The organism is Stenotrophomonas sp. C3(2023) (genome assembly GCF_032911385.1).
Classification (GTDB): domain Bacteria; phylum Pseudomonadota; class Gammaproteobacteria; order Xanthomonadales; family Xanthomonadaceae; genus Stenotrophomonas.
Window position 1 is genome coordinate 2,646,738 of the sequence record NZ_JAWJLO010000001.1, and the last position, 57,671, is coordinate 2,704,408.

The window sequence follows — 57,671 nt, forward strand, 5'->3', positions numbered from 1 at the left end:
CACCGCGCGCAGCGCGGCAAGGACCACCGCGATCTGTCCGTAGAGCAGCCGACCGTGGGGTCGGCTCTACATCTCACCGCGCCTGGGGTAGAGCCGACCCGATGGTCGGCTCACCGCGCGCAGCGCGGCAAGGACCACCGCGATCTGTCCGTAGAGCAGCCGACCGTGGGGTCGGCTCTACATCTCACCGCGCCTGACGTAGAGCCGACCCGATGGTCGGCTCACCGCGCGCAGCGCGGCAAGGACCCCGCGATCTGTCCGTAGAGCAGCCGATCGTGAATCGGCTTCACCACGGCAGCGCAGGCTGGCCGGTGTTTACCTCAGTTCGGAGATCTCCACGCCGTCCAGCCCCTGCGACAGCGTGCGGGCGTCGCCGCCCTGGCTGAGCTTGATGCGCAGGCGCACTTCGTTCTGCGAGTCGGCGTGGCGCAACGCATCGTCGTAACTGATGTCACCGGCCTGGTACAGCTCGAACAGGCTCTGGTCGAAGGTCTTCATGCCCAGTTGCACGGAGTCCTTCATCACTTCCTTGAGCCTGTGGATCTCGCCGTCACGGATGTAGTCCTGCACCAGCGGCGTGCCCAGCAGAATCTCCATGGCCACCTTGCGCGAGCGACCGTCCGGTGACGGCACCAGCTGCTGGGCGACCACGCCCTTGAGGTTGAGCGACAGGTCCATCAGCAGCTGGTTGCGACGGTCTTCCGGGAAGAAGTTGATGATGCGGTCCATCGCCTGGTTGGCATTGTTGGCATGCAGCGTGCACAGCACCAGGTGGCCGGTCTCGGCAAAGGCGATGGCGTGATCCATGCCTTCGCGGGTGCGCACTTCGCCGATCATGATCACGTCCGGCGCTTGGCGCAGCGTGTTCTTCAGCGCTGCTTCCCAGCTGTCGGTGTCGATGCCGACCTCGCGCTGGGTGATGATGCAGCCCTCATGCTTGTGCACGAACTCGATCGGATCCTCGATGGTGATGATGTGGCCGGTCGAGTTCTGGTTGCGGTAGCCGATCATCGCCGCCAGCGAGGTGGACTTGCCGGTGCCGGTCGCACCGACGAACAGGATGATGCCGCGCTTGGTCATCGCCAGCGTCTTGACGATCGGCGGCAGGCTCAGCTCGTCGACGGTGGGGATGCGGGTCTCGATCCGGCGCAGCACCATGCCGACCTGGTTGCGCTGGTAGAAGCAGCTCACACGGAAGCGCCCCACGCCGGACAGACCGATGGCGAAGTTGCACTCGTGGGTTTTCTCGAACTCCTCGCGCTGGGCCGGCGTCATCACGTTCAGCACCAGGTCGCGGCTCTGCTGCGGCGTGAGCGGCGTCTGGGTGATCGGTGAGATCCTGCCGTTGACCTTGATCGCCGGTGGCATGCCGGCGGTGATGAACAGGTCCGAGGCGCGCTGGTGCGCCATCAGCTTGAGGAACGAAGTGAAATCGATGGTCGTGGCGGTGGTGTTCACGGCAGGCTCCAGAAGGCGGACAGGCAGGGCGGCGCAGCCGCGCTTACTCGAACAGACGCTTGTCCTTGGCGTACTCGCGCGCCTGGTTGCGGGTGATCAGACTGCGCTTGACCAGGTCCTGCAGATGCTGGTCCAGGGTCATCATGCCCATCTGCTGCCCGGTCTGGATGGCCGAATACATCTGCGCCACCTTGTCCTCGCGGATGAGATTGCGGATGGCCGGGGTGCCCACCATGATCTCCCACGCAGCGGTACGTCCACCGCCAACCTTCTTCAGCAGCGCCTGCGAAATCACCGCGCGCAGCGACTCGGACAGCATCGAGCGCACCATCGGCTTTTCGCCAGCCGGGAACACGTCGATGATGCGGTCGATGGTCTTGGCCGCCGAGCTGGTATGCAGCGTGCCGAACACCAGGTGGCCGGTCTCGGCCGCCGTCAGCGCCAGGCGGATGGTTTCCAGGTCGCGCAGTTCGCCCACCAGGATGATGTCCGGGTCTTCGCGCAGCGCCGAGCGCAGCGCCTCGTTGAAACCGTGCGTGTCGCGGTGCACTTCGCGCTGGTTGATCAGGCATTTCTGCGAGGTATGCACGAACTCGATCGGATCCTCGACGGTGAGGATGTGGCCGTATTCGTTCTTGTTGATGAAGTCGATCATCGCCGCCAGCGTGGTCGACTTGCCCGAACCGGTCGGCCCGGTCACCAGGATCAGCCCCTGCGGCTGCTGGATCATCTCGCGGAAAATCGGCGGGCAGGCCAGGTCTTCCAGGCTCAGCACCTCCGACGGAATGGTGCGGAACACCGCGCCGGCGCCGCGGTTCTGGTTGAACGCGTTGACACGGAAGCGCGCCAGCGAGGGAATCTCGAAGGAGAAATCGACCTCCAGGAACTCTTCGTAATCACGACGCTGCTTGTCCGACATGATGTCGTACACCAGCGCATGGACCTGCTTGTGGTCCAGCGCCGGGATGTTGATGCGGCGTACATCACCGTCGACGCGGATCATCGGCGGCAGCCCTGCGGACAGATGCAGGTCCGAGGCTTTGTTCTTGACGGAAAACGCCAGCAGTTCGGCGATATCCATGAGCGCTACTCCCCAATAACGGCGTGGACTGGAAGGATCTTTCCCCTGTCGGGCAGTATAGAGGCTGTCATGCACTTCGGAACGCTGTCACCGTGCCCAGCCCCCTTCCCGAGATTCTGCGCACCCTGCACCACGCAGCATTGGCTGCCGGGCGGCCCGACCCTTCCCTCTTGGCCGTATCCAAAACCCAACCGGCCGCTGCGGTGGCCGCGCTGGCCGCGCAGGGGCAGCGCGCGTTCGGGGAGAACTACGTGCAGGAGGCACTGACCAAGATCGAGCAGCTGCAGACGCTGGACCTGGAATGGCACCTGATCGGCCACCTGCAGTCGAACAAGGCCGAGCAGGTGGCGCGGCACTTCCAGTGGGTGCAGAGCGTGGACCGGCCCAGGCTGGTCACGGCGCTGGCCCGGGCCCGCCCCGCGCACCTGCCGCCCCTGCAGGTGCTGATCCAGGTCAACATCGACGATGAGTCGAGCAAACATGGCTGCGCGCCGAGCGAGGTCGATGCCCTGGCAACCGCCGTCGCCGCCGAGCCGCGGCTGCAGCTGCGTGGACTGATGGCGATCCCCGCGCCCTGGCCGGACCCGGCCCGCCGCCGCCAGGCATTCGTGCGCATGCGCGACCTGCTGCAGCCACTGAGCGCCGCCCATCCGCACGCGGACACGCTGTCGATGGGCATGAGCGGCGACTACGCCGAGGCGATTGCCGAGGGTGCCACCATGGTGCGCATCGGCACTGCCCTGTTTGGCGCGCGGGCGCGCCCCGCCTGATTCTGCGGAGAACACGATGGCACCTGACTCAATCACTTTCATCGGCGGCGGCAACATGGCCCGCAGCCTGATCGCCGGCCTGGTCCGGCAAGGCGTGGCGCCGACCCGCATCCACGTCGCCGAGCCGGTGGACGCACTGCGCACACAGCTGGCAGCCGATTTCGGGGTCAGCGTCCACGCACGCGCCGAAGAGGCTGCCGCACAGGGCGAGACCTGGCTGCTGGCGGTGAAGCCGCAGGTGCTGCGCGATGTCTGCCAGACGCTGCAGCCGCTGGCGCACGCGCAGTCGCCGCTGGTGGTGTCCATCGCCGCCGGCATCACCAGCACGCAGCTGCAGCGTTGGCTCGGCGGCGCACTGCCGGTGGTCCGCGCCATGCCCAACACCCCTGCCCTGCTCGGTGCCGGGGTTACCGGACTGTACGCCACCGCAGAGGTGGACGCTGGCCAGCGCGCGCGCACCGATCAGGTGCTGGGCAGCGCCGGCCGCACCGTGTGGGTGGACGAGGAGGCGCTGATGGATTCAGTGACGGCAGTGTCCGGCAGCGGCCCGGCCTATGTGTTTCTGCTGGCCGAAGCGATGGAGGCTGCAGGGATCGGCCAAGGCCTGCCGGCCGAAGCGGCCCGCACCCTGGTGGTGCAGACCCTGCTGGGCGCTGCACGCATGCTCGACGAAGCCGACGAAGCACCGGCCGCGCTGCGGCGCCGGGTCACTTCGCCCAACGGCACCACGCAGGCGGCAATCGAAGCATTCCAGGCCGGTGGCTTCGAAAGACTGGTGGAGACCGCGCTGCGCGCGGCGCAGCAGCGCGGCAAGGCCTTGTCGGCCACTAATGACTGACCGCCGCTTCTGCTGACCGACCCTGCAGGCTGCGCAGCGGTGCGCGTCATGGGGCCAGCTGCACCTGGCCATCGCGGATCTGCAGCGCCACCGCACGCAGATGGTCGCCCTTGCACGGCCCGGCCACGCACTCGCCACTGTCCAGTGCAAAGGATGCACCGTGCGCGGCGCAGACCAGATGCCCTTCCCGGCTCTTGAGGAACTGCCCCGGCGCCCAGTCCAGCCGCCGGCCGGCGTGCGGACAGATGTTCAGATACCCACGCACCTGTTCACCGACGCGGTGCAGCACCAAGGACTCGGCGTCACCGTCGATCACGACCTCCACCTCGGTGAAGCCACCGTCGGGCACGGCATCCAGGGCGATAAGCGACACAGGCTGATTCATTGCACTCTCCATAAGGGCAGGCCGCCAGTGTCGCATGCCTGTCCACATGACCGGCTGCGACATGAATACAAGTCATTGATCTGTAAGAGTGAGCTGACACGTTTAACGACTTTTTCACTCGCCGGACGAGCAAGGCCCCGATACTCGAACGCGCTGATCCCAGCCAAGACGAGCCCTTATGTTCAATCGCTCCTTCCATTTCAACCAGTTCCGCAACCTGTTCGCGCCGCGCAAGCCGCGCCACCCGTTGGTGCGTCTGGCGGTCGGACTGTTGGGCCTGGCAATTCTCGCGGCCATGGTCTTCATCGGCGTTTTCGTGGGTGCCGCGATGATTCTGGGCGGTCTGGCCTGGAAGCTGCTGGCGGCGCGCAAGGGCGGCCAGAACGGGCGCCACGGCGACCCGCGTGTGGTTGATGCCGAGTACCAGGTCGTCCGCCGCCCGCAGCTGCCCCTGTCGCGCTGACGAACCGCGCTGTTCCGAACTAGACTGCGGGGGACCTTGTGACAGGACCCCCGCATGACCGGAACAGCCGATGTAATCCCCGCCCTCCCCACCCCGCGCATCCCGGTCGTCGGTGGCGGCAGTTTCCCTGTACACCGCATCTATTGCGTCGGACGCAACTTTGCCGACCATGCGCGGGAAATGGGCGCGGCGGTGCCCGACGTCGCTGACCGTGGTCGCCCGATGTTCTTCACCAAGCCCGCCGACGCGATCGTGGTCGGCCACGATGACCAGATTCCCTATCCCCAGGCGACCCACGACCTGCACCATGAAGTCGAGCTGGTGGTCGCCCTGGGCGTGGATGCACCCGCAGGGGTGCTGCCGGTTGAACGAGCTCAGGCACTGGTCTACGGCTACGCGGTGGGGCTGGACCTGACCCGGCGCGACCTGCAGGCGGCGGCCAAACAGAAAGGGCACCCGTGGGACACCGCCAAGGGCTTTGATGCCTCTGCTCCGATCAGTGAAATCGTGCACGCCGGTGAAGTCGGTGACCTTGCCGCCTTGAACCTGTCGCTGGAAGTCAATGGCGAGGTGCGCCAGCAGGCGCTGCTGGACCAGATGATCTGGAACGTGCCGGAGATCCTGCACGAGCTGTCGCGTCTGTGGCAGCTGCGCGCCGGCGATCTGGTGTTCATGGGCACGCCATCGGGCGTGGCCGCGCTCAAGCCCGGCGACCGCTTCAGCGCGCGGCTGGAAAACGTCGGTGAGCGCCACGGCGTCATCGCCGGATGACATCGGCTGCGTTAGGCTGCGTCGTCCCTTACCCGCTTGCAGGAGACCTCGATGGGGTTCATTACTGAGTTCAAGGAGTTCGCCACGCGCGGCAACGTGATCGACCTGGCCGTGGGTGTGGTCATTGGTGCCGCGTTCGGCAAGATCGTCACCGCGCTGGTGGAAAAGATCATCATGCCGCCGCTGGGCTGGCTGATCGGCCAGGTGGACTTCTCCGACCTGGCCTGGACGCTGGCGCCTGCACGGGTGGCCGCCGACGGCACGGAAATCCCGGCGGTCGTGATCGGCTACGGCGATTTCATCAACACCATCATCCAGTTCGTGATCGTGGCCTTTGCGATCTTCCTTGTGATCAAGGCCATCAATCGCCTGTCGCGCAAGAAGGAAGCGGCGCCGAAGGGGCCGAGCGAAGAAGTGCTGCTGCTGCGCGAGATCCGCGACAACCTGCAGAAGTAAGCGCAAGGGCCGGTGGCGTCGGGTGCATGGCTGGCCGGCGCCACCACGGAGGCGGAGCGGGGCCATGCCTCGCCAGGGCGCAGCCGCGGATCGGCTTTGCGCGATGTGGCCGGATGCGGTTTTCGGTCCGCGCATGACCTCGGGCCCATGCGCGGCGTGACAGCGCTGCTACAGTCTGTCGCCTACGCCACTGCTGGAGTCGTCAATGCGTCGCCGCATCCTTGCCCTCGCCTCTTCCCTCGCCCTGCTGGCGTCCCCTGCGTTCGCCGCACCGCGCGCCACCACGCTGCCGCCGGCCTCGCTGGCTACGGCAGCCCAGCTGCGCGATCAGGCACTGGCGGACGATACCGGCTGGAAGGTGGTCGAATCGCTGACCACCGAGATCGGTCCTCGCATTGCCGGCAGCGAGGCCGACGCACGCGCGGTGGCCTGGGCCGAGGCGAAGTTCAAGACGCTGGGGTTTGACCGGGTCTGGAAGGAACCGGTCACCTTCCCGAAATGGGAGCGTCGCAGTGAGCAGGCCAAGGTCACCGGCGCCCACGCTCAGCCACTGCACATCACCGCGCTGGGCGGCAGCCCCGGCGGCAGTGTGGAGGCCCAGGTGGTCCGTTTTGCCGACCTGGCCGCGCTGCAGGCCGCCCCGGAGGGTTCACTGCAGGGCAAGATCGCCTTCGTTGATTACCAGATGCTGCCGTTCCGCGATGGCCGCGATTACGGCCGGGGCGGCGCGATCCGCAGCAAGGGTCCGTCCGAGGCCATCCGCAAGGGCGCAGTCGGCTTCCTGATGCGATCAGCCGGGACCGACTCCCACCGCGTACCGCACACCGGCATCACCCGCTACGACGACGGCCTCACCCCGGTGCCGTCGGCCGCGTTGTCGGTGCCCGATGCCGAGCAGCTGGCGCGGCTGGTCGCCCGCGGCGCCACCACGGTCAAACTGACGTTGGACTGTGGCTGGGACGGCACGGCCAGCTCCTATAACGTCATTGGTGAAATTACCGGGCGCAGCCTGCCGCGCGAGGTGGTGGTCATCGGCGGCCACCTCGATTCCTGGGATCTGGGCACCGGCGCGGTCGACGATGCCGCAGGCGTGGGTATCACGATGGCAGCCGGTCACCTGATCGGCCAGTTGCGCCAGGCACCCAAGCGCACGATCCGTGTGGTGGCCTTCGCCAACGAGGAGCAGGGGCTCTTTGGCGGCAAGGCCTACGCCGAGGCGCATGGAAAAGACGTCGTGCTGCATCAACTGGCGGCCGAGAGCGATTTCGGCGCCGGTCGCATCTATGCCTTCAACACCGGTTCGCCCGACCCGGCCGGCTCCCGCCAGGCCACCGCGCAGATCGCCGAAGCGCTCAAGCCGCTGGGTATTGAGTACGCGCCGGACAAGGGTGGCCCTGGCCCGGATATCGGGCCGCTTGCCGCCAAGGGCGGTGCATGGGCGTGGCTGGCGCAGGACGGCACCGACTACTTCGACCTGCACCACACCGCCGACGACACACTGGACAAGATCGACCCGGCCGCACTGGCGCAGAACGTAGCCGCCTATACGGTGTTCGCCTACCTGGCAGCGGAGGCCGACGGCGGCTTCGGCAGCCAGGCCAAGGCCACCGTGCCCCCGGCCGAGTAACGTCGGCAATCTACCGGGCGCCGCCTTCGCCAGAGCGCAAGGCGCCCGACGGGTAGTTGACCGAGGTCAAATCTCAAGTATCCCTACAGCCAGCTCGGGTGTCCGCGCTGGCTTTTTTGTCACCCGCCGTGCCACTTCGCGACGCCCGTCGCAGGCCGCTGACGCCGACATTGCGCAATGGGGGATTAACCGTTCCGCCGCGCGCTGCCTGCGACAGCCCTGTTGGACCACATTCGCTCTGCCCGGAACAGCTTGGCTGCCTGTTCCCGAGATGCCCGCAAGGGCACCTTCAGCAGCCGCGAAGTCCACAGGAGTACTTGAATGAACGCACGTAGCCTGCCCAAGACCTCGACCGTCCTGGCCGACGTCGACCTGCTCGAATGCGAAGTGTCCTGCAGCACCGCGATCACCGCTGCCACCCAGCTGCTGTCGATGCTGGGGCTGGAGACCCACACGCAGAATCTGCATCTGGACGCGCAATGCGTCTGCTGCACGACGGTTGAGTCCAATCCCGCCCTTGGGCGCGCCTTCACCGCCGTGGGAATCGCCGCCGACGATGCGCAGGCCCAGCGCTGCGCGCTGCACACCGCCATCGCGCAGTGGGCATCGGCCGCGTTTGCCCGCACCCTGCCGGTCTCATCGATGCGGGCCGAAGAGCTGGCCCGGAGCCCCGGCTTTGCCCAGACCTTCCCGGACCTGATGCCTCTGCTCAGCGCACAGGCGGACCGCTGCCTGGCCACCGTCGAATTCTGCCAGCCCCATGGCACCGGTACCCTCCGCGTACCGCTCGCATTGATCAACACCTGCTATCTGGAGGCAATCGAACAGGGCAAGCCGATGCCTGGCGTCGAGGACAACTTCGACTATGGTCAGATGCGCCGGTTCCACGTCCCCACCGGCCCGATGACCGGGGCCAGCCGCGACGAGGCGCTGGTGCAGGGCCTGCTGTACGCACACGAACAGATGTGTGCCAGCGAGTTCCAGACCCAGGGCGTCCAGCAGCGCACACCCGGCTTCATCCGCCGCGTCATGGAAGACCAGCTGCCGTCGCAGACCTGTACGCTGCTGCGCACTGCGGCCGAACAGCACGGCTGCCGCGTGTACCTGCTGGACATCGACTGCGGGCATGAGATGCCGACCCTGCTGGCCTATGTCGATCACGTCGAAGCCAACAGGCGCTGTCTGGCGATCGGTACCGGCTTCACCATCGAACATGCGGCCAGCCGCGCGCTGCGCAGCGTGATCCAGCAGGCCCAGCTGCCGGGCAAGCGTGGTAGCACCCCGGCTCAGCCGCTGCACGTACCGTCGGCCTGTGAAATCCCGTTGAGCGTTGAAAGCCGTGAGTACCTGCATACACTCATCGGCACCGGCCAGTGCCCGACCGTGGCGAGCGATGTACGCAGCGTCTGCGTCGCTGCAACCCTGGAAGGACGCGTGGCCACGCTGCTGGAGTGCTTCAAGCGCAGCGGTGTGACGCCGTGGTGCCTGCCCTACTCGCTCGGCACGACCGGCCCGATGGCCTGCGTGCAGATCATGCTGGCCCCGTTCCAGACCAGCTACCTCCTGCAGCACGGGATGCCGGTGATGACGTCCGTAGGCGGCCGTGACAAGGCCGCCAACCAGTCGCCCTCGGCTCGTCCCGGCTGATTAAAGAGCCCGGCCGGAACGCGGCCGGGCTGCCGGAAAGGGTCATCCCACGCGGTGCACCCCATGCAGTTGCATGACGGCCAAAAAACCAACGCTGCGGAGTGCATCTGCGGCGATGGCTGGGACTACTGTGGCGCTGCGCACCGGCGCAGCGCCATCAGAAGACCTGCAATCTGCAGGTTTTCAATGCCGGTGCAGTCGCGCCCACTGGGCCAGCAACACGGCGGTGGCGGACGCCACATTGAGGCTTTCCACGGCGCCCGTGCCTGCAATGGATACCTGCAGATCGCATTGCGCGGCCAGGCCGCGGTCCATGCCTTCGCTTTCGGCGCCCATCACATACACCAGCCGCTGCGGCAACGCCGCGTTGAAGACGTCATCTCCTCCACTGACCAGGGTCGCGGCCAGGCCGAACCCGGCACTGCGCAGCTGCTGCAACGCCTGCGAAGAGGGCGGCAGACGCACCAGCGGCACCGCTTCGGCGCCCCCTTCAGCCACACGGGCAGCAGCACCGGAAATGGCCAGGCTGCTGGCGTCGGGCAGCAGCAGTGCGCCAACGCCGAAATGCGCCGCCGAGCGCAGGATGGCGCCGAGGTTGTGCGGGTTGCCAACGCCATCGAGCCACAGCGCCAGGACCGGCCCCTGCGGCAACTGCTGCAGCCACGCGTCCAGTGCCAGCACCGGCGCACGCTGCACGTCGGCCACCACGCCCTCGTGATGGGTGGTGCCGGCCAGTTTGTTGAGGTCACCGTCTTCCACGACCCGGTAGCCCACCCGGTTGGCCACGCACCACTTCAGCACCGGCTGCAGGCGCGGGATACGCGCCTCCAGCAGATAGAGCTTGCGCAGCGCGTCGGGGCGTGCGGCGAAGGCAGCCAGTACCGCATTGAGGCCGAACAGCCGCAGCTCATCGCCGCCGCGCCCGCCGCCACCCGGGGCCGCTGCCGGTGCCGCCGGACGCGTCACCGGCGTGGCACGCGGGGGACGGGCCGACGGTCGACGGTTGTTCCAGGGGTTGTTCACTTACTGCATCTCCTGCTTGCGCTGCCGCCAGAAATCGGCGTTCTTGATCCCCAGGGCATCCGGGTCGAACACCGGGTCCAGCCCCATCTGCTTCTGCCGCTCGTAATCGCGCAGGGCCAGCATCGCCGGCTTCTGGATGATCAGGATGGCGATGATGTTCAACCAGGCCATCAGACCTACACCGATGTCGCCCAGGGCCCACGCCAGGGTGGCGTTGTTGAAGGCACCGAACACGACCATGCCGATGATGCCCAGACGCAGCACCAGCACGGTCAGCGGGCGATGCTTGTTCTGGTTGACGTAGGTCAGGTTGGTCTCGGCCATGTAGTAATAGGCCATGATCGTGGTGAAGGCGAAGAAGAAGATCGCGATGGCCACGAACGATGCGCCCCAACCCGGCAACACGGCTTCCACGCCGGCCTGCGCATAGCCGGCACCTTCAGGAATGCCGGCCAGTCCCTGGAACACCGGGGCGGCACCGGCCACCGGCGAGTACACGTTGTAGGTGCCGCTGGCCAGGATCAGGAAGGCGGTGGCGGTACACACCATCATGGTGTCGAAATAGATGGCAAACGCCTGCACGTAGCCCTGCTTGGCCGGGTGCGACACCTCCGAAGCGGCGGCAGCATGCGGCCCCGAACCCTGCCCGGCTTCGTTGGCATAGATGCCGCGCTTGATGCCCCATTCCACGGCCAGACCCATCATCGCGCCGAAGGCGGCGTGGGTGCCGAAGGCACTGTCGAAGATCAGACGGAACATGTCCGGCACGCGGTCATAGTTGACCACCATGATCACGATGGCCATCAGGATGAAGGCGGCCGCCATGAACGGCACCACGATCTCGGCGAAGGTGGCGATGCGCTTGACGCCGCCGAAGATCACCACGCCCAGCAGCAGGGCCACCACGATGCCGATGCCCAGCTTCAGGCCCTGTACCGCGTCCATGCCGAACATCTGGCCGTCCATCGGGCCGCACAGCGCGCTGCCGCGGCAAGCGTTGATGATGCTGTCAGCGATGGCATTGGCCTGCACGCCCGGCATCAGGAATCCGGCCGCCACGATGGTGGCCAGGGCAAACGCCATGGCATACCACTTCAGGCCCATGGCCTTTTCAATGTAATAGGCCGGGCCACCGCGATAGCGGCCTTCGGCGTCCTTGGTCTTGTAGATCTGCGCCAGGGTGCATTCCACGTAGGAGGTGGAGGCGCCGAAGAAGCCCATCACCCACATCCAGAAGATGGCTCCGGGGCCGCCGAAGGCGATGGCGGTGGCCACACCGGCGATGTTGCCGATACCCATGCGGCCGGCCATCGACATGGCCAGCGCCTGGAACGAGGAGACACCGGCGTCGGACTTTTCGCCCTTGACGGTGAGGCGGCACATCTCGAGGAAACCGCGGATCTGCATGAACCGGGTACGCAGGCTGAAGAACAGGCCTGCACCGAGACACACGGCGATCAACGCCTTGCTCCAGATGATGCTGTTGATGAAATGTACGGTTGCTTCCACGCGCGCTCTCTCCAGTCGGCGGGTTGGTCGGACGTCCCGTCGGCTGAGGGGAACCGCTCGATTCTCCACCAACTCGGCCGCGCGCGATACCCGTAAATGCCCGCTCCGCAAGCATCTGCAATGATTTTCAATGTCGGCGGGGTATGGTGCGGACGCACCGTCCCGCCCCCGACCTTGCTCGGCGACGGACCGGACAAAGCAGCGGGGCAGAGCCCCGCTCTACCGCGCGGTGGTCAGGCGTGGCCGCCGACCGAGGGCGTATCGCGCTCCTGCTGCTCCAACTGGCGCTTGACCGTCTCCGGCGAACGCGTATAGGGCGCCAGACGCGCATAGAACGCCGGCACCACGAACAGCGACAGGAAAGTCGACAGAGTGACGCCGAAGATCACCACCACACCGATGGTGCCACGGCTGGCCGAGCCCGGCCCGCCGGCCACCACCAGCGGCACCGCACCAACCACGGTGGCGATGGAGGTCATCAGGATCGGCCGCAGGCGCACCTGTGCCGACTCGATGATCGCCTCGCGCACACTGCGCCCGTCATCGCGCAGCTGGTTGGCGAACTCGACGATCAGGATGCCGTTCTTGGCCGCCAGGCCGACCAGCATCACGATGCCGATCTGGCTGAACAGGTTGACCGTGCCGCCGCTCACCCACAGCCCCACCAGTGCGCCGAGCACGCCCAGCGGTACGGTGAGCATGATCGTCAGCGGATGGATGAAGCTCTCGAACTGGGCGGCGAGCACGAGATAGACCACCAGCAGGGCCATCGCGAAGGTCAGCAGCACGGCGCTGCCCGAGCTCTGGTACTCGCGCGACTCGCCTTTCCAGTTGATCTGCGCATGCTGCGGCAGCTCTTCGGCCACCACCTGCTGGGCCCAGGCAATGGCTTCACCCAGCGGATAGCCCGGTGCCAGCCCGGCGCTGATGGTGATCGAGCGCAGCCGGTTGAAGCGGTTGAGGGTACCGGCCTCGGCCACCTCGCTGAGCGTGACCAGGTTGGACAGCGGCACCAGCTCGCCGCCGCTGGCGCGCACCCGGATGGCGGCCAGGTCGGCCGGCGTGGCACGGCCGTCGCGGCCGGCCTGCACCAGCACGTCGTATTCCTCGCCGTTGTCCACGAAGGTGGTCACGCGGCGGGAGCCCATCATGGTCTCCAGCGCCGAGCCGATCGCGGTGACCGATACGCCCAGGTCCGCAGCGCGCTGCCGGTCGATGTTGACCCGCATCTGCGGGCGGGTCTCCTTGTAGTCCGAGTCGGCGCCGACCAGACCGGGGTTGTCGGCGATGCGCAGCAGGATGCGGTCGCGCCATTGCGCGATCTCTGCATACTCCGGCCCACCCAGCACGATCTGGAACGGCTGACCGCCACCGCGCACCAGGCCGCCGCCGACCTGCGTACGCACGCGCACGCCGCTGAGGGTGTCCAGTTCCTTCTGCAGCTGGTTGGCGACGTCCGGCGTGGACTCGCTGCGCTGGCGCCAAGGCTGCAGGAACACGCTCACGCGACCGGTATGCATCTCCTCGCTGGCGCCCCACCCACCGGGTACGCGCGGGTTGGCGCGCACGATCGGCTTGTCCTCGCCAACGTGCGGGGCCAGCAGCGCCTCGACCTGCTGCACCTGACCCACGGTGTAATCGTAGCCTGCCCCTTCCGGGCCATCGATGACGATCTGGAACGAGCCACGGTCTTCGGCTGGCGCCAGTTCCGAGGGCAGGCTGCGGATCAGCAGCCAGCTGGCCAGCAGGGTCAGCACCATCACCACCAGGTAGATCCAGGTACGGTCGACATGGCGGTCCAGCACCCGCGCATAGCCGCCTGCCACCCGCTCCAGGCTGCGGTTGATCCACCCGTGCAGGCCGCGCGGCGGCTGCCCGGTGTGTGGCTTGAGCAGCTTGGAGGCCATCATCGGGGTCAAGGTCAGCGCCACAAACGCCGACAACGCCACGGCGGCTGCCAAGGCCACTGCCAACTCGCGGAACAGGCGGCCGGTATTGCCTTCCAGGAAGCCTACCGGCAGGAACACCGCCACCAGCACCGCAGTGGTGGCGATCACCGCGAATGCCACCTGGGTGGTGCCACGTTTGGAGGCCACCAGCGGTGGCTCGCCCAGATCGATGCGGCGCTGCACGTTCTCCACCACCACGATGGCGTCGTCCACCACCAGGCCGATACACAGCACCAGCGCCAGCAGGGTCAGCAGGTTGATCGAAAAATCGAAGGCGTACAGCGCGATGAAGGCGGCCACCAGACAGACCGGCACGGTCACCGCAGGAATCAGGGCTGCGCGGAAGCTGCCAAGGAACAGCCAGATCACCGCCAGCACCAGGATCATCGCCTCCACCAGCGTGGCGTAGACGCGGTCCACGGCCGCTTCGATGAAGGTGGTGTTGTCGAAGGTGACGAAGATATGGGTGCCGTCGGGCAGCGTCGGTGCGATGCGCTCGGCCTCGGCCCGCGCGGCACGCGCCACATCCAGCGAGTTGGCGGTGGAGGTCTTGACGATACCCAGACCGATACCCGGCTCGCCGTTGCTGCGGAAGTAGGCGCGCCGCTCGGCCGAGGCCAGTTCGATGCGTGCCACGTCGCCCAGCCGCACGACGTAGCCATCATTGCCCTTGCCCAGCGGAATGGTGGCGAAGTCTTCCGGTTTCACGTAGTTGCGCTCCACCCGCAGGGTGAAGTCGCGGTCGGCCGACTCGATGCGGCCGGCCGGCAGTTCCACGTTCTCGTTGCGCAGCGCGCTTTCCACGTCTCCTGTGGTCAGCCCACGCGCGGCCAGCTGGTCACGGTCCAGCCAGACCCGCATGGCGTAGCGCTGGCGGCCACCGATGCGCACCTGCGCCACGCCGTCCAGGCTGGAGAAGCGATCCACCACGTAACGGTCGGCGTAGTCACTCAGCGCCAGGGTGTCCATCGTCGAGGAGGACATGTTGAACCAGATGATCGCATCGGCATCGCTCTCGACCTTGGCGATTTCCGGCGGCCGTGCCTCCTCGGGCATGCGGTCGGCCACCCGGCTGACCGCATCGCGCACATCGTTGGCAGCGGCCTCGATATCACGGTTGGAGGTGAACTCGATGCTTACCTGCGCGCGCCCGTTGGTACTGCGCGCGTTGATCATGTCGATGCCTTCGATGCCGGCCAGCGCATCTTCGAGCACCTGGGTGATGCGGCTCTCGATCACCGCAGCCGAGGCACCGGTGTAATCCACCGATACCGAGACGATCGGCGGATCGATCGCCGGCAGCTCACGCAGGGTCAGCCGGGTGAAGGACATCACGCCCAGCACCAGCAGCAGCAGACTCATCACCACGGCAAACACCGGCCGCTGGATGGAGATGTCGGAGAGCTTCATCCGGCGTTGCCTTCCACGCCCGGCAGCGGGAGCGCTTCGGGCTCAGGCGCCTTGATCGGCTGCACCTCGCTGGCCGCCACCTTCAGGCCCGGGCGCAGCTTGCCGGTGCCATCCACCACGATGCGGTCGCCGCTGGACAGGCCGCGGGTGATCTCCACCGCGCCCGCGCGCCGGGCACCGGTGACCACGTCCACCCGCTCGACCGTGCTGTCCGGCTTGAGCGTGTAGACGAAGGACTCGCGGCCGACCTGGACCACGGCGATCTCCGGAATCACCAGCGCCTGGCGTTCCGGGCGGAACAGGCGCACTTCCAGCAGCATGCCTGGACGCAGCGCGTGGTCGCGGTTGTCGAAGTCGGCGCGCACGGTGACGGCCCGCGACAGCGGGTCGATCCGCGCATCGATGGTGCTCACCCGGCCCTCGAACGTGCGGCCCGGCCACGCCACGCTGGTGGCATCGACGCGGTTGCCGACATCCATCGCGGCAAACTCGGCTTCTGGCACCTGGAAATCCACATGCATGCGCTCGATGTCGTCGAGGGTGGCGATGGCCGTGGTCGGGGTGACCAGCGAGCCCGGACTGACCTGGCGGATGCCCAGCATTCCGGCAAACGGTGCCCGCACACGGCGGTCGCCGATGTCCGACTGCATTTCCGCCACACGCGCTTCGGCCGCGTCGCGGATCGCCTTCTGGCTGTCCAGCGTCGCGCTGGAGACCAGCCGCTGCTGGGCCAGCTCGCGCTGGCGCCGGTAAAGCTGGTCGGCTTCGGCGAAGGTGGCCTGGGCCTGCGACAAGGCCGCTTCCTGGGCCTGGCCGCGCAGCGTCACCAGTGGCGCGCCGGCGGCGACCTGCTGGCCGCTCTCGAAGTGCACCTTCTCGATGATCTCGCTGACCTTGGCGGTCACAGTGATCGATTCGCGCGCACGCGCCGTGCCCAGCGCGAGCAGGGTATCGCTCCAGGCGGTGGGTTCGACCACCTGGCTGGTCACCGGCACATCAGTACCGGCGGCACGGGCGCTCTGGGCCGGCCCCCGGTTGCAACCGGACACCAGAACCAGAGCCAGGCCCACGAGGGTGCCAGCGGCGATACGTCGCAACATGGAAAGTCCTGCCTCTTGCATGACCGGCGAGTGTAGGGGGCACGGCGCGAAGGCCGTATGTGCCAAGCGTTTACTCTTCGGCACGGACCCTCCGGTGGCAAGCGAAAGCCTTTCCATGCAAGGGTTTGCCGGGGATGTCGGCATGTGTCGCTTTGTGTCCCCGGGCCAGCTGCGACAACCCGCACAGGCCAGTGCGCCGGGACCTTGCGTCCAGGCGCACCAGCCGCGCCCCGTCAGTAGCGGTAATCCAGCTTCAGCCAGGCGGTCCTGCCCGGCTCGGCAATGCGCACCGGCTCGGCCGGAAAACCGAAATCGGCGCTGCCGGCCAGATTGAGGTGTTCGCTGTAGTAGCGGTCGAACACGTTGTCCACGCCTGCGCTGACGCGCAGCGCAGGTGTGACCCGGTAGGCCGCATTCAGGGCCAGCGTGGCAAAACCGGCGCTGGGCCCCAGGTCGCGTGCCACGACATTGCCCTGCCCCAGCGCTACCCAATGCTGCGCGGTCACCCCGCGCAGCAATGCCCCGGCGCTCCAGTCCTGCCCCTGCCATTCCAGATTCAGCCGGGCCTCCAGCGGTGGCATCTGTGGCAAGGGGCGCCCGGTGTCGCGGTTCTCGCCCCAGGCATAGGCCAGACTGCCGCCCAGCAACCATTGCTCGGCCATCTGCCAGCTGGCGCCCGCCTCGGCGCCGGCAATGCGCGCCTGCACGTTGTCAGCCTGGCTGGTGCTGCCCATCATGCCGCCGTCGCGGTAGGTGAACAGGATGTAGTCATCGAGACGGCCGGCATAGGCCGAGACCCATGCCTGCAGTTGCGCGGTGCGGAACTGCAGGCCGATGTCGAGCTGGGTCGTACGCTCCGGCGCGATGGCGGTGAACGCGTTCACCGCCCCCTGCGGCCCCTGGTTGGGGGAGAACAGCTCCCAGTAATCGGGCATGCGCGCACTCCGGCCGAGCCCGGCGTACCAGGTCAGCCCGCCCTGCAGGTCACGCTCATGACGCACGAACCCGCTGCCCAGCCATTGCTGGCGACGTGCATCGAAGCTCGGGTTGGGCATGGCCATCATGCCGCTCCCAAGGTTGCGACGCAGATCGTGAACGCGCGCGCGGTCGATGCGCAGGCCGCTGATCCAGCGCTTGCCGGTGTCGGCACCGAGCGTCATTTCGCTGAAGACGCCTTGCCGCCGGAACTGCGCATCGGTGGTTTTCGGCAGCGCCCGGTAGGCATCGCGGCCCATGGCATTGCGGCCGCGATGGCGGCTGTCCTCGGCATCCACGCCGGCCACGACGGCGACGTCCTGCCACCGCCATTCGGCGCTGACGCGACCACCGCGCGTGCGCCGGTCGACGTTGGACGCCATCGGCATCGGCATGCTGCTGGCCGGGTTTGGCGTGCGCAGCGTGTAGTTGTCCATCACGTGGTCGGCGACGTTGTCATACACGTTGGCGTCGATACGGTCCCATGCACCCGGCAGGCCGCGCTTTTCAAACCGTGCTGCATAGCTGGTGCGCTTGAACATGGCACCGTCCATCCCGCGTCCGGCGTATCGGGCAATCGCATCGCCCGCGCCTGCCGAGATTTCCAGCAACGTGTGCGGATCGGGTGTCCAGCCCACGGCGACGTCACCGTTCCACTTGCGCCACTTCGACGGCACGACCTGGCCGCGGCCATCGTGATAGTCGCCGGACTCGGAGCGGTTGCCGCTGGCGCGCACATAGCCTTGCGGCATACCGCCGGTGAGATCCAGCACCTGGTCATTGCGGTTCCGCGAACCCACCAATGCGCTGCCCTCGGCGCGCAGGCCCGCCGTGTCGAAGCGTGGCGTGTCGCGTTCGAAGCGGATGGTACCGGCCGACGCGCCCGCACCCCAGCGCACACTCTGTGGACCCTTGATGATGGTCAAGCGGTCGTAGGTTTCCGGGGAGATATAGGACAGCGGATTGTCCATCCGCGCGGGACACGCCCCGATGAGGTTGCCGTCGTTGCTGAGGATGTTCAGGCGTGAACCGAACATGCCGCGCAGTACCGGATCGCCGTTGGTGCCGCCGTTGCGGACGGCGGCAAAGCCGGGGACCGTTTTGAGATAGTCGGCGCCATCGCTGGCCGGCACCGGTTGCCGCGGCAGACGCGGATCGGTGACCCAGTGCAGGGCGGAGCGGGGAGCGGCGGCAGTGACCACCAGGGTGTCCAGGGTATGCGCATCGTCGTGGGAAGGGGCCTGGGCGTGAGCGGGCTGGGCCAGGACAGCCAGGGCGAGGCAGGCCGGCAGGCGCGCCAACGCGCCCGCAGCGGGGGAAATCCGGTTCATTGCAGAACTCCAGTCGTGCGCACAGCAGCGATCGCCTTGCGAAGATCGCACTGTAGAAAGAGGCGGATAAATCAGCGCAGTACGTGGAGCGGCGGCGGTCCACGGGCGCCATGTGCCGGCCAGCACAGCCCTGCCGGTGTCGCCGATGAACGATGGCAGCGGGGCCGTGGACGCCATACCAGACGCGCCAGCAGCAGGACGCAGGCGGCCAGCCACGGCAGCAGCCGGGTGGCCAGCACGCAGTACTCGCACGCCTCGCCGTGCAGGGCGTGCGGATCGGCCGGTGCTGACGCAGGCGCGGTTGCCGCCTCGGCGTGGTGCACGTGCGGGCCCTGTTCCGATGCAGGGGCGGCGTGCGGTTGCAGGACCCGGCTGACCAGCGGCGCAAGCACCATCAGCAGCGTCGCCACCAGGGCGAGCTGACCGATCCAGCGGTGCGGGCGGCGGCGACGAGTCACCCGTCCAGTCTAGAGAGCAGACCCTCCAGGATCCTGCGACGAACCGTCGCAGGCGCAGCCCGTGCGCGTGGCTTCAGCGCCTGGCGGGTGACGACCATTGGTCGTCACGCCCCGGCTCCCGGTAGGTGACGACCGTTGGTCGTCACGCTTCGGCCCGGTCCACCCACCCTCAGGAAGTAATCGTCTGGGTCAGCGACTCCCAGGTAGGGGGCAGTGGCCAGTTGGCCTGCTGGTTGCCGTCAAGAACGCGTCGCAGGTCGCGCGGGTCAATCTGCGGAGCAAGCACGTGCACCAGCTCCAGCGCGTAATCGCGCAGCACACGATCACGCGGCAGCACCGCCCAGGCCACGCACTCTGCGATCGGCTCGGGGGCCACCCACGCGCGCAGATCGTGGTCGGCCGCACTCACCGCCATCTCGGCCAGCAGCCCAACGCCGAGGCCGGTGCGTACGTAGGTCTTGATCAGGTCCGCGTCCAGGGCGGTCAAGGCGATATCCGGTACCAGCCCCGACGCGGCAAACGCACGCTGCAGCGACGAGCCGCTGCGGGTCGACGACTCATAGCTGACCAGCGGCTGCCGGGCCAGCGCGGCCAGGTCCGGCGCGCGCCCGGCGCGGTCCAGCGGGTGTCCCTTCGGCACCAGCACCAGACGTCGCCAGCGGAACAGCGGCACGGCGATGCCCGCACTGGGCTCGGCACCGGCGGTGCTGATCACCGCGATGTCCGCATCCCCCTGGCTGAGCAGGTCCAGCGCATCGCTCTCTGCGGCCTGCTGCAGGTGCACGCTGACCTGCGGATAGGTGTGCTTGATCCGCGCCACCGCCGGCGGCAGTACGAAGCGGGCCTGGGTGTGGGTGGTGGTGAGCACCAGCTGCCCCTGGCTTTCGCGGCGCTGGTTTGCCGCATAGGTGCGGATGTTGTTGGCTTCGGCCAGCACAGCGCGCGCGCGGCTGATCACTTCCACGCCGGCCGGGGTAACCGTCTCCAGACTGCGCCCCTTGCGCACGAACAACAGAAAGCCAAGCTCGTCCTCCAGCTGTTTCAGCTGCTTGGACAGGCCAGGCTGGGTGGCATGCACGCGTGACGCGGCCAGCGTGATGTTCAGCTCGGCGTCGGCGATGGCAACCAGATAGCGCAGCTGGGTCAGCGTCATGGGAAGGCAGGGCGCGTGGGGCGGAAGGCCCACTCTAGGTCATGTGCCGTCACCAGCTTATAACCAAACGTTGTCTATCAAGGGAATCTGGTCATTTCCGGCGTTCATATGCCGGCGCTACGGTCAGCCGGCAAAGGCTGGCCTGATGACCAGCCCTCCCCTTCTGCCCGCCGCGCGCCGGCGCGGCCTCACCGGAGCGCCCCCATGGCCCTGTACGACTCCATCCTGGACACCATCGGCAACACCCCCATCGTCAAGCTGCAGCGACTGGCCCCGCCGGAGGTGAGCCTGTATGCCAAGGTGGAATCCTTCAACCCCGGTGGCTCGGTCAAGGACCGCCTCGCCCTGGCCATCATCCTCGACGCGGAAAAGCGCGGCGTGCTCAAACCTGGCGACACCATCGTCGAAGCCACCTCGGGCAACACCGGGGTGGCACTGGCCATGGTGGCCGCCGCACGCGGCTACAAGTTCGTCGCAACGATGGTGGAGACGTTCTCCGTCGAACGACGCAAACTCATGCGCGCCTATGGTGCCAAGGTCATCCTCACCCCTGCTGCCGAGCGCGGCAGCGGCATGGTGCGCAAGGCACGCGAACTGGCCCAGGCCCACGGGTGGTTCCTGGCCAGCCAGTTTGCCAACCCGGCCAACCCCGCCTACCACCGCAGCACCACCGCGGCCGAGATCCTGCGCGACTTCGCCGGCAGGCGTCTGGACTATTTCGTCAGCGGCTGGGGTACCGGCGGCACCCTGACCGGCGTGGGCGAAATGCTCAAACTGGCCCGTCCGCAGACCCGCATCATCGCCACCGAACCGGCCGGCGCAGCATTGCTCAAGGGCGAGGACTGGAAGCCACACAAGATTCAGGGCTGGACGCCGGATTTCGTTCCGGAGGTGCTCAACCGCGAGGTCGTGGATGAGCTGCTGACCGTCGATGACGAGACGGCCATCGCCACTGCGCGTCGCCTTGCTGCCGATGAGGGTCTTTTTGTCGGTATTTCCGCTGGCGCGACCTTGGCCAGCGCGCTGGAGGTGGCCCAGCGGGCCGAGCCGGGCTCGGTGCTGCTGGCGATGTTGCCTGATACCGGCGAGCGTTACTTCTCTACGCCGTTGTTCGCGGACGTCAATGAAGGCTCCGATGACGAGTGGCTGGCCGGTCTGCCCTGACCCGCCGCTGCCTGCAGCAGCCCCGGAACGCCCGCGCCTGCCGCGGGCGTTCGCATGTGAGGACCATGCGCAATGGCGGTTCACCCGGCGTTCGCAGCATGTGAGACCGTCATGACGCAGCATGCATGCGCGGTCCGCTACGGTGCCGCAATCGCCCCGCACGCGTCGTGCGGTCCCACCAGAGCAAGGAGACGGACGCATGAAGATCGAAGTTTGGCAGGGTGACATCACGACCCTGGCGGTGGATGCGATCGTCAATGCGGCAAACGAGAGCCTGCTCGGCGGCGGTGGCGTGGACGGCGCCATCCATCGCGCCGCAGGCCCGGCGCTGCTTGCCGAATGCCAGGCCCTGCCCGAGGTGCGTCCCGGCGTGCGCTGTCCGACCGGCGAGGTGATCGCCACCGCTGCCCATGGCCTGCCTGCCGCGCATGTACTGCATACCGTCGGCCCGGTCTGGCAGGGTGGCCTGCGGCATGAGCCGGAACTGCTGGCCAACTGCTACTGGAAATCCCTGCAGCTGGCCGAGAAACTCGGCGCGCATTCAATCGCCTTTCCGGCCATCAGTTGTGGCGTGTTTGGTTATCCGCTGCAACAGGCTGCACGCATCGCAGCGACCGAGACACTGGCCTGGCAGCGCAGCCACCGGCACCCGCAGCGGATCATCCTGGTCGCCTTCAACGCGGCAACGCGGAAGGCCTACGAACAGGCGCTCTGCAACGCAGGTCAGGAATCCTCCCCGCCGAGTGTTCAGGGGTTCGACTTTGCCAGCTGGGCAAGCCCCGCACTGCGCACAGCCTGAGGGCCGCGCTGGCGTCCGGCACTACTGGACGCCAAGGCCCGTCACACGTAGAAAACAGGCAAGAAAAAAGCCACCGGCGTGTGCTGGTGGCTTCTGTCTGGTGGGCCGTCAAGGATTCGAACCTTGGACCTATTGATTAAGAGTCAACTGCTCTACCAACTGAGCTAACGGCCCCGAAAACTAGACGAATAATGTAGCGTGTTCTTCGTCTTCCTGCAACACCTCCATCGCAGCGCGATGAGGGTCTGAATCAATGGGGTGGCTGAGGGGATTCGAACCCCCGACCACCGGAATCACAATCCGGTACTCTAACCAACTGAGCTACAGCCACCACTGAAACCTGTCAGCAACCTCCCGCGAGGGGAGAAATGCTGTTCGCCGTAGCGAGTCCGATATTCTTATGGAGTGCCGGAAGAAATGCAAGCATTTCTTCACGACGCTTCACTGCGTGCCTGCCAGATGCAGTGCGCGGTGCTGTTCCACCACCCGCAGCAGCTGATCGGTCGGCGTCGCCCCCTTCTCGGTACCCAAGCGCGCGAAGTCCTGCCAGTCAGCGAGCGCCAGCTGGTTGAGCAGCAGGCTGTCCACGGTGATGCGGTGCATTGCCCACGCCGGCAACAGCCGCTGCGGCATGTGCCCGTGTATCAGCTCAACCATGTTGGTATGGCTGCGTGCACTGCGCACGCGATCCAGCACCGCCTTGAAACCATCGTCGGGGCCTTCGAAATACTGAACGAAGCGCTGGCCATCAAACAGCAGCACCCCGGTCACCCCGGCCAGGCGGTTGAAATACGTCGCATCGGCGGTGATCTCATCCACCTTCTCAAGCGGCACACCCTCAACGAGCGTGCTGGCGTAAACGACTGCCTTGATCGGCACGGCTGCCCTCCAAACACGACACACCTTGTCGTGCAACAATATTAACTTCGTTCAGTTTTGTGAGTTACGCTTTATTTCTGAACAATTCATTTTCCGTGGCGCGGCGATGGAACATGCGTCCTGGACCGACGTCGAACGACGGACATGCGTCGCAGCCAACGTGACTCGCGTCGAGCGAAGGAGGGGAGGAAGACGAAACGGACGCGATGCGCGATGGCGCGCCCGACAGGAATCGAACCTGTAACCGCCGGCTTAGAAGGCCGGTGCTCTATCCAGTTGAGCTACGGGCGCTCGAACCGGATTGCGACCAATGCCGACGCGAACGGTGGATTGGTCGGGGTAGAGGGATTCGAACCCCCGACATCCTGCTCCCAAAGCAGGCGCGCTACCAGACTGCGCTATACCCCGGTGTTTCGTCCTGGCGGCAGCGGAGGCCGCAAGGGTCGAGCATTGTCGCCGCCCCTGGCGCGCAGGTCAATCTGAATATGCGACACGCGGCCGCGCCGGCCCCCTCACCCGGCATCCGTTATGCTCTGGAGCGGCAGGCCAGATGGCCCTTCTTCCTTTCTGTACGGAGAATGCAGATGCGCAGTGGCAACCCGGCTCTTTCCGAGTCCACCTTCCTCGATCTGGGCAGCGGCAGTGTCGTTGCCCGCCCCGACCAGGCCATGACCCTCAACGGCACGGTCAACAAGACCGGGCTTCTGCTGTTGCTGGCCGTGCTCACCGCCGCCTACGCCTGGAGCCAGGCCATCGCGCCGGACGGCAGCATGACGCCGGCCGGCTCCCTGTATGCCATCGGCGGCGCCATCGGCGGGTTGGTGCTGGCGCTGGTCACGGTGTTCAAGAAGACCTGGTCACCGGTCACCGCGCCGATGTACGCGCTGGTCGAAGGCTTGTTCCTGGGCGCCATCTCGGCGATGTTCGAAGCCCGCTTCCCGGGCATCGTCTTCCAGGCCGTGCTGGCCACCTTCGGCACGCTGGTGGCGATGCTGCTGGCCTACCGCACCGGCATGATCAAGGCGACCGAGAACTTCAAGCTGGGTGTGTTCGCCGCCACCGGCGGTATCGCCCTGCTCTACCTGGTGTCGTTCGTGCTGAGCTTCTTCGGCATCAATGTGCCGATGATCCACGACTCGGGCTGGCTGGGCATCGCCTTCAGCGTCTTCGTGGTCGTGGTCGCCGCCCTGAATCTGGTGCTGGATTTTGATTTCATCGAAACCGGCGTCGAGCGCGGTGCACCCAAGTACATGGAGTGGTACGGCGCTTTCGGGCTGATGGTCACCCTGGTGTGGCTGTATGTCGAGTTCCTGCGGCTGCTGTCGAAGATCCAGCAGCGCTGAGGCAGGCGGAGGCCTGCCGCATCACGCGGCAGGCCGCGCATCGGACCTGGGGTCACCCGGCATAATGGGCCTGCAGATGGTCTACCAGCGCGCGCACCTTGGGGGCCAGCGCGCGGGCATGCGGGTACAGTGCGAAATACTGCCGGTGCCCGGCATGCCAGGCCGGCAGTACGCGTACCAGGCGGCCACTACGCAGGTCTTCCTGCACGGTCAGTGCGGTGAACAGGCTGATGCCCATGCCTGCCTGCACGGCAGCATGCAGTGCAGGCGTTGAATCCACGCATAGCCTCGGGCCGGGCGTCACGCTGGCCCTGGCACCGCGCGGCCCGTGCAGCGTCCAGTCCGGTGCCGGCCCACCCTTGGGGCTGAAGCCGAGCAGCTGGTGGCGTTCCAGCTGGGCGGGACTGCGCGGCAGCCCGTGCTGCCCCAAGTAGGCCGGTGTGGCCACCATGATGCGCTCGCACTGGGCCAACGGCCGGGCCACCAGTTGACTGTCCGGCAAGGTCGCCGCAATGCGCAGTGCCATGTCGAACCCGCCGCCGACCACATCCACCAGCTGGTCATCGGCACTGAGGTCGATGGCCACCTGCGGGTACTGCGCAAGAAAACCGGGCAGCCAGTAAGGCAGCTCCTGACTTGCCACCACCTGCGGCACGCTCAACCGCACCGTGCCACTGGGCACCGCCTGCGCAGCACGGGCGCGGTTGTCGGCCAGTTCGAGGCGGTCCAGCAGCGCCACCGCCTCCTGGTAGTAGCGGGCACCGGCCTCGGTCAGCGAGCTGCGTCGGCTGTTGCGGTCCAGCAGCCGCACCTGCAGGTGTTCCTCAAGCTGGCGCAGCTGCCGCGACACGGCCGAATGGGTCGTGCCCAGACGCTCGGCGGCAGCGGTGAAGCTGCCTGCTTCGACGATGCAGCGTAATGCCCGCAGCGCTGCGAAATGGTCCATCGTTGGCCGGCTCACGTGGGCCCGCCACATGCGGGCGTCGTCAGCTTATCAGGCCGCGGCCACGTCCACGCGCACGGGCAGGGCCAGCAGCTGGGCGGTGGACAGCACTTCGGCGTAGGTGTCCTCCAGTGTCGCCAGGCTGGCCGCATGCAGGGTGCGATGGTCGATGCGGCTGCCATCGGCCAGGTCCAGGTCACGGCTGGCCACGGCATCGCCCACCACGATCACGCGGTAGCCACGCGGCGCGGCGGCGGCATCGCGGGCGGCGCCGGATACACAGGCGTGGGTCTGCAGGCCGGTGATGATCAGGGTATCGATGCCGTGCGCAGTCAGCGCCGCGTCGATGGCCGCTGCCGAAGCGCCGGCGAACACGCTGACATTGTCCTTCTCGACCACCGCCTCACCGTCACGCGGCTGCATCTGCGGATGGAACGCTGCCTGGCTGCTGCCGGCAGCGAACAGCGGAGCACCGGCAGGCAGCACGTGGGCGAGATGGATGACCGGCATGCCGTGGCGATCGGCAAACTCGAGCACCCGGCGCGTCTGCTGCAGGGCAGCTTCGCCATCGGGAATGACCATGCGGCCGCCAGGATGGCCGATGGCCGGATTGGCGGCGAAGTACTCGTTCTGGAAGTCGATCACCAGCACCGCGGTGCGCGCGGGCTGCAGCGCGGTGGTCAGGGGGGCACCGGCCATGTGCCGGATGGTGGGGTGGGATGCAGAGGTCATCAGCGCGGGTCCGGTTCTGGAAGGGAAGGCCAGCTTGCGCCCCGGCCTGCACCGGAACCAGCCAGCCCGTGTCACAGAGGCTGTGCGTTTCCAGCACAGACCGCCGCCCTCGCCGCCAAACGAAACAGGGCGCCCGAGGGCGCCCTGTGGGGATCCAGCCGTCCGCGCCGCCGGCTTACAGGCGGCTGGCGATGGCCTTGGCAAAGCCCATGGTGTTGCCGGTGCCGCCCAGGTCGCCGGTCAGCGAGTCCTTGGCTTCAAGCGTAGCGACAATGGCCTTGCGCAGACGTTCGGCGTTGTCCGGCTGGCCGATATGGTCCAGCATCTGCGCCGCTGCCAGCAGCAGCGCGCACGGATTGGCCTTGCCCTGCCCGGCGATGTCCGGCGCGGTGCCGTGCACAGCCTCGAAGATCGCCGCGTCCTTGCCGATGTTCGCGCCCGGGGCCAGACCCAGGCCGCCTACCAGACCGGCGCACAGGTCGGAGATGATGTCGCCGAACAGGTTGGTGGTGACGATCACGTCGAACTGTTCCGGACGCATCACCAGCTGCATGCAGCAGTTGTCGACGATCATTTCCTGGAACTCGATGTCCGGATACTCGGCGGCGATTTCACGGGCGACGTTCAGGAACAGGCCCGAGGTTGACTTGATGATGTTCGCCTTGTGTACGGCCGTCACCTTCTTCCGGCCAGTGCTGCGGGCCAGTTCGAAGGCATAGCGCACGATACGGTCCGAGCCCTTGCGGGTGATGCGGGTGCCCGAGAAGGCGGTCTCACCGTCAGCGGAGACTTCCTGACCCTCGGCCAGATAGGCACCTTCGGTGTTTTCACGCACCGTGATCAGGTTGACCTTGTCAAAGCGCGACTTCGTGTTCGGGAACGTGTGCGCCGGGCGGACATTGGCATACAGGTCGAAGTGGCGGCGCAGGCTGACGTTGATCGAGGTGAAACCACCACCGACCGGCGTGGTCAGGGGGCTCTTCAGTGCCACCTTGTTGCGGGCGATCGACTCCAGCGTCACCGCCGGCATCAGGTCGCCGTGCTTTTCCAGCGCGGCCAGGCCGGCGTCAGCGTCTTCGTACTCCAGGCCGGCATTGAGCTGGTCGAGCACGAACAGGGTGGCGTCCATGATCTCCGGGCCGATGCCGTCGCCGCGGATGACCGTGATTTTCTGCGTCATTGATCCAATTCCGAACAGGGGAAAAAACGCCGTCCGGGGGTGTCCGGTGCACCGGCGCATGGGAAGTTTCACCAGCAATTATGCCCTACCCGGCCCCATACCCCAACTCAGCCATTGGTAGTGCCGGGCTCTGCCCGGCACCGTCACGACCTCAATGTTCGTGCACCGCCGGCGCTTCCGCCCCGCCTTCCAGCTGGTCCAGGAAGTCCACTGCCCGACGCAGGTGCGGAATGACGATCGAACCACCGACCACCAGCCCGACCGAGAACGTCTCGAAAAACTCCTCGCGGCTGACCCCCGCTTCCCTGCACTGGGCCACGTGGTAGCTGATGCAGTCGTCGCAGCGCAACACCAGCGAGGCAACCAGGCCCAGCAGCTCCTTGGTCTTCACATCCAGCGCGCCGGCCTGGTAGGTCTGCGTGTCCAGCGCGAAGAAGCGCCGTACCACCTGGTTGGGCTCGGACAGGATCCGCTCGTTCATGCGTTTGCGGAATGCGGTGAACTCGGCGATGCGGTCACCCCCGCCCTGCTCGTCGGCCGTGCTCATGCCGGGTCCTTCCCGGCCAGCAGCGGCTCCAGCCGGCCTTCGCGGTGCATCGCCATCATGTCGTCGTAGCCACCCACATGGACGTCACCAACGAAGATCTGCGGCACGCTGGTGCGACGGGTCCGGGCCATCATCTTCTCGCGCTCGACCGGGTCCAGGTCGATGCGCACCTCGGTCCATTGCTGGCCCTTGCTCTTGAGGAAGTTCTTGGCGGCCACACAGTACGGGCAGACGGCGGTGGAATAGATGGTGATGGCCGGCGACGTACCACCGGCGGATGAATCAATCTGGCTCATGGGAAACTCCACGACGTAACGACGGTCTGTATATGGTACCGGTGCGCTGGCAATTCCATGTCGCCACCGCAACACTGTGAACCACCTGCTGGCCCAGCCTGCCCCGCATGCCGCCCGCCCCTGTTCCGAGGAACCGTCGCTTGCGTACCCTGCTGCTCACCGCCGCACTCACCCTGGCCCTGGCTGCACCGCTGGCCCACGCCCAGGATGGCCTGCCTGACATCGGTTCTTCGGCCGGCGAACTGCTGACCCCCGCCCGTCAGGCCGAGTACGGCGCGATGATGCAGCGCGAGCTGCGCAACTACGGCTACCTGCTTGACGACCCGCTGGTGGACGACTGGCTGCAGACCATGGGCACCCGGCTCGGCTCCAACAGCGCCCAGCCGCGCCAGCCCTACACCTTCTTCATGCTCAAGGACCGGCAGATCAACGCCTTTGCCACCCTGGGCGGATTCATCGGCGTCAACGCCGGCCTGGTGCTCACCGTCGAGCGCGAAGATGAGGTGGCCGCAGTGCTGTCCCACGAAATCGCCCACGTCACCCAGCAGCATGTACTGCGGGGTGTCGAGCGCGCGCAGCGCGACCAGATTCCGATCCTGCTGGGCATGCTGGCCGCCGTCGTGGCGGCGCAGCAGGCCGGCGGCAGTTCCAGCGGCGATGCCACCGCGGCGGCCATCACCTCGGGCATGGGCCTGATGCAGCAGCGCCAGATCAACTACACCCGCTCCAATGAATCCGAAGCCGACCGTCTGGGCATCCGAACACTGGCGCGCAGCGGCTATGACGTGGATGCGATGGCCGGCTTCTTCGAGCGGATGTCGGCGGCCATGCGCGGCAACGAGGGCGGCTACAGCACGCCCGATTTCCTGCGCACGCATCCGGTCAACACCACGCGCATCAGCGAGGCCAAGTCACGCGCCGAGCAGATGAAGAAAGACACGGTGCTGCTGACCACCCAGGTCCCCGGCGGCGTGCGCCAGGAGCGCGTGAATCCTGCCGATCCGGCCCTGTCCGAGCCATTGTCGCGTCGCGGCAACCCGCTGCTGCCATTGTCGCTGCAGGTTCCGCTGGGCCAGCTCAGCCGCGGCCCCAGCGGCAACTTCGACTGGGCGCGCGAACGCCTGCGCGTGCTCAGTGCCACCACACCGGCCGAGCTGACCCGCGAGTACCAGGGTCTGGCGCGCAGCCAGCCACAGGGACTCACCCCTGCCCAGCGTTACGGTGCCGCGCTGGCCGAGCTGCGTACTGGTACCAGCGGCGCCGCCTCGGCCGCCCGGGAGCTGGCCACGCTTCTGGAGGCCAACCCGGACAACCTGTGGATCGCCCTGGCGCTGGGCGAGGCCGAGTCACGGTCCGGGCAGCCGGCCAAGGCCAATGCCCGCTTCGAGCAGTTGCTGCACGCGCGGCCGGGCAACCGGCCAGTGGCCCTGACCTACGCCCAGATCCTCAACGAGCAGGGAGGCCGCAGCGCCGGCGAGCGCGCGCAGGCGATGCTGCGCCCGCTGCTGTCACAAAGCGGCAATGATCCGGTCTTCCAGCAACGCTTTGCGCGCGCCAGTGAGCTGGCCGGCGATACCAACCGCGCCAGCGAGGCGTACGCGGAGGCCGCCTTCCTCAACGGTCGCCCCGAGCAGGCCCTGATGCAGCTGCAGGCGCTGAAACGACGGCCGGATATCGACTATGTGACACGTGCCCGCGTGGACGCCCGCATCGAGGCCATCACCCCGAGCGTGCTGGAGCTGCGCCGGCAGGGCATCAACGACCCGGAGCTGCGTCGCCGCTGACACCGCGCCGTGCCCGCTGCCCGCCGCAGCGCCAGGCACGTCACAAACCTGTCATCAAACCGTAGTCTACTGGGCTCATTCCGAAACCCGACAAGCCATACGGTGGGCACGTGCAGAAACGCATCCTGATCGTCGACGACGAACCCGCGATCCGCGAAATGGTGGCCTTCGCGCTGCGCAAGGGCGACTATGAGCCGATCCATGCCGGCGACGCACGCGAGGCGCAGACCGCCATCGCCGACCGCGTCCCGGACCTGATCCTGCTGGACTGGATGCTGCCGGGCACCAGTGGCCTGGAGCTGGCGCGGCGCTGGCGCAAGGAAACCCTCACCCGCGAAGTGCCGATCATCATGCTTACTGCCCGCGGCGAGGAAAACGACCGCGTGGGTGGTCTCGAGGCCGGCGTGGACGACTACGTGGTCAAGCCGTTCTCCGCGCGCGAGCTGCTGGCCCGCATCCGTGCCGTCATGCGCCGTGCGCGGGACGATGATGAGGACGGAAGTGTGTCCGTTGGCAGCATCCGCATCGATGGCGCCGCACACCGCGTCTTCGCCAACGACCAGCCGGTGCCGATCGGCCCCACCGAGTACCGCCTGCTGCATTTCTTCATGACCCACCCCGAGCGCGTGTACACCCGTGCGCAATTGCTGGATCACGTCTGGGGCGGCAGCGTCTACGTGGAGGAGCGCACCATCGATGTGCACATCCGCCGCCTGCGCAAGACGCTGGAACCGTTTGCCGCCGAAAACATGGTGCAGACCGTGCGCGGTGCCGGTTACCGCTTCTCCACCGCGACCTGAGCAGCGGGTGCGGCGCTGCTGATCCTGCTGACAGGAACGCCCGCAGGCGGGCGTTCCTTGCAACTCTGCTATAACCCAAGGGTGCCCCCGGGCGGGGCTCCGCACCACTTCCGGAAACGCAATGCCACGCCACATCCGTTCTGCCTGGTTCAAGACCCTGGCCTCGCTGGCCATGGTGCTGCTGCTGGCGGTCGCCGCAGGCAGCCTGCTGGGCCAGCCGTGGATGGCTGTGGCCTTGGCCGCCATCGCCGCGCTGGCATGGCACTACTGGCGTCTGCGCCGGGTGTTGCGCCGGCTCACCGCGCGGCAGCGCTGGGACACCGAGGAAGGGGCCGGCGTCTGGAACGAACTGGACCGTCTGCTGTTCCGCAACCAGGTGGAGATGCGCGTACGCAAACGGCGCCTGCTGGACATGTTGCGCAGTTATCGCGCCGCCGCTGCCGCGCTGCCCGATGCGGTGGTGGTGCTGGACCGCAACAGCCAGCGCGTGCAGTGGTTCAACGAGGCGGCCACCACCCTGCTCGGCCTGCACCATCCCGGTGACCTCGGCCAGGCATTGGCTGCGCGCCTGCAACCGATGCCGTTGGCGCACTGGCTGGCCGGGGGGCGTAATGCCGAGCCGATCCTGGACGTTGCCTCGCCCGTCGACCCGGCAATCCGCCTCAACCTGCGGCTGATTCCGTACTCTGCCGACCACTGGCTGCTGATCGCGCGCGACGTCACCAAGCTGCTGCGTCTGGAGCAGGTGCGGCGTGATTTCGTGGCCAACGTGTCGCATGAGCTGCGTACCCCGTTGACCGTGGTGCACGGTTATCTGGACATGATGGACCCGGAGGATTTCCCGGGCACCGGGCCGATGCTGGAGGAGATGCGCAAGCAGAGCCAGCGCATGGCCCAGCTGGTGGAAGACCTGCTGACCCTGTCGCGGCTGGAATCGCAGGAGCACACCGAGGAAGAAAGCGTGGCGATGAGGCCGATGCTGGACACCCTGCGGCGCGAAGCCGAAGCACACAGCCAGGGCCGCCATCAGATCAGCGTCGAGGACCTGGCCGGGGTGGACCTGCTCGGTTCGACCAAGGAGCTGCACAGTGCCTTCTCCAACCTGGTCACCAATGCGGTGCGCTATACCCCGGCCGGCGGCAGCATCAGCGTGCAGTTCCGTCCTGAGGAAACCGGGGTGGTGCTGGTGGTACGTGACAGTGGTTACGGCATTCCTGCCCATCACCTGCCACGGCTGACCGAGCGTTTCTACCGGGTGTCCAGCAGCCGTTCGCGCGAGAGCGGCGGCACCGGTCTGGGCCTGTCCATCGTCAAGCATATTCTCAGCCTGCACCAGGCCCGCCTGGAGATCCAGAGCGAGGTCGGCAAGGGCTCGACGTTCGCCTGCCATTTCGATGCCGACCACGTGCGCAGGCGCGAGGCGGTTCCCCTGACCCACGCAGAAGACTGACGCCATGAGCAGCCCTGGATCCCTCCCCGTTCCTTCGATGTCCGACAGCGATCCACTGCGCGATCCGGCGCTGTATCTCAACCGCGAACTTTCGCAGCTGGACTTCAACTTCCGGGTGCTGGCCCAGGCCATGGACGCGCAGGTCCCGCTGCTTGAGCGCCTGCGCTTTCTGTGCATCTCCTGCACCAACCTGGACGAATTCTTCGAGATCCGCGCGGCCGCGGTGCGCCACGCGCAGGAATTCGGCCTGCCGCCGGCACCGGATGGCATGAGTCCGCAGGCCATTCTGGGGGCCATTCATGACCGCGCCGCGCAACTGGTTGATCAACAGTACCGCTGCTGGAACGAGGTGCTGCGCCCCAGCCTGATGGAGGCCGGAATCGGCGTGCTGGGCCGCAACTCGTGGGATCACCGCCAGAAGCGCTGGCTGCGAGCCTACTTCCGCAACGAGATCATGCCCGTGCTGTCCCCGCTGGGGCTGGACCCGGTCCATCCCTTCCCGAAGATCCTCAACAAATCGCTGAACATCGTCGTGGTACTCAAGGGCACCGATGCCTTCGGCCGCTCCGGTCACATGGCCATCGTGCGGGCGCCGCGCTCATTGCCCCGCATCATCCAGCTGCCGGAAAAACTTGGCGGGGCACAGAACTTCGTGTTCCTGTCCTCGGTGCTCTCCGCCTTTGTCGATGAACTGTTCCCGGGAATGGAAGTCCAGGGCGCCTATCAGTTCCGCGTTACCCGCAACTCCGAGCTGGTGGTGGACGAGGAGGAAGTGGAGAACCTGGCGCTGGCGCTGCGCGATGAGCTGGTCGACCGCGGCTACCGGCCGGCGGTGCGCCTGGAAATCGCCGAGGATACCCCGCGCGACATCGTACGTACGCTGCTGCAGAACTTCGGCCTGACCGAGAACGCGGTCTACCGCATCGATGGCCCGGTCAACCTCAACCGCGCCATCCAGCTCTATGACATGGTCGCCCAGCCGGACCTCAAGTACCCGGCGATGAGCCCACGGGTAATGCGCGACAGTGACGGAATCTTCGAACTGCTGGCGCGCCAGGACGTGCTGCTGCACCACCCGTTCGACACCTTCGCCACGGTGCTGGATCTGATCCGGCAGGCGGCAACCGATCCCAACGTGCTGGCGATCAAGCAGACGCTGTACCGCACCGGCAAGGACTCGGGCATCGTGGAAGCCCTGATCCAGGCAGCGCGCAACGGCAAGGACGTGACCGTGGTGGTCGAGCTGCGCGCGCGCTTTGACGAGGAGGCCAACCTTGGCCTGGCCGACCGCCTGCAGGAGGCCGGCGTGCAGGTGGTCTACGGCGTGGTGGGCTACAAGACCCACGCCAAAATGCTGTTGATCGTGCGCCGCGAAGGCCGCAAGCTGCGCCGCTATGTCCATCTGGGCACCGGCAATTACCACAGTGGCACCGCGCGCGCCTACACCGACCTGAGCCTGCTGACCGCCGATGCGGACATCGGCAACGACGTGCACCTGCTGTTCCAGCAGCTCTCCGGCCTGGCCTCGAAGATGAAGCTCAAGCGCCTGCTGCAGGCGCCGTTCACTCTGCACAGCGGGGTGCTGGCCAGGATCGAGCGCGAAACCCAGCTGGCCCGCAGCGGTCAGTCCGGCCGCATCATCGCCAAGATGAACGCCCTCAACGAGCCGCAGGTCGTGCGGGCCCTGTATGCCGCCTCGCAGGCCGGTGTGCAGATCGATCTGATCGTCCGCGGCGCCTGCACGCTGCGGCCCGGCGTGCCCGGTGTCTCGGACAACATCCGGGTGCGCTCGATCGTCGGCCGCTTCCTGGAACACAGCCGCGTCTACTGGTTCGGCAATGCCGGTGCGCCCGAACTCTACTGCGCCAGCGCGGACTGGCTCGAGCGCAATCTGCTGCGCCGGGTGGAGACCTGTTTCCCGATCCTGTCACCGGAACTGGCGCGCCAGGTGTACCGCGACGTGCTGCAGAACTACCTGGACGACAACCTCAATGCGTGGGAACTGGGTGCCGACGGCATCTACGTCAAGCTGACCCCCGCCCACGACGAGCCTCCGCACTCGGCGCAGATGACCCTGCTGCAGGGCCTGTAGCCGCCGTTTCGCGCGATGCCTGATGCGCGCGTGCGCGCACCGGCCGTCAGTAGCGGCACCTGCCCCGGTTCCAGCTGGGGCGCGTGGTGACGAGCTGCACCCTGCTTCGGTTACGATCTGCCCATGCCGCATACCACCACCTCCCCCGCATTCCAGGATGGCGACCTGATCGCCGCCATCGACCTGGGTTCCAACAGCTTCCACATGGTCATCGCCCGCTACACGCTGGGCCAGTTGCGGGTCGTCGACCGGCTGCGGGAAACGGTGCGCATGGCCGATGGTCTGGATGGCAAGGGCGGCCTATCGGCGGAGGCGCGGCAGCGCGCGCTGGAATGCCTGGCGCGTTTCGGCCAGCGCATCCGTGACGTGCCTCCGCATCGCGTGCGCGCCCTGGCCACCAACACGGTCCGCCAGCTGCGCTCGCCGCAGGCGTTCCTGATGCCGGCCGAAACCGCGCTCGGCCACGCCATCGAAGTGGTCAGCGGACGGGAGGAGGCGCGCCTGATCTACCTTGGCGTTGCGCACGCGCAACCGCCCAAGGTCGGCCAACGCCGACTCGTCATCGATATCGGCGGCGGCTCGACCGAGTTCATCATCGGCAGCGGCATGCAGACCCTGGAGCGCGAAAGCCTGCAGGCCGGCTGCATCGCCAGCACGCGGCGCTTCTTCCCCGGCGGCAAGCTCAGCCGCCGGCGCTGGAAAGAGGCGCTGGCCGAGATCGGCCGCGAGTTCCAGCCCTTTGCCAACAAGTACCGTGCGCTGGGCTGGGACGAGGCGCTGGGTTCGTCGGGAACGCACAAGGCAATCAGCGAAATCTGCGCCACCATGAAGCTGAGCAAGGGCGCGATCACCGCCGAAGCGTTGCCGCAGCTGCGCGAGGAGCTGCTGAAGGCCAAAAAGATCGACGACATCGTGCTGCCTGGCCTCTCCAGCGACCGGCGCCCGATCATCGCCGGCGGTGTGCTGGTGCTGGAAGCGGCCTTCCAGGCGCTGGGACTGCAGAAGCTGCTGGTCAGCAAGGCGGCCATGCGCGAAGGCATCCTGCATGACATCCTGGGCCGTGCCAGCGAGAACGACCCTCGCGATGAGTCGGTGGCGGCGATGAGCCTGCGTTATGGCATTGACCCGGCCCAGGCCGAACGTGTCGAGGCGACGGCCATGCAGCTGTTCGAGCAGAGCGCCGGAAGCTGGGGGCTGGAGGCCGATGATGCGCGCATGCTGGGCTGGGCTGCCCGTCTGCATGAGCTGGGCCTGATGATCGCGCACAGCGGGTACCACGTGCACGGCAGCTATGTGCTGGAGCACTCGGATATCGCTGGCTTCTCGCGGCAGGAGCAGCAGATGCTCGCTGCCCTGGTGCGTACCCATCGCCGCAATGTGCCCAAGAGCGCGTTTGACGCCCTGCCTGAGCGGCTGATGCAGCCTGCGCGCCGGCTGACCGCGCTGCTGCGCCTGGCCGTGCTGCTCAACCGTGCGCATGAATCGACCCCGCTGCCGCCGCTGGAGCTGACCGCCGAAGGCAACCAGCTGGCGCTGATCGTTCCACAGTCTTTCATCGACGCCCGCCCCCTGCTGCGTGCCGATCTGATCGGCGAGACCGAGAGCATCACCGGGCTGGGCATCCAGTTCCGGCCGTTCGTGGCCTGAAGCTGCCGCATATCGCCTGAAGAACGCCGCCGTCTCGGAGGCGGTGCTGTGGGCGCTCGCAGGCGCGGACGGTCTGCTCTGCGGTGGGACAGGGACCGCTACGGGATCGGCCTGGCTGACCGTACAGCTGGACAATTCTCCACCGCTTTTTGCGCATTCCATCAGCTGAATGCCGATTCATCTATTTGGACGGCACATGAATGCGGCCAGACTCGGCAAAGGCAACTTGTTGCTTTGACTCAGTTTCTTTTGAAGTTCCCGCGCCTCTTACACATGATTTCATTACGACCTCTTTACATCTGGTTAACGACCGAGAGTAAATCGACGTCACCGGCTCAGTCCGTACCTTGATCCGGCATTTGGCAGGGCTCCGTTGGCTCCGCCACCCCGGTACGATCCACGAGAGAGAGAGACTCGATGAATTCACGTTCCACCGTGCTGGGCCAGGCTATCCGCCACGCCCTGATTGTCGGCACCGCCACCCTGGCGCTGCCCGCCCTGGCCCAGGACGGCGCCGCCCCGACTACGCTCGATCGCATCGAGATCACCGGTTCGCGCATCCGCCAGGTCGACGTCGAAAGTGCCAACCCGGTACTGGCCATCAGTCGCACCGATATCGAGCGCCAAGGCTTCAGCTCGGTGTCCGACATCCTGCAGAACGTCACCGCGATGGGCAGCCCGACCATCAGCCGTGCCAACGTGCTGACCGCGGGCGAGAACGCCGGCGGCACCTACGTGGACATGCGCAACCTGGGCACCCAGCGCACCCTGGTGCTGATCAACGGCAAGCGCCTGGGCATCAGCACCTCCGGTTACCAGGACGTGTCGACCCTGCCGGTGTCGGCGGTGGAACGTGTGGAAATCCTCAAGGACGGCGCGTCGGCCATCTACGGCTCGGACGCCATGGCCGGCGTGGTCAACATCATCACCCGCCATGACGTGACCGGTGTCACTGCAAACGCCTACTACGGCCAGTACAGCGAAGGCGACGGCGAGCGCAACCGCTTCGACGTGGTCGCCGGCTGGGCCAACGACCGGGGCTCGATCACCATCTCGGCCGAACACTCCGAAGAAAAGGCTGTGTGGGCCAAGGATCGTTGGTTCAGCGCTTACGGCAACACCGCCCGTCACCCGACCGAAGGCTGGACCACCGTCAGCCAGTGGGGCCAGGTCACCGGCCTGCGCGGCCCGGGCTGCACCGCCACCGCCGGCTGCGGTTACTCGCTCAACCGTGGCACCGATCCGACCAACCCGGCCAACTACCACATCACCAACCCGGCCGCGTTCACCGGTGACACCAGCAACACCAACGAGCAGATGCACGTCAGCTTCCCGATCAAGCGCAACAACGTGTTTGTCGACGGTCGCCTGAACATCACCGACAACGTGCGCTTCAGCACCCAGCTGGGCTACAACGAGCGCGAGTCGAGCCGTCAGATCGCCGGCTATCCGCTGCAGTCGTCCACCGCCGGCATCGGCCCGATGTCGATCAACAGCTACTTCAACCCGTTCGGCGCCCAGCACGGCTACGCCACCCCGACCGCCGTGGCCTGGAACCGCCGTACCTGGGAAGTGCCGCGCGTCAGTGACAGCGAGCTGAAGACCTACCGCGCCGTGGCCGCTTTCGACGGCTCGTTCGACATCGGTGAGCGCTACTTCGACTGGGAAGTGGGCTACCAGTACAACAAGAACGAAATGCGCCAGCACGCTACCGGCAACCTGCACAAGGAGCGGGTGAAGAACGCGGTGGGCCCGTCGTACTACAACGCCGCCACCGGCAAGGTCGAGTGCGGCACCCCGGGTGCGCCCATCAGCGGCTGCATGGTCTGGAATCCGCTGGTCGCCTACGGTGTCACCGACCCGTACGGCCTGTACGGCAACCAGGCGCTGATCGACTACCTGATGCCGGCCGAGAACTCCTCGGGCCAGACCGTGGGCAAGAACTTCTTCGCCGCCATCTCCGGCAGCATCATGGCGCTTCAGGGCGGTGATTTCGGCTTCGCCTTCGGTGTGGAAAACCGCAAGGAGTCGGGCAAGTTCATCCCCGACGCACTGGCCCAGACCGGCGCGACCACCAATCTGGCCGCTGGCCCGACCGGTGGCGACTACCGCGTCAACGAAGCCTACCTGGAGCTGAGCGCACCGCTGCTGTCCGGCCTGACCGGCGCCCGCGAGCTGACCTTGAACGCGGCGACCCGCTTCTCGGACTACGACACCTTCGGCAACACGCTCAACAGCAAGTTCGGGTTCAAGTGGAAGCCGTTCGACCAGCTGCTGATCCGCGGCACCTGGGCTGAAGGCTTCCGCGCTCCGACCATCGCCGACCTGTACGGCGGCGGCTCGGAAACCTTCACCACCGGCTATGCCGACCCCTGCGATACCGTCTACGGCTCGTCGGCCACTTCCTCGGCTGTGCGTGCGCGCTGCGCCCAGGACATCGCCAATGCCAACACGTACCGCCAGCTGAAGCAGGGCATGGTGCCGATCACCAGCAGCACCGACCAGACTCCGGTGCCGTTCACCAGCGGCTCCAACCCGCTGCTGCAGCCGGAAACCTCCAAGAGCAAGACCCTGGGTGTGGTCTGGAGCCCGGACTTCATCCAGAACTTCAACCTGGCCCTGGACTGGTGGAAGATCCGCATCGACAACACGATCGTTGCCGACACGCCGAACCAGATCCTGATCGACTGCTATGAGCAGGGCGTGACCTCGCGCTGCGCACAGTTCACTCGCGATCCGGTCACCGGCATCGTCAACAAGCTGCAGTACGGCAACCGCAACGCCGGTTTCATGGAAACCGAGGGTTACGATCTGGACGTCAGCTACCGCGTTGACACCGATGCCTACGGCAAGTTCAGCGGCGGCTGGTCGACCACCTACGTCAGCTCACTGATCACTCGTTCGACCAACGATCCGACCACCATCCCGACCCCGTCCAACGGCATCGGCAGTGGCTTCCGCATCCGTTCCAACCTGACCCTGGGCTGGGATCTGGAGAACTTCGGCATCACCTGGACCGCCCGCTACTACTCGGGTGTGAAGGAGCAGTGCCTGAGCCTGAGCGCACATCCGGATGAGTGCTCCGATCCGGGCCAGCGTGCCCCGTGGTACGCCGGCGTGCGCAACTACAACGAGCGTGGTTCGGTGACCTTCCACGACGTGCAGTTCCGCTACAGCCTGCCGTGGGATGCCACGGTGTCGGTGGGCGCCAACAACGTGTTCGAGAAGTACGGCCCGGTGATGTACACCAAGCCGAACTCGGTGTTCTCGTACTACGGCGGCTACGACATCGGTCGTTTCATCTACATGAAGTACCAGCAGCGCTTCTGATCGAACCGATCAGCTGGCGAGCAAAACCACGGCCCTGCGGGGCCGTGGTTTTTTTTATCGGGCAGCGGGGCAGACGCACTCGAAGGTTTGCTGGTGGTCACATCGCCGTCGCATCGCGGTCATCGTGCCGCCACCGCCGGCGCCGAGCATGCTGCCGATACTGGACACCCACCAGGAGGGCCGCCATGCGCTACGCCATCGTCACCGAGACCTATCCGCCGGAAGTCAACGGCGTCGCGCTCACCGTGCAGGGGCTGGAACGGGGACTGCGCGCCGTCGGCCACACCGTGGACCTGGTGCGCCCGCGCCAGCCCTGCGAGCCGGTTTCCGACGCTGACCAGGGAAAGACCAGCGTGCTGCGCGTGCGCGGCGCGGCGCTGCCGCGCTATCCCGGGTTGCGCTTCGGCCTGCCCGCCCCGCTTGTTCTTCAGCGCTGGTGGCAGCAGCGACGCCCGGATGCGATCTACATCGCCACGGAGGGCCCGCTGGGCTGGTCGGCGCTGCGCTGTGCCCGGCGTCTGGGTATTCCCGTGGCCAGCGGCTTGCACACCCGTTTTGATGCATATCTGCCTGAGTATGGTGCCGCCTGGCTGGAAGCCGCTGCGCTGCGCTGGATGCGCCGGTTCCATAACCAGGCCGACGCAACCCTGGTGCCGACGCGCGAACTGCAGCTGTTTCTCCAGGCGCAGGGATTTGCCCGCGTCCGCCTGCTGGCGCGTGCGGTGGACAGCGGCCAGTTCACGCCCGGACGGCGCGATCCTGCTCTGCGCGCACAGTGGGGCATCGACGGCAACGGTCTGGCGGCCCTTTACGTAGGGCGCATCGCAGCGGAGAAGAACCTGCAGTTGGCGGTCAAGACATTCCGGCGGTTGCAGCGGGAGCGTCCCGAAGCACGCTTTGTGCTGGTCGGTGATGGCCCCGCGCGCGCAAAGCTGGCAGATGAAAATCCCGATTTCATCTTCTGCGGCGTCCAGCGCGGCGATGCGCTGGCGCGCCATTTCGCCAGCGGCGACCTGTTTCTGTTCCCGAGTCGCAGTGAAACCTTCGGCAACGTCACCCTCGAAGCCATGGCCAGCGGCGTGGCCACGGTCGCCTTCGATTACGGCGCTGCACGTGAGTACCTGCGTTGTGGCCAGAACGGTGCGCCGGTGGCCGACGATGTTCAATTCATCCAGCAGGCAGTGGCGCTTGCCGGCAACGACCAGCGGCGCCATGCATTGGGCCAGCGCGCGGCGCTGGACATGCAGCGCCTGCATCCCCAGCAGGTGGTGGCTGAGTTCGACGCCCTGCTGGCCGAGCTTGCCGCTGCCCGGAGGCCCCATGCCCATCGCGCCGCTTGAGCTGCTGCGGGGGCGCGAGACCCGCTGGTGCCGACGCGCGAACCGTTACTGCCGTCGGCGACGGGTACGCAGCACGTTCGCGGTCATCAGCCGACTCGGCGACGGCGTTTTCTGGTACACGCTGATGGCCGCGCTGGTGCTGCTGCATGGGCTGGACGGACTGCGGGCCAGCATCCACATGGCCGCTACCGGCGTGGCCGCTCTGCTGCTGTACAAGGGGCTCAAGCGCTGGACGCGACGCCCGCGTCCTTACAAGGCCGACCTGCGCATCCGCGCATGGGTGGCACCACTGGACGAGTTCAGCTTCCCGTCCGGACACACGCTGCACGCGGTGTCATTCACCATTGTAGCGTTGGCCTATTACCCGTGGCTCGCGCCGCTGCTGGTGCCCTTTTCGCTCGCTGTGGCCGCCTCGCGGGTGGTACTGGGCCTGCACTACCCCAGCGACGTGCTGGCTGCCACGCTCATCGCCGGGCTGCTGGCCGGTGTCAGCCTGCTCTGGTGGCCGCTGTAGCGCGCTCGTGCAGGGCCGGCGGCGACCGGCCCCTTGGAGCCCATGCTGAAGCGCGATGGCGCGGCTCAGCGGAATGCGGCCACGCGGGCGCGGTTCTCTTCCATCACCCGCCGGTTATCAAAGCGGGCGGCGTTCCCGGTGGGCTGGCCCGCATGCAGGATGATCGGGCTGGTCCACTTCTGCGCACGCGCGGACCGGTTGGCACACGGATAGGACATCACCGAGTGCCAGTTGCCGCTTCCACGGTTGCAGACCTGGCGTCCCCACGCCCACGGGTAAAGTGGACGCCCGCCCTGCTCCGGGTTATGGCTTGATCCATGGATGTGACCCATTTCATGGGGCACGGTGTCGTTGCCGGCAAGACATTCGTAGCGGACGACCATCAGCGCGTTGTTCTGCCGCGCGCCCACCGGTGCGACACCGCAGTAATAGTCATTACCCATCACGATCATGATGACATCAGCCTTGTCGGCGGTCCGCTGGGCCCATGCCCAGCGTCCGCCCTGGGTATTGGGGTTCATGAAGTGATTGAATGCCTCGCCCATGGTCCTGCCGGGGTATCCAACGACGTGGAAGGACGCCAGTTCCATGCGCGCGTTGATCCGGCTGTCCACATAGGTGCGGTTGCCCTCGGCGAAACCGAGCAGCGCCCGGTTCCTGATCCGCTCGCCGTGACGTTGCCAGGTGGCCGTGTTGGTGACCACCATGACCCGCAGCACGCTGGTCTCGTCAGCCGCCGCTGACGACGCCAGCGCCGCTTCGTCCTGCAGTTGCCGGCGCTGGGCAGCGGTCACATCGCTGCCATGGGGCCGCCAGTGCGGATGGTGGCGCGGCAGGGTCGGCAGCACGGTGTCACGCCCCAGCAGGTGGGCCGATGCGCCAGCCGGTTCGATCCGGTAAAGCGCGCCATCCTTGATGATGCCGGTAACACCGGCGGCATTGCGCAGCAGCTCGATGCTGCCGTCCTGTTCTGCTGCGCCGACCAGCCGGCCCGACCAGGCGACGCTGCCATCAGGAAGCTGGCCGCTGCTGACCCGATGCGCCTGCCGCACGACCCCGTCCAGCGCAAAGGTCAGGGTCGCAGTGCGCGGATCGACAGCCTCGACGTGAAGGCGCAGCCACTGCGGCGAGCTGGCCGCATCGAGCGCGTCGAGTGCTGCATATGCCGGGTTCGCACCTGCCTCCAGCGATGACGCCGGCGCGTTTACCGTGAACAGCTCCGCGGCCCCTACCGGCGTGACCGCAGCCAAAGCCACTACAAGCCCACAGAATAATGCAGAGATACGCAGTGTCATGACATGTCCCCTTGGGTTCCCGGCGCTGCACGGTGCAGGCCGGTGTCGCCAGTTAACGCCCCCCAACGCGTGATTTCGCGTTCGAAGCGGTAGAGATGGGCAAAGCCGAATCCCACGTGGTTACCGCGACCTTTTCCGGCGCGTCTGCCCGCACCGGATCCCGCGCGAACTGCCAAAAGCGCCACAGTCAGATGCTTCTGACACGTTTGTCGGCAAAGTGCCGCTCGCCACAGGTGCGCGATAGAATGCGGTCATGACGACGCTGTTCATTTCCGACCTGCACCTGGACCCCAGCCGCCCGGCAATCACTGACCTGTTCCTCGCATTCCTGCGCCGTGAGGGGCCTGCCGCTGATGCGTTGTACATCCTCGGCGATCTGTTCGAAGCCTGGATCGGTGATGACACGCCCTCGCCGGCTGCCGACCAGGTGGCCACCGCGCTGCGTGCGCTGAGCGACAGCGGTGTACCGGTCTACTTCATCCGCGGTAACCGCGACTTCCTGCTTGGCCCGGCGTACGCCGAGCGCGCCGGGCTGCGCATTCTGCCCGATCCCAGTGTCATCGACCTGTACGGCACGCCCGTGCTGCTGCAGCACGGTGACCTGCTGTGTACCGACGATGTTCCCTACCAGCAGTTCCGCGCGCAGACGCGCGACCCTGCCTTCCAGGCGCAGTTCCTGTCGCAGCCGCTGGCCGCGCGCATCGCCTTCGCACAGCAGGCCCGACAGGCCAGTCAGCAGCGTCAGTCGGAGATGAAACAGGGCGATACCGCCCAGTTCGAGACCGTCACCGATGTGGCGCCGGCCGAGGTGGAGGCGACCTTCGTACGCTACGGGGTGGAGACCATGATCCACGGTCACACCCATCGGCCTGCCATTCATCAGCTGCAGGCAGGGGGCCGTGCGTGCCGACGCATCGTGCTCGGCGACTGGTACGAACAAGGATCGGTGCTGCGCGTGAACGCCGAGGGGTTGCAGCTGGACAGCCTCTGAGCTTTCGGTTCAAGACGCGCGGTGAACGCGCGCGCCGACGACGGGATGTCCGGCAAGCGCATGGGCCTGTGCGGCCAGCCGTTCCCCATGCGGCCCGCCCCTCTGACGCAGCAGGCGGTACCGGCGCGGGCGCGCGCGCAGTAGAGTCCGGGGAAAGTGAGGAGATTGCGCGATGCCGACTCCAGCAGGGTCGTCCCGTCACCCCGCCGCCGCAGCGGGTTCCCCGCCAGAGGACGTGCTGCAGATCGGGGTGTTCTTCGATGGCACCCGCTACAACGCGAACAATCTGCGCCGTGGCCCGGCACAGGACGCCGCGCCGTCGCTGGCTCCTGCACCGACGATCAGCGAAGCACTGCCTTACCCCAACCAGGTCGGCAGCAGTCATGACAACGCGCTGACCAACATCGCCCGCCTGCACGCGCTCTACCCTGACCGCCGACGTGACGCCGGCGCCGGGCTGTCGGTGGCCATTTACATCGAAGGCGCCGGCACCCGCGATGGTCAACCCGACGATCTGCAAGGCCTGGCCTTCGGCACCGGCATCAGTGGGGTGCAGGCCAAAGTCGACCTCCTGCTGCAGCAGCGTCTGCCTGACGCCCTCGCGCCGCTCGCCCGTATGCAGGCATCGTCGATCAGCGGCCTGCAGCTTGATCTCTTCGGTTTCTCGCGCGGCGCATTGGCCGCGCGTGAGCTTGCCAACCGCCTGGACGGCTGGACTACCGAACGCTGGCAGGAGCTGCTGCAGCATGCCGGCCTCCCGCTGGCGCCCACCTTCAAGCTGCAGGCAGCCACGCTGCGGTTCATCGGGCTGTTCGATACCGTTGCTGCGGTCCCGGGCGCTGCGTTGGGCCCGGCGCCGCGTTCTTTCCTGCGCACGGGCATCGCCCGCAAGGTCCTGCAGTTGGCTGCACGCGATGAACATCGTACGCACTTCGCCCTGACCAGCGTGGCACCCGAACACGAACAGCGGCTACTGCCCGGCGCGCACACCGATATCGGCGGTGGCACGGATGACGTGATCGAAGGACCCAAGCTGCTGACCCGACCGCGTGGTGAGCGCATCCACGCGCCGCCTGTCGCACCTATGCAGCCGCCGTCCTTCGGTTGGCTGCGCACAACGCAGAGCCACCGGCGAGCCGAGGCCGAGGCGCGGCAGTGGCAGCGCCGGCTGCATCTGGGTGATGAGGCGATCCGGGTCGACACCTGGCACCAATGGCAACGGCAGCGGGTTGCCGGCAGCGACAGCGTACTACCGGCGGACGTGTTGTACGTCTATTCGGCCGTCGTACTCGAACGTCAGGTTGATTGGCGTTATCAGCTGATTCCGCTGCGTATCATGCACGCCGCTGCAGCGGATGCAGGCGTGCGCTGGTCGCATGGACCTGACGAGGATGCCGCATTGGCGCTGCCGGCCGACCTGGATGACATCAGCACCCGTCTGCTGCAGCGGCAGGCGTTGAGTGCGACGCAGGAGGCGTTGCTACTGCAGCGCTTCGTGCATCAGTCGGCACACTGGAATTTCGACGCACTGGGGGACACGTCGCTTTTCGGTGCCGGTGATGCCACGGTAGAACGGCTTCCCTATCGACCAGGACCCCGCATCTTCTATCTCAACCGCCCTACCGCTGATGGCAGCCGCGTGATCCTCGCAAACGCACCGCCCCACTAAACCGCATCCGCAGGCAGACCTAGCGGAATCCAGCGATGCGTTCGCGGGTCAGTTCCAGCACGCGCCGGTTGTCACTCTGTGCCGCCGACCCCAGGGGCGTGCCGTCGTAGCGCAGAAGCGGACTGGACCAGTACCCGATACGGCGACAGCCGGTCGGGCAGTCGTAGGACATCACCGTGCGCCACCCCGATGCGCGCGGCGGTTGGTGCCAGTAACCATGTCCAAAGGCGAACGGCGCCACGGCCGGGTCACGCTTGAAATCATGCCGCGCTCCCTGCAGGTGACCGACTTCGTGGGCCAAGGTGTACTCACCGAGCGCGCACTGGGTCAGCAGGCCGATGAATGCTGCCCTGGCATCGCCGCCGATTTCCTGGGCGATGCCGCAGCCCCAGCCCTGGTGCAGCAGCAGCGCCACGACATCGGCAGCATGCTGATCGCGCAGTGCATGGACTTCATCGAGGTGGCCGTCGCCGATCGCCGCCAGCCGACGCACGTCCAGCTCGAGATTACGCGTTTCCTCGTAACGGGTCAGGTGCAGCCCAGCCAGCTGCAGCCTCATGTCAATCTGGCTGTTGCGGTAACTCAGGTTGGCTTCGGCCACCGACGCCTCAAGCAGCGCCAGCAGGTCGCCCGGGTAGCCCGCCACCGCCTGGGGCGTGGCTACCGCGAGCACCCGGACCACCGAGGTCGCCGCAGGGCCGGACGGCTCGGACAGCGGAACAGGCAAGGCGGGGCGTGGCTCTGCTGCCGCCGGATGCGGAGGCGGCAACCGTGTCTCATCCACCCGGTAGAGCAGATGGCGTCCGTTGCCGGTGGGCAGCAGGCGCAGCAGCGCATCCCCTACCCGGAAACTGCCGGTCAGGCCCGCCGGGCTGCGCACCAGTACGCCTGTGCCGGTTTCGCCGGCATAGTTCCTCACCTGGCCGACGGCGACTTCATGTCCGTTGTCCAGCAGCTCGCGGTGCGCCAGGGCAAGCCTTACCGGCTGGCCGTCCAGCGACCACTCCAGCGTGTCGGGGAGACGCATCAATGCATCATCCGCCACCGCGACCCAGCGTGCCTGCGTCGTGGCGGGATGAGACAGCAACGCCGCCACGGCAGGCGTGTGCGGCGCGGTCAGTGGCGGCGGCGCGCTGCCAGCCCGCAGCAGTGGGGCCGCGTCCAGCGGCGCGCCGTGCAGCACCGCCGCAGCAACGAACAAGCCCGGCAGATAAAAGGAAGAAACGCGCATGACGGGTCTCTGGTGATCTCGGGAGGCCCCATCTCAGCAGGTCGCGACGTTGCTTCCCATCAGCAGACTACGTCACCAGGCGGCGGGAAATGCCCTTCCGGGGCCTCAGCCAGCCTGCTCGATCAAGCTGGCCAGTTCATCGGCATCGAACCCGGCCAGCAGCCGGGCCTCGATGTTGAACGGGCCATGCAGATAGCCGCCGGCATATTCCACCAGCAGTTCCTTGAAACGTGCACGCGGCTCGACGCCGGCGCGCTCGCAGTACCAGCGGAACCAACGCGATCCGGCCGCCACGTGAGCGACCTCCTCGCGCAGGATGATCTCCAGCACGTCGGCGGTCTGCGCGTCACCGCAGGCGCGCAGCTTGGCGATCAGTGAAGGCGTCACGTCCAGACCGCGGGCCTCGAGCACCCGTGGCACCAGCGCCATCCGCGCCAGTCCGTCGTGCGCGGTCTTCTCGCACATTTCCCACAGCCCGTTGTGCGCTGGAAAATCCGCGTAGTCAAAGCCGAGCGACTGCAGGCGTTCGCGCAGCAGCATGAAGTGCCGGGACTCGTCATCGGCGCAGCTCACCCAGTCGGCCAGGAAGGCCGAGGGCAGACCGCGGAAGCGGTACACCGCGTCCCACGCCAGGTCGATCGCGTTGAGCTCGATGTGCGCGATGGCGTGGATGAAACCGGCTCGCCCCTGTGCGCTGCCGAGCTTGCGCCGGGGCACCTCACGCGGGTGCACCAGCTGCAGCCGCGCGGGCCGCCCGGGCATGCAGATCGGCTGCGGGGGCGGCGCGTCGTCGGCCACCCGCAGCCGGCCGGCGCGGAATGCTGCTGCGTGCGCCTGGGTCAGGGCCACCTTGCGCAGCGGGTCCGGCTCGGCCAGGCACTGCTGCGCGGCGCGCAGCAGATCGTCGCCGACCACGCTGGCCTCAGGCCCGGCGCTGGTGCTTGGCATCGTCCGAGCGCAGCTGCTGGATGCGCTCGAAGTACCCCGGCTCGATGCCGGTGGGGTACTCACCGTTGAAGCACGACGAGTCAAAACGGCGCAGGGCCGGATTGCCCTCGCTGACCGCCGCTTCCATGTCCTCGATGTCCTGGTAGATCAGCCAGTCACAGCCCAGGTGGGCTTCGATCTGCTCCACCGTGCGGTTGTGTGCGACCAGTTCCTCGGCCGCCGGCATGTCGATGCCGTAGATGTTGGGATAGCGCACCGGCGGTGCCGCGCTGGCCAGGTAGACCTTGCGCGCGCCCGCATCACGTGCCATCTGCACGATCTGCTGGCTGGTGGTGCCGCGCACGATCGAATCATCCACCAGCAGCACCACACGGTTGCGGAACTCCAGGTGGATGGGGTTGAGCTTGCGACGCACCGACTTCACCCGCTCGCCCTGGCCGGGCATGATGAAGGTGCGGCCGATGTAGCGGTTCTTGATGAAGCCCTCGCGGTATTTCACCCCGAGCACATTGGAGATCTCCAGCGCAGCGTCGCGCGAGGTGTCCGGGATCGGGATGATGGTGTCGATGTCGTGGTCCGGGCGCAGGCGCAGGATCTTCTCGCCGAGCTTGATGCCCATGCGCATCCGTGCCTTGTGCACCGAGACATTGTCGATCATCGAATCAGGACGGGCGAAATACACGTACTCGAAGATGCACGGCGTGTGCTCGGTCGGTTCGGCGCAGATTTCCGAGAACAGCTCCCCGGCATCGGTGATCACCACGGCCTCGCCCGGTTGCACGTCGCGCACGCGGGCGAAGCCGAGCACGTCCAGCGCTGAGGATTCAGAGGCGACGATGTACTCATCGCCCTCGGCGTGGCTGCGCTTGCCCAGCACCAGCGGGCGGATACCGTGCGGGTCGCGGAACGCGACCAGGCCCAGGCCGAGCACCACGCTGACCACCGCGTAGCCGCCCTTGCAGCGACGGTGCACGTGGGACACCGCACGGATCGCCGCTTCCGGGCTCAGTTCGCGCTGCGCGTCCAGCTCGTAGGCGAACACGTTCAGCAGCACTTCGCTGTCCGAATCGGTGTTGACGTTGCGGCGATCCTGCGCAAACACCTGCTGGCGCAGTGCTTCGGTGTTGATCAGGTTGCCGTTGTGGGCCAACGCGATGCCGAAGGGAGAGTTCACGTAGAACGGCTGGGCCTCATCCATGCCTTCGGAGCCTGCGGTCGGATAGCGCACGTGCGCGATACCGATGCGCCCTTCCAGCGTGGACATGGTCCGGGCATCGAATACATCGCGCACCAGGCCGTTGGCCTTCTGCACGCGCAGCCGGGTGCCGTTGGCGGTGGCGATGCCCGCCGCGTCCTGGCCACGGTGCTGGAGGACGGTCAGGCCGTCATAGAGCTGCCCGGCGACGTTCTGGTTGCCGACGATTCCGACGATGCCACACATGTTGCGAGATCTCCGCTGGGCTGCGCCCATCTACAGGGATGTTGGCCGTGCCTGGCCGGGGGAGCCGCTCCGCGCCGGAGCAGCCGGGTCGTCCGGACGCAACGGCGCCGGCTCGATGTTCGTGGGCAGTGCCGGGGCTGTCGCGTGCTCGCCTGCCGCGCCCCTGGACGGGTCCACGGCACGCGGCCATCCGCGCCCCGCCACCACCTCGCCGAGAACGCCATTATCGCCTGTCGCGGCCGGCTTGCCCAAGGGGTCTGACGAAGATGGGGCCGATCCTGGCCACGGCAAGTCCATCGCGCCGGGCAGGCGCTCTTCCAGTACCGGCGGCAGCGAGGCAGTCAGCGTCGGCAGACGCGCCTGCATCCAGTCGGTGACCGGCTGCAGCCAGGGCACGATCTGTGAACGCTGCCAGCCGGGTTCGGCCGGCAGCGAGGTGAAGCCGGCCAGCAGCACCAGCACGCAGGCCAGCAACAGCCCGCGCAGCAGGCCCACCAGACCGCCGAACAGGCGGTCCACGCCGCCCAGCAGGGTCAGCCGCAGCAGACCCTTGAGCAGCATGCCGAGCAGATTGACCAGCACCAGCACCGCAACAAAGACCGCCACGTAGCCACCGAACAGCTGCCCGGTACCTGGCGCCAGCGGCGCGGCCCAGCTGTGCGCAGCCTCGTTGCCGAACTGGAACGCCGCCCAGCCCGCCAGCAACCATGACAGGGTGCCGACCACGATGCTGACAAAGCCACGCAGCAGCCCGAACAGGGTGGATGCGGCGATGACCGCCGCCAGCAGCATGTCGATCATTGCCGGGCTCCGCGCCGTGCCAGGCGTGCAACGGCCTGGCCCTGGACGCCCATCAAGGATGGGCTACGACGATGCCGGACTGGCCTGCACGGGCAGCGAGCTGGGCCTTGAGCTGGTCGGCCTCGTTGCGGCTGGCCACCGGGCCGACGCGCACGCGGTTGAGCACGCCCTTGTCGGTGCGTACCTGCTCGACGAATGCGCTGAAGCCCGCCGCGCGCATGCGGTCACGCAGCGCATTGGCGTCGGCAGGCTTGCCGAACGCGCCCAGCTGCACGGCAAAGCCCACGCCGCTGGCCGCCGGTGCGGCCGGTGCTGCCGCCGGTGCCGGTTCGGCGCGGGCGGCCGGCTTCGGCTCGGGCTTCGGCTCCGGCCTGGGTTCGGCCGCAGCAGCCACCGTCGGCGCGGCGGCCGGCGGCGTGCTTGCCGCAGGACGGGTCTGCGCAGCCGACGCAGGTGCCGGCGTGGCCTCGGCCACCGGGCGTGGTACCTCGGCAGCCGCGGCGGCCGGCGCCTGACCGGCATCGAGCACCACGACCTCGGCCTTGACGTCGTTGCGTACCTGGGCGGCGCGCACGCGCGCCGCCTCGGCCTGCGCGCGGTCAGCGAAGGGACCGACGCGTACCCGCCAGGCCGGCTGGTTGTTGATGGTCGTGGCTTCGCTGAAACCCGGCAACTGCGCGCGCTGCAGGTGGGCAATCACCGCGTCGGCATGTGCCTGGCTGGCGTAGGCACCAAAACTCACCGCGTAATTGCCTGCCGCCACCGACGGGGATGTCTGCGCCGGCGCGCTGGTCGGCGTCTCCTGCACCGGTGCGGCGCCTGCGTCCAGACCGGTGCTGCCACCGGTGGGCGCTGCCAGCGGCAGTTCGCGGGTCTCGAACTGCGCGTTGGCCGGCGCATCGGGCACGCTGATGGACACGCGGTCGGCCGAACTGTCGCGCGCGGGGCCGGTCACCAGCATCGGCAGGAAGATCACGGCCAGTGCCACCAGCACGATGGCACCGATAAGACGCTGTTTCAGGGACGTATCCACGGATGGCAGGCAGCAGGAGAGGATGTATCCCGATTATACGGTCCGCGCGTAGTGACGCGGCGGCGTCCGCTGAACGGCAAATGCCCTCAGCGCCGGGCGCGCAACCATTGCAACGCCTCTCCAGCGGCAAGGAACGAGCCGAACACCAGCACCCTGTCGCCCGGGGCGGCGTGCTCCAGCACCTGCGCCAACGCCTGCGCGATATCCTCGGCGCACTCCGCGCTGCCAGCGGCCGAGCCGGCCAGACGCTGCCGCAGGCTGGCGGCGCCCTGCCCGCGCGGGCCGGGAAGACCGGCCAGGGTCCACTGCGACACCTGCGCGGCCAGTGCCTCGACCACACCCAGCGCATCCTTGTCCTGCAGCGCGGCATACACCGCATGCGTGCGGCCCGGCACCGGGCCTGCCTGCAGCGCACGGGCCAGTGCCTGCGCCGCCTGCGGGTTATGGCCGACATCGACCAGTACCTGCACCCCGTCGTGGTCAAAGCGCTGCAGGCGCCCGTCGATGCGCGCTGCGGCGATACCGCGTGCCCACGCTGCGCGCGGCACGCTGCGGTCCAGCGCGCGCAGCGCGGCGATGGCCGCACCTGCATTGGCCAGCTGCACCGGTCCGCTGAGCACGGGCATTGGCAGCTCCATGCGCAGCCCGACATCGCGCCAGCGCCAGCGCTGCGCGTCGATCGGCTCGCAGAAGTAATCGCTGCCACCGCGGATGGCATTGGCCCCAACCAGGTACGCACGCGCCAGCACGCTGGAAGGCGGATCGATCTCGCCCAGGATCACTGGTTTCCAGCCGCGGATGATGCCGGCCTTCTCGGCCCCGATCGCTTCGCGGTCGGCGCCCAGCCATTCGGTGTGATCCAGGTCGACCGTGGTGATCACCGCCACATCGGCATCGACGAGGTTGACCGCATCCAGACGTCCGCCGAGGCCCACCTCCAGCACCGCCAGATCCAGCCCGGCCGCGGCGAACAGGTGCAGCGCTGCCAGTGTGCCGTATTCGAAATAGGTCAGCGTGGTCTGTCCGCGCGCCGCCTCCACCGCCGCGAAGGCGGCGACCAGTGCGTCATCATCGACGGGCTCGCCGTCTATGCGCACGCGCTCGTTGTAGTCAAGCAGATGTGGAGAGGTATAGGCACCGACCTTCCAGCCGGCTTCGCGCGCGATGGCTTCGATGAACGCCACCGTCGAGCCCTTGCCGTTGGTCCCGCCCACCGTGATGGTGCGCTGCGCCGGGGCGCCCAGCCCCATGGCCCCGGCCACGCTGCGCACGCGGTCCAGCCCCATCTCGATGCTGGCCGGATGTTGCTGCTCGATGTAGCTGAGCCACTCAGTCAGGGTGATCGGTGTTTCACTCACGGGTTGCATCCAAAGCAGGAGAACGGGAGCAGCGGGCGGTCGCTGCGGTGGAGACGCTCAGAGCGCGCGGTGTCTGGCTTCGCCAAAGAAGGGAGTGTGATGTGCGCAATCGTTCAGGCGCACCACCTCCAGCTGTTCGATGTCCGGACCTTCCAGCAGGTTCAGCGTGGTCGGCGCCTGGCGGAAGCTCCACAGGCGGCTGATCGGCAGCCCCAGCACCCGGCACAGGATCACCCGGTTGACCGCGTCGTGGGCCACCACCAGCAGCGTGTCCTGATCGCCAAGCCCTTCAGCGGCGCGGGCCAGCCCACGCCAGCTGCGCTCGAGCACCTGCCGCAGCGATTCGCCGCCGGGCATCAGCACGGTGTCCGGTTCTTCGCGCCACGCGCGCAGCCGCGACGGGTCCTTGTCGTGGATCTCACTGGCCAGCAGGCCTTCCCACTCGCCATGGGCGATCTCCTGCAGGTCCGGTTCGGTCAGCAGGGTGTGGGCGCGGGCCGCACCGAGCGCCAGCTGTGCGGTGCGCTGCGCGCGCGACAGCGGCGAGGCCACCGCACGGGTGATCTCCACGGCAGCCAGGCGCTCGCCCAAGGCAGTGGCCTGCGCTTCGCCGACCGGCGACAGCGGAATATCGATCTGACCTTGGTAACGGCCTTCGGCGTTCCACGGCGTTTCGCCATGGCGGGCTAGCAGGATGCGCATGCGGGGGAGTCCAGGGGGAGGGGGAGCAGACCGCCACCTGTCGTGTACGACCCAGGCCACGGCGAACCTGCATGATACCTGCTCATGCGGACACGGTGCCCTGCCCTCGCCGACCGGCGCCTCACGCGCGGGGCGGCCGTGACGCGCAGGACCCGGCGGCTTGCGCCGGGTCCTGTCCACGCCTTACTGCGTGAGGTTCAGCTCCTTCAGCAGCTGCGGTGCCGGGGCCACTTCCTGCATGATCCACTGCATGTAGCGGCTGTCCACGGCGATCATGCGGGTCATCACCGGGTCGAACACCCAGTTGGAACTGACCGACTCCCAGTTGCCATCGAAGGCCAGGCCGACCAGCCTGCCGTGCGCGTCCAGCACCGGCGAACCGGAGTTGCCACCGGTGATGTCCAGGTTGGAGAGGAAGTTCACCGGCACCGAACCGACGCGCTTGTCTTCCAGCCCGCCGTAGCGCTTGGCCCTGACCGCATCGAGCAGCGCCTTGGGCGAGTCGAACGGGTCCTGCCCGGTTTCCTTGGCCACGATGCCCTCAAGCGTGGTGAACGGGGTGTAGGCCACGCCATCCTTCGGCGCGTAGCCCATCACGTTGCCGAAGGTGATGCGCAGCGACAGGTTGGCATCGGGGTAGACGAACTCGCCCTTGCTCTTCTTGTAATCAGCCAGTGCCTGCAGGTACAGCGGACGCGCGGTAAGCGACTCACCTTCGCGGCGCTTGCGCGCTTCTTCCTGCTTGAGCAGGGCCGGCATCACCGCCACGGCGTACTGGATGGCCGGATCGGTGCTGGCCTCAAAGGCAGCGCGGTCGGCGTTGAACCACTTCAGGCGCTCGTCCAGGCTGCCCAGCGTCGTACCGCCGAGCTTGCCGACCAGGCCCTGCACGGCCGCCGGGGTGGCACCGCCCAGCCACTGGTTGAGCACCGCGTTGTCGCGCTGCGCGGCCGGCAGCGCCACGTACTGGTCGAGCCAGTACTGCTGCAGCTGCTGGTCCATGCTGGCCACGTAGCGGCGTTCCATCTGTCTCAGGCCGCCTTCGATGGTCGGCAGATCGCGCTGCTGGTAGCCGGCTTCGCGCTCGGCGTCCGGCTTGCTGCGCTCGATCGCCAGGCGGTACAGCGAGATCGCCGTCCCGACCGCCGCCGTGTTGTTGAACTGGCCCACGAACAGGTCACGTTCCCGGGTAGCCTTGTTGGTTTCCAGGTGGGCGAGCAGCTGCGCGTGTGCCGCCAGCGCCGGGCGCCCTGCACTCCCCTGCTGCTTCAGCCAGGCCAGCACGGCCGCTTCTTCGGCGCGCTTTTGGCCGGCAGCATCGATACGCTTGAACCCTTCCAGCTGGCCCTCGTAGTTCTTGGCCACGTTGTTGAGGCTGGCGGCGGTGGCCGCGTACTTGACCTTCACGTCGGCGTCGGCCTGGCCGGCCTTCTGGATCAGGTCGATCACCGCCTCGTAGTGACGGGCAATGGTCGGGTAGGTCCACTGCGCGGTCTCGTTGAACTCACCGGCCAGCGCGTAGCGGTTGGTACGGCCGGGGTAACCGGCCACCATCACGAAGTCGTCGGCGCCCAGCGGCTGGTCGGCGAACTTCAGGAAGTGGCGCGGCTGGTAGGGCACGTTGTCCGGCGAGAACGCAGCCGGCTTGCCGTCCTTGCCGACGTAGGCGCGGTAGAAAGCGAAGTCACCGGTATGCCGCGGCCACATCCAGTTGTCGACGTCGCCGCCGAACTTGCCCACGCTGCCCGGGGGCGCATAGGCCAGCCGCACGTCGCGGATTTCCAGGTTGCGGAACAGACGGTAGGTGTTGCCACCGGAGAACGAGTACAGGCGGCAGCGGAAGCCGGCATCGGCTTCGCAGGCAGCCACCTGCGATTTGTCAAAGGCCTCCAGCGCGCGGCTGCACGCCAGCGGGTCGTTGCCAGCGGCGGCGATGGCCGCCTTGGCCTGTGCGGTGACGTCGGTGATCTGGTCAAGCACATAGACGCGCGCATTGGGCCCGGCGCTGAGTTCATCAGCGTGGGTCGGGGCGTTGAAGCCGTCCTTGATCAGGTTGTTCTGCGCTGTCGAGTTCAGCTGGATGGCGCCATAGGCACAGTGGTGGTTGGTCACCACCAGGCCCTGCGGCGAAACGAAGCTGGCGGTGCAGCCGCCCAGCGCGACCACCGCACCCATCGGGTCGCCGGTCAGGTCGGCCAGCTGCTGCGGGGACAGCTTCAGGCCAGCCTTTTCCAGCGGCCCGGCAATCTCCGGCAGCTGCTGTGGCACCCACATGCCTTCGGCGGCATGGGCCACCTGGACCAGCCCAAGACTGGCGACGACGGAAAACGCGAGCAGGTTCGAGCGCATGGAGCAGCCCCAGATAATGGAACCGCAGATTGTAGCCCGTCCCGACCGGCCGGCCGGAAACCCCGGAAGTCATGGGACCGTTCGTGGTGGCGCGGCCGGTTTTCCACCCGCAGCGCAACATGGCCGGGCCGGCTTGGGCCCTATAATTCCGTTTTTCCCCCTGTGAGTTCCGCCCGATGGCGCAGACAATGAAGGCCCTGGTCAAACGTGAAGCCGCCAAGGGCATCTGGCTGGAAGAGGTACCGGTTCCGGTACCCGGCCCCAATGAAGTGCTGATCAAGCTGGAAAAGACCGCCATCTGCGGCACCGACCTGCATATCTACCTGTGGGACGAATGGAGCCAGCGCACCATCAAACCGGGCCTGACCATCGGCCACGAGTTCGTCGGCCGAGTGGCCGCCCTCGGAGCGGCGGTGACCGGTTATGAGATCGGCCAGCGGGTCTCGGCCGAGGGTCACATCGTCTGCGGGCATTGTCGCAACTGCCGCGGTGGGCGCCCGCACCTGTGCCCCAACACGGTCGGCATCGGCGTCAACGTCAACGGCGCCTTCGCCGAGTACATGGTGATGCCGGCCAGCAACCTGTGGCCGATTCCGGACCAGATCCCCTCCGAGCTGGCAGCCTTCTTCGACCCCTATGGCAATGCCGCGCACTGCGCGCTGGAGTTCGATGTCATCGGCGAAGACGTGCTGATCACCGGCGCCGGCCCGATCGGCATCATTGCCGCGGGCATCTGCAAGCACATCGGTGCGCGCAACGTGGTGGTGACCGACGTCAACGACTTCCGCCTGAAGCTGGCCGCCGACATGGGCGCGACCCGCGTGGTGAACGTGGCCAACACCTCGTTGAAGGACGTGATGAAGGAACTGCACATGGAAGGCTTCGACGTGGGCCTGGAAATGAGCGGCAACCCGCGTGCCTTCAATGACATGCTCGACTGCATGTACCACGGCGGCAAGATCGCCATGCTCGGCATCATGCCCAGGGGCGCCGGCTGCGACTGGGACAAGATCATCTTCAAGGGCCTGACCGTGCAGGGCATCTACGGCCGCAAGATGTACGAGACCTGGTACAAGATGACCCAGCTGGTGCTGTCCGGTTTCCCGCTCGGCAAGGTGATGACCCATCAGCTGCCGATCGACGAATTCCAGAAGGGCTTCGACCTGATGGAAGAAGGCAAGGCCGGCAAGGTCGTGCTCAGCTGGAACTGAGCTGAGCCGCGCAGCCCCGTAGCGCCGGGCTCTGCCCGGCGAGCGCGAAGCGCGGCTGCATCAGGACCGGACCGAAGAGCAGCCGGGCAGAGCCCGGCTCTACGAGCAGCGGCTGACCTTACTGGCCGACACCTACGGTGAACACCACGCGGTTGTCGGCCAGCCTGCCGTTGTTGTCGCGGCCGTTGCCATCGGTGCCATGGAAGCCCAGGCCAAGGTTGAACAGGCCGAACTGGCGGCTGACACCGACATTGAAGTCGGTGTAATCCTTACCCTGCTCACGCTCCAGCGTGGAGCGACCGACGTTCGCGCTCAGCACGAAATCGTTCGGCAGGCCCCACTCGCCGCCGACCCCGTAATACCAGCTCTTTGTATCCGAGCCGGACAGATCGTTGGTGTAGGCCACGGTGAGCTTGTACTGCTCGGCAAAGGTGGTCGTCGTGATCAGCTCGTTGTAGTTCAGCTCGCTCGCGCCCGGGTAGGTGTAGCGATTGACCAGAACATCGAAGTTGACGCTATCTGTCACGTCAAAGCCGTAACCGATCAGGAAGTCCACTTCGGTGCTCGGGTCACCCGGCCCGAAATCCACGCCCGACCCCCAGACACCGGCGTACAGGCCCACCGGCGAAGTGTAGGTGAAGCCTGCCTGCAGCGTGGGATCTTCATCGGTCTGCGAGACACCACGGAACACGTAATCCGACACCGCAGTGACGTTCCAGCTGTAGGGGGATTCGGCTTCCTGCGCGCTGGCAGCAAAGGCCGCCAGGGACAGAACAGTGGCGGCAAGACAACGACGGGCGAGCTTCATGGGGCATCTCCGGGGGCGGTGGGTCGGGGAAGGTTGAACAGCCGGCACGGTCGCTCCGGTTCACGGTTTTTTAACAGTAATGATAGTGCGACGCAACAATGCAGGCTCTGCCAGCCCCGCGCATCGCCGCAGTGCGCAACGAGGCCCACGCGCATGACGAGTAGAATCGACCGCTTCCCCGCACCACCGACGCCGACCATGACCGACGCCAGCTCTTCCCCGCTCACCCAGCACTACGCCCAGGAACTGGAGGCGATCCGCGCCCAGGGCCTGTTCAAGTCCGAGCGCATCATCACCAGTCCCCAGTCCGCCGAGATCACCCTGGCCGACGGCCGCACCGTGCTCAACTTCTGCGCCAACAACTATCTGGGCCTGGCTGACCACCCGGACCTGATCCAGGCGGCCAAGGACGCGCTGGACAGCCATGGCTTCGGCATGGCCTCGGTGCGCTTCATCTGCGGCACCCAGGATCTGCACAAGCAGCTGGAGCAGCAGATCGCAGCGTTCTTCGGCAAGCAGGACACCATCCTGTACGCGGCCTGCTTCGACGCCAACGGTGGTCTGTTCGAGCCGCTGCTGGGCGAGCACGA

At 67.0% G+C, this 57,671-nt stretch carries 49 protein-coding genes and 4 tRNA genes (1 of these 53 only partly in view); 23 read left to right on the top strand and 30 right to left on the bottom strand.

The genetic code is table 11. The annotated features are described in order from the left end of the window. The coding region (locus RZA67_RS11775) for a hypothetical protein (protein ID WP_317212928.1) at window positions 1-264 on the top strand (264 nt) is incomplete at its 5' end. 51 nt (window positions 265-315) lie between these two features. Here RZA67_RS11775 and RZA67_RS11780 read toward each other — a convergent pair. Together RZA67_RS11780 and RZA67_RS11785 are read right to left on the bottom strand one after the other, a co-directional pair. Further along, a complete protein-coding gene (locus RZA67_RS11780) occupies window positions 316-1,458 on the bottom strand; it encodes a PilT/PilU family type 4a pilus ATPase (RefSeq protein ID WP_317212929.1) in 1,143 nt (380 codons plus the stop codon). A gap of 43 nt (window positions 1,459-1,501) precedes the next feature. Beyond that, complete coding sequence (locus tag RZA67_RS11785) at window positions 1,502-2,539, bottom strand: type IV pilus twitching motility protein PilT (protein WP_317212930.1); 1,038 nt, start codon at window positions 2,537-2,539, stop codon at window positions 1,502-1,504. 92 nt (window positions 2,540-2,631) lie between these two features. On the opposite strand from RZA67_RS11785, the gene RZA67_RS11790 reads away from it, so the two are divergent. Together RZA67_RS11790 and proC are read left to right on the top strand one after the other, a co-directional pair. Beyond that, window positions 2,632-3,309, top strand: coding sequence for a YggS family pyridoxal phosphate-dependent enzyme (locus tag RZA67_RS11790; protein WP_317212931.1), 678 nt, complete (start codon window positions 2,632-2,634; stop codon window positions 3,307-3,309). A gap of 16 nt (window positions 3,310-3,325) precedes the next feature. Beyond that, window positions 3,326-4,147 carry a pyrroline-5-carboxylate reductase gene (proC, locus tag RZA67_RS11795; RefSeq protein WP_317212932.1) on the top strand — a complete coding sequence of 274 codons (822 nt, stop codon included), beginning with the start codon at window positions 3,326-3,328 and terminating at the stop codon, window positions 4,145-4,147. 46 nt (window positions 4,148-4,193) lie between these two features. On the opposite strand, the gene RZA67_RS11800 is transcribed toward proC, so the two are convergent. Beyond that, entirely contained in the window at window positions 4,194-4,532 is a 339-nt protein-coding gene (locus RZA67_RS11800; protein ID WP_317212933.1) for a Rieske 2Fe-2S domain-containing protein, read from the bottom strand. Between the two features lie 178 nt (window positions 4,533-4,710). Between RZA67_RS11800 and RZA67_RS11805 the strand changes: the two genes are divergently transcribed. From RZA67_RS11805 to RZA67_RS11825, 5 genes are all read left to right on the top strand, one after another. Then, complete coding sequence (locus RZA67_RS11805; protein ID WP_317212934.1) at window positions 4,711-4,995, top strand: hypothetical protein; 285 nt, start codon at window positions 4,711-4,713, stop codon at window positions 4,993-4,995. 54 nt (window positions 4,996-5,049) lie between these two features. After that, on the top strand, window positions 5,050-5,766 hold the full coding sequence (locus tag RZA67_RS11810; protein ID WP_317212935.1) for a fumarylacetoacetate hydrolase family protein: 717 nt from the start codon (window positions 5,050-5,052) through the stop codon (window positions 5,764-5,766). 51 nt (window positions 5,767-5,817) lie between these two features. Further along, the gene (gene mscL, locus RZA67_RS11815; RefSeq protein ID WP_317212936.1) at window positions 5,818-6,222 is read left to right on the top strand and encodes a large-conductance mechanosensitive channel protein MscL; all 405 of its coding nucleotides are present in this window, start codon (window positions 5,818-5,820) and stop codon (window positions 6,220-6,222) included. A 205-nt stretch (window positions 6,223-6,427) separates the two neighbouring features. After that, window positions 6,428-7,849 (top strand): M28 family peptidase, encoded by a 1,422-nt coding sequence (locus tag RZA67_RS11820; protein ID WP_317212937.1) that lies wholly within the window; start codon window positions 6,428-6,430, stop codon window positions 7,847-7,849. A gap of 321 nt (window positions 7,850-8,170) precedes the next feature. After that, the gene (locus RZA67_RS11825) at window positions 8,171-9,496 is read left to right on the top strand and encodes a YcaO-like family protein (protein WP_317212938.1); all 1,326 of its coding nucleotides are present in this window, start codon (window positions 8,171-8,173) and stop codon (window positions 9,494-9,496) included. Window positions 9,497-9,679: 183 nt separating this feature from the next. Here the strand turns inward: RZA67_RS11825 and RZA67_RS11830 are convergent, their stop codons facing one another. The 7 genes from RZA67_RS11830 to RZA67_RS11860 all read right to left on the bottom strand — a co-directional run bounded on the left by RZA67_RS11830 (window position 9,680) and on the right by RZA67_RS11860 (window position 20,404). Then, window positions 9,680-10,519, bottom strand: coding sequence for a TrmH family RNA methyltransferase (locus RZA67_RS11830; protein WP_317212939.1), 840 nt, complete (start codon window positions 10,517-10,519; stop codon window positions 9,680-9,682). Further along, the gene (locus tag RZA67_RS11835; RefSeq protein WP_317212940.1) at window positions 10,520-12,028 is read right to left on the bottom strand and encodes an alanine/glycine:cation symporter family protein; all 1,509 of its coding nucleotides are present in this window, start codon (window positions 12,026-12,028) and stop codon (window positions 10,520-10,522) included. It lies immediately after the preceding gene. A gap of 233 nt (window positions 12,029-12,261) precedes the next feature. Then, entirely contained in the window at window positions 12,262-15,387 is a 3,126-nt protein-coding gene (locus RZA67_RS11840; RefSeq protein WP_317212941.1) for an efflux RND transporter permease subunit, read from the bottom strand. Next, window positions 15,384-16,487: an efflux RND transporter periplasmic adaptor subunit gene (locus RZA67_RS11845; protein WP_317212942.1), complete on the bottom strand. Its 1,104-nt coding sequence runs from the start codon at window positions 16,485-16,487 to the stop codon at window positions 15,384-15,386. The genes RZA67_RS11840 and RZA67_RS11845 overlap by 4 nt, the downstream gene beginning before the upstream one ends. Window positions 16,488-16,720: 233 nt before the next feature. After that, on the bottom strand, window positions 16,721-18,793 hold the full coding sequence (locus RZA67_RS11850) for a TonB-dependent copper receptor (RefSeq protein WP_317212943.1): 2,073 nt from the start codon (window positions 18,791-18,793) through the stop codon (window positions 16,721-16,723). A gap of 71 nt (window positions 18,794-18,864) precedes the next feature. Then, on the bottom strand, window positions 18,865-19,251 hold the full coding sequence (locus tag RZA67_RS11855; protein ID WP_317212944.1) for a DUF2946 family protein: 387 nt from the start codon (window positions 19,249-19,251) through the stop codon (window positions 18,865-18,867). 169 nt (window positions 19,252-19,420) lie between these two features. Next, window positions 19,421-20,404: a LysR family transcriptional regulator gene (locus RZA67_RS11860; RefSeq protein WP_317212945.1), complete on the bottom strand. Its 984-nt coding sequence runs from the start codon at window positions 20,402-20,404 to the stop codon at window positions 19,421-19,423. A 204-nt stretch (window positions 20,405-20,608) separates the two neighbouring features. On the opposite strand from RZA67_RS11860, the gene cysK reads away from it, so the two are divergent. Continuing rightward, window positions 20,609-21,568 (top strand): cysteine synthase A, encoded by a 960-nt coding sequence (cysK, locus tag RZA67_RS11865; protein WP_317212946.1) that lies wholly within the window; start codon window positions 20,609-20,611, stop codon window positions 21,566-21,568. 199 nt (window positions 21,569-21,767) lie between these two features. Further along, window positions 21,768-22,367: an O-acetyl-ADP-ribose deacetylase gene (locus tag RZA67_RS11870; RefSeq protein WP_317212947.1), complete on the top strand. Its 600-nt coding sequence runs from the start codon at window positions 21,768-21,770 to the stop codon at window positions 22,365-22,367. A gap of 98 nt (window positions 22,368-22,465) precedes the next feature. Here the strand turns inward: RZA67_RS11870 and RZA67_RS11875 are convergent. From RZA67_RS11875 to RZA67_RS11895, 5 genes are all read right to left on the bottom strand, one after another. After that, window positions 22,466-22,541, bottom strand: a tRNA-Lys gene (locus RZA67_RS11875). Window positions 22,542-22,621: 80 nt separating this feature from the next. Next, window positions 22,622-22,698: transfer RNA gene (locus RZA67_RS11880), tRNA-His, on the bottom strand. Window positions 22,699-22,808: 110 nt separating this feature from the next. Further along, window positions 22,809-23,246, bottom strand: a complete 438-nt coding sequence (locus RZA67_RS11885) for a BLUF domain-containing protein (RefSeq protein ID WP_317212948.1) — start codon at window positions 23,244-23,246, stop codon at window positions 22,809-22,811. A gap of 214 nt (window positions 23,247-23,460) precedes the next feature. Continuing rightward, a tRNA-Arg gene (locus RZA67_RS11890) sits at window positions 23,461-23,537 on the bottom strand. Between the two features lie 40 nt (window positions 23,538-23,577). Next, window positions 23,578-23,654, bottom strand: a tRNA-Pro gene (locus RZA67_RS11895). Between the two features lie 176 nt (window positions 23,655-23,830). Here RZA67_RS11895 and RZA67_RS11900 point away from each other — a divergent pair. Continuing rightward, a complete protein-coding gene (locus RZA67_RS11900; protein ID WP_317212949.1) occupies window positions 23,831-24,589 on the top strand; it encodes a Bax inhibitor-1/YccA family protein in 759 nt (252 codons plus the stop codon). 52 nt (window positions 24,590-24,641) lie between these two features. On the opposite strand, the gene RZA67_RS11905 is transcribed toward RZA67_RS11900, so the two are convergent. The 5 genes from RZA67_RS11905 to grxC form a co-directional block, all read right to left on the bottom strand. Further along, window positions 24,642-25,535, bottom strand: coding sequence for a LysR family transcriptional regulator (locus RZA67_RS11905; protein WP_317212950.1), 894 nt, complete (start codon window positions 25,533-25,535; stop codon window positions 24,642-24,644). 48 nt (window positions 25,536-25,583) lie between these two features. Beyond that, window positions 25,584-26,264: a cysteine hydrolase gene (locus RZA67_RS11910; RefSeq protein WP_317212951.1), complete on the bottom strand. Its 681-nt coding sequence runs from the start codon at window positions 26,262-26,264 to the stop codon at window positions 25,584-25,586. 175 nt (window positions 26,265-26,439) lie between these two features. Beyond that, window positions 26,440-27,444, bottom strand: a complete 1,005-nt coding sequence (locus tag RZA67_RS11915; protein WP_317212952.1) for an isocitrate dehydrogenase — start codon at window positions 27,442-27,444, stop codon at window positions 26,440-26,442. A 151-nt stretch (window positions 27,445-27,595) separates the two neighbouring features. Beyond that, window positions 27,596-27,991, bottom strand: a complete 396-nt coding sequence (locus RZA67_RS11920) for a carboxymuconolactone decarboxylase family protein (RefSeq protein WP_317212953.1) — start codon at window positions 27,989-27,991, stop codon at window positions 27,596-27,598. Beyond that, a complete protein-coding gene (grxC, locus tag RZA67_RS11925) occupies window positions 27,988-28,287 on the bottom strand; it encodes a glutaredoxin 3 (protein WP_317212954.1) in 300 nt (99 codons plus the stop codon). The genes RZA67_RS11920 and grxC overlap by 4 nt, the downstream gene beginning before the upstream one ends. A gap of 107 nt (window positions 28,288-28,394) precedes the next feature. Here grxC and RZA67_RS11930 point away from each other — a divergent pair, with 107 nt between their 5' ends. The 8 genes from RZA67_RS11930 to RZA67_RS11965 all read left to right on the top strand — a co-directional run bounded on the left by RZA67_RS11930 (window position 28,395) and on the right by RZA67_RS11965 (window position 41,244). Then, window positions 28,395-30,071: a M48 family metalloprotease gene (locus RZA67_RS11930; protein ID WP_317212955.1), complete on the top strand. Its 1,677-nt coding sequence runs from the start codon at window positions 28,395-28,397 to the stop codon at window positions 30,069-30,071. 110 nt (window positions 30,072-30,181) lie between these two features. After that, on the top strand, window positions 30,182-30,871 hold the full coding sequence (gene phoB / locus RZA67_RS11935) for a phosphate regulon transcriptional regulator PhoB (protein WP_317212956.1): 690 nt from the start codon (window positions 30,182-30,184) through the stop codon (window positions 30,869-30,871). A 121-nt stretch (window positions 30,872-30,992) separates the two neighbouring features. Beyond that, the gene (gene phoR / locus RZA67_RS11940; protein WP_317212957.1) at window positions 30,993-32,321 is read left to right on the top strand and encodes a phosphate regulon sensor histidine kinase PhoR; all 1,329 of its coding nucleotides are present in this window, start codon (window positions 30,993-30,995) and stop codon (window positions 32,319-32,321) included. 4 nt (window positions 32,322-32,325) lie between these two features. Further along, window positions 32,326-34,413 (top strand): polyphosphate kinase 1, encoded by a 2,088-nt coding sequence (gene ppk1 / locus RZA67_RS11945; RefSeq protein WP_317212958.1) that lies wholly within the window; start codon window positions 32,326-32,328, stop codon window positions 34,411-34,413. A gap of 123 nt (window positions 34,414-34,536) precedes the next feature. Then, window positions 34,537-36,060, top strand: coding sequence for an exopolyphosphatase (ppx, locus tag RZA67_RS11950; RefSeq protein WP_317212959.1), 1,524 nt, complete (start codon window positions 34,537-34,539; stop codon window positions 36,058-36,060). Between the two features lie 417 nt (window positions 36,061-36,477). Continuing rightward, complete coding sequence (locus RZA67_RS11955; RefSeq protein WP_317212960.1) at window positions 36,478-39,390, top strand: TonB-dependent receptor; 2,913 nt, start codon at window positions 36,478-36,480, stop codon at window positions 39,388-39,390. Window positions 39,391-39,575: 185 nt separating this feature from the next. Next, window positions 39,576-40,730 (top strand): glycosyltransferase family 1 protein, encoded by a 1,155-nt coding sequence (locus tag RZA67_RS11960; protein ID WP_317212961.1) that lies wholly within the window; start codon window positions 39,576-39,578, stop codon window positions 40,728-40,730. Next, a complete protein-coding gene (locus RZA67_RS11965; protein ID WP_317212962.1) occupies window positions 40,711-41,244 on the top strand; it encodes a phosphatase PAP2 family protein in 534 nt (177 codons plus the stop codon). Before RZA67_RS11960 ends, RZA67_RS11965 begins: the two co-directional genes overlap by 20 nt. A gap of 65 nt (window positions 41,245-41,309) precedes the next feature. Here the strand turns inward: RZA67_RS11965 and RZA67_RS11970 are convergent, their stop codons facing one another. Beyond that, window positions 41,310-42,539, bottom strand: a complete 1,230-nt coding sequence (locus RZA67_RS11970; protein WP_317212963.1) for a zinc-dependent metalloprotease family protein — start codon at window positions 42,537-42,539, stop codon at window positions 41,310-41,312. A 253-nt stretch (window positions 42,540-42,792) separates the two neighbouring features. Here RZA67_RS11970 and lpxH point away from each other — a divergent pair, with 253 nt between their 5' ends. Further along, a complete protein-coding gene (gene lpxH, locus RZA67_RS11975) occupies window positions 42,793-43,530 on the top strand; it encodes a UDP-2,3-diacylglucosamine diphosphatase (protein WP_317212964.1) in 738 nt (245 codons plus the stop codon). Between the two features lie 172 nt (window positions 43,531-43,702). Beyond that, window positions 43,703-45,199 (top strand): DUF2235 domain-containing protein, encoded by a 1,497-nt coding sequence (locus tag RZA67_RS11980; protein ID WP_317212965.1) that lies wholly within the window; start codon window positions 43,703-43,705, stop codon window positions 45,197-45,199. A 19-nt stretch (window positions 45,200-45,218) separates the two neighbouring features. Here RZA67_RS11980 and RZA67_RS11985 read toward each other — a convergent pair whose 3' ends face one another. The 8 genes from RZA67_RS11985 to RZA67_RS12020 form a co-directional block, all read right to left on the bottom strand. Further along, entirely contained in the window at window positions 45,219-46,430 is a 1,212-nt protein-coding gene (locus tag RZA67_RS11985; protein WP_317212966.1) for a M12 family metallo-peptidase, read from the bottom strand. Window positions 46,431-46,535: 105 nt separating this feature from the next. After that, on the bottom strand, window positions 46,536-47,378 hold the full coding sequence (locus RZA67_RS11990; RefSeq protein WP_317212967.1) for a ferritin-like domain-containing protein: 843 nt from the start codon (window positions 47,376-47,378) through the stop codon (window positions 46,536-46,538). Continuing rightward, window positions 47,353-48,819 carry an amidophosphoribosyltransferase gene (gene purF, locus RZA67_RS11995; protein WP_317212968.1) on the bottom strand — a complete coding sequence of 489 codons (1,467 nt, stop codon included), beginning with the start codon at window positions 48,817-48,819 and terminating at the stop codon, window positions 47,353-47,355. Before purF ends, RZA67_RS11990 begins: the two co-directional genes overlap by 26 nt. Before the next feature lie 30 nt (window positions 48,820-48,849). Next, window positions 48,850-49,620, bottom strand: a complete 771-nt coding sequence (locus RZA67_RS12000) for a CvpA family protein (RefSeq protein WP_317212969.1) — start codon at window positions 49,618-49,620, stop codon at window positions 48,850-48,852. Window positions 49,621-49,672: 52 nt separating this feature from the next. Continuing rightward, the gene (locus tag RZA67_RS12005; protein WP_317212970.1) at window positions 49,673-50,653 is read right to left on the bottom strand and encodes an SPOR domain-containing protein; all 981 of its coding nucleotides are present in this window, start codon (window positions 50,651-50,653) and stop codon (window positions 49,673-49,675) included. Between the two features lie 86 nt (window positions 50,654-50,739). Beyond that, window positions 50,740-52,011 (bottom strand): bifunctional tetrahydrofolate synthase/dihydrofolate synthase, encoded by a 1,272-nt coding sequence (gene folC / locus RZA67_RS12010; protein WP_317212971.1) that lies wholly within the window; start codon window positions 52,009-52,011, stop codon window positions 50,740-50,742. A 57-nt stretch (window positions 52,012-52,068) separates the two neighbouring features. Next, window positions 52,069-52,713, bottom strand: a complete 645-nt coding sequence (locus tag RZA67_RS12015) for a histidine phosphatase family protein (protein ID WP_317212972.1) — start codon at window positions 52,711-52,713, stop codon at window positions 52,069-52,071. Window positions 52,714-52,896: 183 nt separating this feature from the next. Next, entirely contained in the window at window positions 52,897-55,062 is a 2,166-nt protein-coding gene (locus RZA67_RS12020; RefSeq protein ID WP_317212973.1) for a S46 family peptidase, read from the bottom strand. Window positions 55,063-55,238: 176 nt separating this feature from the next. Between RZA67_RS12020 and tdh the strand changes: the two genes are divergently transcribed. After that, window positions 55,239-56,273 (top strand): L-threonine 3-dehydrogenase, encoded by a 1,035-nt coding sequence (gene tdh / locus RZA67_RS12025; protein ID WP_317212974.1) that lies wholly within the window; start codon window positions 55,239-55,241, stop codon window positions 56,271-56,273. 118 nt (window positions 56,274-56,391) lie between these two features. Here tdh and RZA67_RS12030 read toward each other — a convergent pair whose 3' ends face one another. Further along, the gene (locus RZA67_RS12030; RefSeq protein WP_317212975.1) at window positions 56,392-57,081 is read right to left on the bottom strand and encodes a TorF family putative porin; all 690 of its coding nucleotides are present in this window, start codon (window positions 57,079-57,081) and stop codon (window positions 56,392-56,394) included. 198 nt (window positions 57,082-57,279) lie between these two features. On the opposite strand from RZA67_RS12030, the gene kbl reads away from it, so the two are divergent. Beyond that, window positions 57,280-57,671, top strand: partial view of a glycine C-acetyltransferase gene (gene kbl, locus RZA67_RS12035; RefSeq protein ID WP_317214008.1) — the start only. 820 nt of this gene lie beyond the right edge of the window; 392 of the gene's 1,212 nt are visible here — the first part of the coding sequence; its start codon is at window positions 57,280-57,282; its stop codon lies off the right edge, out of view.

What these genes read in the sequence shown, in the direction of transcription:
- RZA67_RS11785 (WP_317212930.1), bottom strand. Translation starts at nt 2,539, where the DNA reads ATGGATATCGCCGAACTGCTGGCGTTTTCCGTCAAGAACAAAGCCTCG.
- proC (WP_317212932.1), top strand. Translation starts at nt 3,326, where the DNA reads ATGGCACCTGACTCAATCACTTTCATCGGCGGCGGCAACATGGCCCGC.
- RZA67_RS11800 (WP_317212933.1), bottom strand. Translation starts at nt 4,532, where the DNA reads ATGAATCAGCCTGTGTCGCTTATCGCCCTGGATGCCGTGCCCGACGGT.
- RZA67_RS11805 (WP_317212934.1), top strand. Translation starts at nt 4,711, where the DNA reads ATGTTCAATCGCTCCTTCCATTTCAACCAGTTCCGCAACCTGTTCGCG.
- RZA67_RS11810 (WP_317212935.1), top strand. Translation starts at nt 5,050, where the DNA reads ATGACCGGAACAGCCGATGTAATCCCCGCCCTCCCCACCCCGCGCATC.
- mscL (WP_317212936.1), top strand. Translation starts at nt 5,818, where the DNA reads ATGGGGTTCATTACTGAGTTCAAGGAGTTCGCCACGCGCGGCAACGTG.
- RZA67_RS11820 (WP_317212937.1), top strand. Translation starts at nt 6,428, where the DNA reads ATGCGTCGCCGCATCCTTGCCCTCGCCTCTTCCCTCGCCCTGCTGGCG.
- RZA67_RS11825 (WP_317212938.1), top strand. Translation starts at nt 8,171, where the DNA reads ATGAACGCACGTAGCCTGCCCAAGACCTCGACCGTCCTGGCCGACGTC.
- RZA67_RS11840 (WP_317212941.1), bottom strand. Translation starts at nt 15,387, where the DNA reads ATGAAGCTCTCCGACATCTCCATCCAGCGGCCGGTGTTTGCCGTGGTG.
- RZA67_RS11845 (WP_317212942.1), bottom strand. Translation starts at nt 16,487, where the DNA reads ATGTTGCGACGTATCGCCGCTGGCACCCTCGTGGGCCTGGCTCTGGTT.
- RZA67_RS11850 (WP_317212943.1), bottom strand. Translation starts at nt 18,793, where the DNA reads ATGAACCGGATTTCCCCCGCTGCGGGCGCGTTGGCGCGCCTGCCGGCC.
- RZA67_RS11860 (WP_317212945.1), bottom strand. Translation starts at nt 20,404, where the DNA reads ATGACGCTGACCCAGCTGCGCTATCTGGTTGCCATCGCCGACGCCGAG.
- cysK (WP_317212946.1), top strand. Translation starts at nt 20,609, where the DNA reads ATGGCCCTGTACGACTCCATCCTGGACACCATCGGCAACACCCCCATC.
- RZA67_RS11870 (WP_317212947.1), top strand. Translation starts at nt 21,768, where the DNA reads ATGAAGATCGAAGTTTGGCAGGGTGACATCACGACCCTGGCGGTGGAT.
- RZA67_RS11900 (WP_317212949.1), top strand. Translation starts at nt 23,831, where the DNA reads ATGCGCAGTGGCAACCCGGCTCTTTCCGAGTCCACCTTCCTCGATCTG.
- RZA67_RS11905 (WP_317212950.1), bottom strand. Translation starts at nt 25,535, where the DNA reads ATGGACCATTTCGCAGCGCTGCGGGCATTACGCTGCATCGTCGAAGCA.
- RZA67_RS11910 (WP_317212951.1), bottom strand. Translation starts at nt 26,264, where the DNA reads ATGACCTCTGCATCCCACCCCACCATCCGGCACATGGCCGGTGCCCCC.
- RZA67_RS11915 (WP_317212952.1), bottom strand. Translation starts at nt 27,444, where the DNA reads ATGACGCAGAAAATCACGGTCATCCGCGGCGACGGCATCGGCCCGGAG.
- RZA67_RS11920 (WP_317212953.1), bottom strand. Translation starts at nt 27,991, where the DNA reads ATGAGCACGGCCGACGAGCAGGGCGGGGGTGACCGCATCGCCGAGTTC.
- grxC (WP_317212954.1), bottom strand. Translation starts at nt 28,287, where the DNA reads ATGAGCCAGATTGATTCATCCGCCGGTGGTACGTCGCCGGCCATCACC.
- RZA67_RS11930 (WP_317212955.1), top strand. Translation starts at nt 28,395, where the DNA reads ATGCCGCCCGCCCCTGTTCCGAGGAACCGTCGCTTGCGTACCCTGCTG.
- phoR (WP_317212957.1), top strand. Translation starts at nt 30,993, where the DNA reads ATGCCACGCCACATCCGTTCTGCCTGGTTCAAGACCCTGGCCTCGCTG.
- ppk1 (WP_317212958.1), top strand. Translation starts at nt 32,326, where the DNA reads ATGAGCAGCCCTGGATCCCTCCCCGTTCCTTCGATGTCCGACAGCGAT.
- ppx (WP_317212959.1), top strand. Translation starts at nt 34,537, where the DNA reads ATGCCGCATACCACCACCTCCCCCGCATTCCAGGATGGCGACCTGATC.
- RZA67_RS11955 (WP_317212960.1), top strand. Translation starts at nt 36,478, where the DNA reads ATGAATTCACGTTCCACCGTGCTGGGCCAGGCTATCCGCCACGCCCTG.
- RZA67_RS11960 (WP_317212961.1), top strand. Translation starts at nt 39,576, where the DNA reads ATGCGCTACGCCATCGTCACCGAGACCTATCCGCCGGAAGTCAACGGC.
- RZA67_RS11965 (WP_317212962.1), top strand. Translation starts at nt 40,711, where the DNA reads ATGCCCATCGCGCCGCTTGAGCTGCTGCGGGGGCGCGAGACCCGCTGG.
- RZA67_RS11970 (WP_317212963.1), bottom strand. Translation starts at nt 42,539, where the DNA reads ATGACACTGCGTATCTCTGCATTATTCTGTGGGCTTGTAGTGGCTTTG.
- lpxH (WP_317212964.1), top strand. Translation starts at nt 42,793, where the DNA reads ATGACGACGCTGTTCATTTCCGACCTGCACCTGGACCCCAGCCGCCCG.
- RZA67_RS11980 (WP_317212965.1), top strand. Translation starts at nt 43,703, where the DNA reads ATGCCGACTCCAGCAGGGTCGTCCCGTCACCCCGCCGCCGCAGCGGGT.
- RZA67_RS11985 (WP_317212966.1), bottom strand. Translation starts at nt 46,430, where the DNA reads ATGCGCGTTTCTTCCTTTTATCTGCCGGGCTTGTTCGTTGCTGCGGCG.
- RZA67_RS11990 (WP_317212967.1), bottom strand. Translation starts at nt 47,378, where the DNA reads ATGCCAAGCACCAGCGCCGGGCCTGAGGCCAGCGTGGTCGGCGACGAT.
- purF (WP_317212968.1), bottom strand. Translation starts at nt 48,819, where the DNA reads ATGTGTGGCATCGTCGGAATCGTCGGCAACCAGAACGTCGCCGGGCAG.
- RZA67_RS12000 (WP_317212969.1), bottom strand. Translation starts at nt 49,620, where the DNA reads ATGATCGACATGCTGCTGGCGGCGGTCATCGCCGCATCCACCCTGTTC.
- RZA67_RS12015 (WP_317212972.1), bottom strand. Translation starts at nt 52,713, where the DNA reads ATGCGCATCCTGCTAGCCCGCCATGGCGAAACGCCGTGGAACGCCGAA.
- RZA67_RS12020 (WP_317212973.1), bottom strand. Translation starts at nt 55,062, where the DNA reads ATGCGCTCGAACCTGCTCGCGTTTTCCGTCGTCGCCAGTCTTGGGCTG.
- tdh (WP_317212974.1), top strand. Translation starts at nt 55,239, where the DNA reads ATGGCGCAGACAATGAAGGCCCTGGTCAAACGTGAAGCCGCCAAGGGC.
- RZA67_RS12030 (WP_317212975.1), bottom strand. Translation starts at nt 57,081, where the DNA reads ATGAAGCTCGCCCGTCGTTGTCTTGCCGCCACTGTTCTGTCCCTGGCG.